A 46,785-nucleotide genomic window follows, 5' to 3' on the forward strand; every position below is an offset into this window, starting at 1 on the left:
CCCAAAAATATCACCAGTACCGCCACACATATTTTGATGAGGTGTCTACGCAGTTCAATCAGATGCTCAGTAATAGGCATATCAGCCAACGCATTTAAAACCTCGCCAGACTCCTTGTCATGGTCTGCCTTTGCCGTTGCTTTAACGTCTGGGGTATCTGGGTGAGCCACATCTATATCAGTGATTTTTTCTTGGCGGCTTTTTTTGCGTTTGAACAATCCCATTATTTGGTTTCCTGCTGATTTACAGAAGCCTGTGGCTTTAAGGGCTTGTCCAAATGAGCGTTTAATAACGTATCGGCCTTATAGTTCGGTAAGTATGGCGGCATAGGCAGACGACGCGCCTTGTCATAAGCACCTAGGCGAAACCACATGTTTTCCCATGGTCTGGTGATCATGGGTTGAGCAACTGGCAGAGTATTGCTACGGTTGGCCGCGCCTACACCATCATCGTTGAGATCGTGCTCTGGTTCTGGGCTGACTTCTGCGTGCTCTTTATTCGTGACGGTGGTATGTGTGGCCTTTATTGAGTGGCTTTGCGAGCTTTCAAACTCTTTCATATTGCCCCGCATCTCAGCCATCTCTCGCCTCATCTCTGCTTCAGTTTGGCGAATCTTAGCCAGCTCTTTTTGCATTTGTTGCCGTGTCTCAGCTAAGTCCAGCTCCGCCTCTATCTCAGACTGTAGGGTGGAGACCGTGCGACGAATCTTGGCATACCATTGCCCAGCGGTACGCGCTGCCTGAGGCAGTTTTTCTGGACCCAAGACAATGAGGGCGATAACACCAAAGAGGAGTAATTCAGAAAACCCAATATCAAACATAACGGCTGAATGTCACTATTTTAAATGAAGCAGGCTAGAGGCTGTAAGCGTTATACATTGTGCTTGTCATCAGCAGGCGCAGTATGAATATCGCTATCATTCACCTTTTTGTTTGCTGGATGTTCTGTTGTACGTGCATTGCCCTCGTGGTCGAGGACAACATGCTTTTTGGCATGATCGCTCTCTTCGTCTTTGACCGCTTCTTTAAAGCCTTTGACCGCACCGCCCAAATCTTTGCCAGCATTCCTGAGTTTTGAGGTGCCAAATACGACAACCACCACAACCAACAGTATCAGCCAATGCGTAATAGAAAAACTACCCATAATGGTATCCTTGTGACTTGGTTTTCAGTCTTTATATGCGTGCTTTGAGTTTATAAAAGCGTGAAAATAAAACAAAAAGCATCGATATATAGTTTGAAGTGAAACAGAGCTATATTATAACCTGCCCTTATGACAAAAAGGTGAAAGCAACCACAATCAAATAGATTAGGCGCTTATTTTGTCATTTTACAAGTTAACGTGCGGCTTTTTCATCGATTCCTGAGAGACCAAAGCGCCGACCCAGCTCGTTTAACACGGCATCTGACTCTATATCGAACCACGCCAGTCCAACCAAGGTATGAAACCAGACATCCGCCACTTCATAAATGAGCTCATGACGGGCCTCATCGTACTGCGCTTTGTCTCTATTTTCATCACAATTGGCAAAGTCTTTGGCAGCGATGATACTCTCCGTACTCTCTTCACCAACTTTTTCTAATATCTTATTCAAGCCTTTAGCGTACAAGCTGGCCACATAAGAGCTGTCAGCATCGGCTTGTTTTCGCTCTACCAATACCTGATCCAGTTGTTGTAACACCGAGTTTTTATCAACGCGTGCTTGGCCCGTGTCAGGGTTGGCAGTTGCGCGAGTGTTTTTGGTTTGAGAATTGGCACTGGTAGACTCATGGGCTTGATAAATATCAGCAGGGTCTTTTAGGACTTTATCAACCGTCTGCCATTTTGGTGTTTGGCCAGATAAATCTAAACGCTGGTAAAAACAAGACTCGCGCCCAGTATGGCAAGCAATGCCACCCGCTTGGGTGACACTAAGCACAATCACATCGGCGTCACAGTCCAAGCGAATATCATGTACGGTCTGAGTGTGACCTGACGACTCTCCTTTGTGCCACAATTTGGCCCGCGAGCGCGAAAAATAAACCGCGGTTTGTGTTTGCGCAGTCAATTGCAGCGCGTCGCTATTCATCCAAGCCATCATCAAAATACGACCAGACTTGTGATCTTGAGCAATTGCCGGAATTAAACCATCAGCATTAAAATTTATGGCGGTCAGCCAAGCAGGTAAAGTCATAATATGTCTATCATCTTATAGTGAAAAAGTAAAAAAAGGGTAAGGGGTTAGTCATTGACCATTCTATGGATGGTCAGAGTGATTTGAGTCAGACTGTTATCGGTATAAGGGCAACATTTGAATCAGTTGCTGTTTGAGCTGACATACTACTATCTAAGCTGACACCCTATTATTGTACGTGCGCCTAATGTATAGCGTCATTTTAATGCTTAAACAGATGCGGATACAACGCTTCTTTGATCGTGTGATCAAGTGGGGTTGTCTTATTCAGGCGAAAGTCATAACTGACAAAATGCTGCCGTGCTTTTGCCACCGTTTCACCCGTGTACATACGGGTGACTCTTGTTATCAAGTTGCCGCCCTTATCATACAGTGGCTCAACGCCCACCTCAAACAATAGCTCTTCACGTACCCGTACACGGCTCATGATATGTAGCTGTAACTCATCAACCAATAAGCCTTGATAGTCCGCGTTGACCTCTTTAATACCTTTAGAGTATAAAAACCTTAAGCGTGCCTCAGATAATAAAGCGGTCAGGGATTCAAGCGTCATATATTGCCCAGTATCGATTTCGGTATGACGCACACGCATTACCGTCTCGAAGACGAATAGATCATTATCAAAGTTTAACTCATGTTTTGACACGTTATCTCCTAGACTGATTGCAGGTGATGAGCTCTGCTTATCATGGGATAGGTGGGCTGCGTCATAATGATTATGACCATAGGATGTAGAGTCAATAAAAGTGGTCAATAGCGTTGCTTTATCGGTGCTTAGATTATACCAAAGCTTAGTGTTACTAAAGCACAGCTGCAACTGACATTCAATCTATTTAGAAAAATATTCGTTTTTTTATTAGGATGCTGTATGAGCAGATCGTCACTCAGCTCATACAGGTTGTTTGTCTTTATGGGCGACTAGAAGAGAGCCAAAACTTTACTTGGCAAAACAACGTGCTATCTGCTAAAATAGCGCCTCCCACCTCGAGGCAAATAGAGAGATAGTTGTTGTTTATATGATGATTATTCATTATTACTATTTGACGACCAGGTTCTAACACAGAAAAAGAGGCAAATCATCATGAAAGTTAAGATGAAAACCAGAAGCGGTGCCGCTAAACGCTTCAAAAAAACAGCGAACGGCTTTAAGCGTAAGCAAGCATTCAAAAGCCATATTTTGACCAAGAAATCAGCTAAGCGTATTCGCCAGTTGCGCGGTCTTAAGATGGTGGACAAGTCTGACGAAGCAGCAGTTCGTCGTATGTGCCCATACATCTAATAGCCTATTGTCACTTGTGTTTAATTAAAAATTATTTGATTAAAGATATCTGACTTTGCAATCTGACAACGATGTCTATTATTCAATGACATCGTGATTCGTTTAACAATGATTAAAGAAATCTTGGAGTAAATTATGGCCCGTGTAAAACGTGGTGTACAGGCAAATCGCCGTCACAAAAAAATCTTAAAGCGCGCAAAAGGCTACTACGGTGCCCGTTCACGTGTTTACCGCGTAGCGGTACAAGCAGTGACCAAAGCTGGTCAATATGCATATCGTGACCGTCGCAACAAAAAACGTACTTTCCGTCGTCTTTGGATCGCACGTATCAATGCTGGTGCACGCTTAAACGGCTTAAGCTATAGCCGCTTTATCAATGGCATGAAAAAAGCTAACATCGCCATCGATCGTCGCGTTCTAGCAGACATCGCTATGCATGATGCAGCGACTTTCACAGCATTGGTCGAAAAAGCAAAAGCGGAATTGGCCTAAATATTACCCATCCTTTAGGTATCAGGCTTACTTAAGCAAGTATCTAAACGGATAGGACTAATATTGATTAATAGTACGATATTAATAAAAGCTACCGCTGGTCGGTGGCTTTTTTTATATTAAATTATTTTAAGCGTATGCGATGTTGGACTTGATTGACGTCAAAACACGCTGATCACCGTCTAAATATTCAAGCCATTCATATCATCTGTCTTTGTACTAAAATGACTGGGTAAATGGTTTGCAATATTTGGTCAAATCCCTACAATTAACAGCCCGTTTAAATCAGGAATAATGCGTCTTATGACTACCCCTGCCGCCACCAACGACTTGTCGGCGCTACCGACCTTGTCCTCAGAGCTCAATGAGCTTAATGAAGCTCAGCTTATCGAGTTTGCGAGTGCCGCTGAAGCTTTAGTTCTGCAAGTAACCGATGCGCGTACCCTACAAGACTTACGAGTGCAATTGACTGGTAAGAAAAGCCCATTAACGGGCTGGTCAAAGCAGATGGGTAAGCTCGATGCTGACGATAAAAAGACCTACGGTGGCTGGTTGCATCAGGTGCGTAGCCGCATTCAGCAAGCACTGAGCGATCAGCAGCAGCAGCTTGAGGTCGCCGCGCTCAATGCCAAGTTAGAAGCCGAGAGTATTGATGTTACGTTACCTGCTCGCGGTGGGCAAAAGGGTCACTTGCATCCAGTCACCATGATTACCCAGCGTATGCAGCAGTACTTTGTTCAAGCAGGCTTCAACGTGGCAACTGGCCCTGAAGTTGAGAGCGATTACTACAACTTTGAGGCGCTAAATATTCCGTCGCACCATCCAGCCCGCGCGATGCACGATACTTTTTATTTTGATGCGCATTATTTACTGCGTACGCATACCAGCCCGGTGCAGATTCGGACCATGGAAAAGAATGAGCCGCCGATTCGTATTATTTGCCCCGGCCGTGTGTATCGCAATGATTCAGACCAAACTCATTCACCGATGTTTCATCAACTAGAAGGGCTCATGGTCACAGAGTCGAGCACTTTTGCTGAGCTAAAAGGGTTGATTAGCGAGTTTTTAGAGGCGTTTTTTGCCAAAGAGCTGACCGTACGTTTCCGTCCGTCATTTTTCCCATTTACAGAGCCTTCTGCTGAAGTAGACATCCTCGACGATAATGGCAAATGGCTTGAAGTGATGGGCTGCGGCATGGTGCATCCACAAGTGCTGACCAACTGCGGTATCGATAGTGACAAATACACAGGTTTTGCTTTTGGCATGGGTATTGAGCGCTTTGCGATGCTGTATTACGGTATCGATGATTTGCGTTTGTTTTTCCAAAACGACGTACGCTTCTTAAAGCAATTTGGCTAGAGTTTCGTTGTTAATACGTCTACCTTTACTCCAAAAATTTGATTCGAGATATTTATGAAAATTAGCGAACAGTGGCTACGTCAATGGGTAAATCCCGATAATACCAGTGAGCAGTTGGCCGAACAGCTGACCATGGCAGGGCTTGAGATTGACGATCGTTATGCAGTTGCCCGTGCATTCAGTGGCGTGGTCGTCGGTGAAGTCATCAGCATTGAGCCGCATCCAGATGCGGATAAGCTACGCGTCACACAGGTGAATATCGGTGGCGCTGAGCCCGTACAAATTGTCTGCGGCGCACCCAACGTTACTGTTGGTATGAAAGCACCAGTGGCTACCGTTGGTGCAGTATTACCGAGCGATGACAAGAAAGGCTTTAAAATCAAAAAAAGCAAACTGCGCGGTGTGGCTTCAAACGGTATGCTCTGCGGCGCATCCGAGATTGATTTAACCGATAGCATTGATGGTCTGCTTGAGCTGCCAGCTGATGCACCAGTCGGTACCGATATCCGTGACTATTTAGGCTTAGACAATCAGATATTGGATATCTCAATCACCCCAAACCGTGGCGATTGCTTTAGCGTACGCGGTATTGCCCGCGAGATATCGGTCATTAACAATTTGCCGATGCAAATGCCAGAGATCCCTGCCAATGTGGCAGTTACTGATAACGGCGCTGATACGCCTACGCCCGCCGTAACCGTCAGTGCAATAGAAGCGTGTCCACGTTATTTGTTGCAATCTATTAGCAATATCGATCGTAGTATCGACACACCAAAATGGATGCAAGACGCGCTGGTGCAATCCGGATTACGTTCGCATAACTTCTTAGTCGATGTGACCAACTATGTGTTGATGGAGTTGGGGCAGCCGCTACATGCATTTGATGCCGATACGATCAAAGGCGATATCGTGGTGCGTTTGGCACAGCCTGAAGAAAGCCTGACGTTGCTCAATGAGCAAACCATTACCTTAACGGGTGATGAGTTAGTGATTGCCGATGACAAAGGGGCGTTAGCACTTGCTGGTATCATGGGTGGTCAGCGTAGTAGTGTCACCGACAGTACGACCAACATCGTCTTAGAAAGTGCTTTTTTTAACCCGTTAGCGATCGCTGCGCGCGCACGCCGCTTTGGTCTTCATACTGATGCATCACAGCGCTTTGAGCGTGGGGTGGATTTTGAGTTACCAGAGATTGCGCTCGCACGAGCTTGTGATTTAATCACTAGCATTACGGCGGGGCAAGCTGGACAGATCGTGACAGTTGAGCACTCTAAATATCTGCCAGTGTGCGCGCCCATCACGTTGCCAATCGCTAAAGTCCGTGACGTTATTGGTATTGAGATTGATCCATCAGAGATGGTGCGTATCTTAATCCAACTGGGTTTTGACGTAGAGCAACAGAGCGACGCGCTGGTTTGCAAGCCGCCGTCTTATCGCTTTGATATGAGTATCCTCGAGGACTTGATCGAAGAGATTGCCCGCATCTATGGCTATGACAATATTCCAAGTGTCTTGCCGCATTTGCAAGTGAGTATGGATTATGACGATACCGCAGACTTGATTCATGAGATGAAGCTGGCGCTGGTCGACAACGGCTATATGGAAGCGATTAGCTTTAGCTTTAGCGATGCAAAACTAGAAGCCTTGCTCGATGATGAAGCATTGGGTGAGGTTTTGGCATTGGCCAACCCAATCTCTAGTGATTTGGCGGTGATGCGCCGTACTTTGCTCTCTAGCTTATTGCCATGTGTACAGTACAATCTAAACCGTCAGCAGCCACGTGTCCGTTTTTTTGAGACAGGCCTTAGCTTCGTCGGTCAGAGCGTGAGCGACTTGGTCCAAACACCAAGTATTGCTTTGGTGGCAGTGGGTGACGTATGGGATGAGCAAGCTTATCAAAATCGTGCGCTAGATTTTTATGACTTAAAACACGATATTGAGCAACTGCTACCAGCGCAAATCGATAGCGCCCGTATTCGCTATGAGCGTAGTGGGCTTGCCTTCTTGCACCCCGGCCAAAGCGCTAAATTATATATCGACGACGTATACGTTGGTTGGCTAGGTCAGTTGCATCCAAGCACGGCCAAACAGTTGGATTTGCCTACGACATGGGTGGCTCAATTGTCACTTGCGCCGTTGCTGACTCTCGCCCGTGAGCAGCATGCGATCACCACGCCTAGTAAATTCCCACAAGTACGTCGCGACATCGCCATCTTAGTAGATAGCGATACTAGCGTACAAACGCTAGCGTCAACGATACGTACTGCTGCCGGTAATCTATTGACCGATCTTTGGTTGTTCGATGTTTATCAAGGTGACAACGTACCAGCAGGACAGCGTTCATTAGCTTTTGCATTAGTGTGGCAAGACAGTACGCAAACCTTGTCTGACGAAGCAGTAAAAACGGCCACTGATAAGGTGGTGCAAGCGCTGGTTGACCAACACGCAGTGCAGCTGCGTGACAGCTAAAATTTGTTATCGTTAACACGTGATGCTCTATAGTCTTTTCATTGTTGAGGCTATAGAGCATTGCTATTTGTAAAAACTGTTATTGATAGGGCGTGCTAAGTGGTTATTAATAAAGGACTTTAATGCAATCTTTGTGAAAAAGAAGGCAAAAAACCTTTATAATAGCTACCCTCATACCGCTAAACCATGATATTTGACATCACGACATAGCATAGGAGTCGTACTGTGAGCACCTTAACCAAATCTGACATGATTGAGCATTTGATGAGTCATCTTAACCTCACACGCCAAGAAGGCCGCTGTTTGGTGGAGAGTTTTTTTGATGAATTGTCAGAGAGTTTGATTGATGGCAAAGAGGTCAAGCTTTCAGGCTTTGGCAACTTCGAACTGAAAGATAAAAATAGCCGTCCAGGTCGTAATCCTAAAACAGGAGAGCCTGTTGCAGTATCTGCACGCCGTGTGGTGACCTTTAAAACGGGACAAAAATTCCGTCAAAAAGTCGATGAGCGTCTGTTTGATGCTTAATGTAAACTGGCGCAGTTACTTTGTTGATAATTTAACTATTGACGCTATCGCCTTGTAAGGCATCAAATGGTTGGTGGCTTACACTAACTACTTAGAGGCGGCAACGAAAATGAAATATGAGTCATATTTATTAAGGCCTATAAAATAATAGGCATAAAAAAAGAGAGCACACGCTCTCTTTTTTACTACAGTCTATTTATCGCTTATGCAATAAAAATTACTGAGCTTCTTCAACAACTACAACTTCGTCAGCAGCGTCAACAGCTGGATCAGCAACTACAGGTTCTGCCACTGTAGGATCTGTTAGGTCAGTTGCAGTAGCGTCGATGTCAGCTTCTGCTTCAGCAACCGCCGCTTCAGCATCAGCAACTCCAGTTTCCGCTTCAGCAGTAACTTCGCCTTCAGCAGCAGCTTCGTTTAGCTCTTCTGAAGCGTCTTGTACTTCTTCTTGCGCATCAGCTAAATCTTCAGCAGCGTTTTCTTTGTTGCTGTCACAGGCAGTTAGGCCCATAGTTGCAGTCATGATACCAGCTAAAGCAAGTAATTTAAGTTTCATAAGGTTTTCTCCGGAAAAATGAAATGAGCAGTAGCAGCGAAAAAGGTTGAAATCCGAGATTTCCCAGAGTTCAACTAATCTAAGTCACAGCTACTCAGCTTCCACGCATTCTATACGCTTTCTATCTAAATAGAAATAGGTTGTACAATTAAGTAACAATAAAAGTGAAAAATAATTTTTTACTTTGTTTACTTAATATAATTTCTCATACAAACATTTGAATTAATCATCGTATAATCAATGACATCAAGCCGTTAGCAGAGTTTTTCGCTGTCTTGATTTCTCTCTATTTTCTCAGTCATTATGCGAATTATATAGTTAGAATTGGTAAGCGAGACGTGTGTTTTTGTTAGTAATAGGCAAAACATTTAGACACTCGTTCACAGCACTGACTGACACATTAAAAGGTAGGAAATTGACACAGTAAACTAAGCTATACAAGCGAGGATTAAACTAAAAACCACATAACGGCAAAACTATCAATAATAACTATCAATACGAATAGCGGTATATATCGTATGGTTGAGGAATAATAATATGAAATGGCAAGGCAGACGAGGCAGTTCTAACGTACGTACAAGCAAGGGGGGCGGAAAGCTGATCGGTGGTGGCATCGGCGGTATTGTTATTGCGGGTATTTTGTGGTTGGTGTTTGGCGTAAATCCAATGACCGCTTTGCAAACGGGTCAAGTAGTAACGGGAGGGGGCGGTACCTCTACCGAACCTGCGACCAGTACCGACCGAGATACGCAGTTTGTAAAAGTGGTGTTAGCGGATACAGAAGAGGTCTGGCATCAGATATTTAGTGAAGCGGGGAGCACTTATAAAGAGCCTTCTTTGATATTGTTTAATGGTCAAGTCAGTTCAGCCTGTGGAAGTGCCAGCGCGGCAACAGGTCCGTTTTATTGTCCAGGGGATCAGACGGTTTATTTGGATACGTCGTTCTTTGTAGAGATGCGTCAAAATCTTGGAATTGCAGGTGACCAGCAAGGCTCTGGTGGTCAAGACAACCAAGGCAAGGCTGGTGATTTTGCTCAGGCTTATGTCATCGCCCATGAAGTCGGTCATCATGTACAGACACTGCTTGGCATTACCCAGCAAGTTGGTGAGGCTAGTCGCCAAGTCACGCGGGCAGAAGCCAATAAGCTGTCAGTATTACAAGAGCTACAGGCGGATTGTTTTGCGGGGGTTTGGGCGCAGCGTAATCAAGAGCGTGTACAGTTTTTGGAAGCGGGTGATATCGATGAGGCCATCAATGCCGCCGGCCAAATCGGTGATGATCGCTTAGCACGAGCCAGTGGTGGGGCGGTAGTACCTGATAACTTCACTCATGGTACCAGTCAGCAGCGTATTCAGTGGTTTACCCGTGGACTGGAGAGTGGCAACGTACAGTCCTGTGATACTTTTAGTGGCGCTTTATAAAATAGTGGCGCTTTATAAAAATTAATAAACATGCCCAAAAAAGCCTGCAACGTCGATTGCAGGCTTTTTTATGTGCTAAGGCGTCTGGTTTAACGAGACTGCCTTACAATAGAGTGGCGTGATTCTTAAGTCTCTTAAGTAATAATACAGCGATTATCTGCTGTTATCAAGAATATACGCACCTGCACCACCAACGGCTGCCCCACCAAGGGCGCCACGAGCGATATCTTTACTGTCGCCACCACTTCTGATTAGAGCACCGGCCGCCGCGCCAGCCGCCGCGCCTTTGGCTGTATTACTCAAACCACTATTGTATCCACCAGTTGAGCAACCGCCCATAATAAGAGCCGAGCTAGTAAGAGCAGTCATTGCGATAGTTTTAGCAAATTTCATAGTATCACCTGTTAGGTTATCAAAATTAAAAAACGATATTTCCGTTGCCACTCATTTTAATGCGTCATGCTAAATTAAAACATCTGGGCAATGAGCTTAGAATAATCGATTGTGCTACCGCAAGAATCATTGAAGTGTGCAGTAAAAGGATTACAGTAAGGACGGCAAATATCTCAGAACTCCTACTACTATCAAGATTGATAGCAAAGTACATCTATACTGGCACCTATACTAACCTGTCTCACAGCTACTAGGCGTAGTAAAAGCGCTAAAGTTTGCAAACACCCTGTAAACTATGTTTCTCCACTGTATCGTTGCGAGGGCTTGGCCGAGAGCTGTTGTATTGATCAGCCGCTAATAGTTTCTACTACCCATCTTTTTACCGCTTGTAAAAAGAAAAAGACCGCACAAAGGCGGTCTTCATTAATGACGGTAAGTCTCTGCTGAGCCAACCGAAAAAGTATTGGGCTAAGCTTGGAACAGCGGATTAATTCTGTGATTTGCGCTTCATCTGTTCAAAGAACTCATCATTGGTCTTCGCTTCTTTGAGGCGATCCAATAAAAATTCTGTTGCTTGTACCCCATCCATCGGCTGCAGCAATTTACGCAAGATCCAAACTTTACGCAGTTTATCTTCATCGAGCAGACGCTCTTCGCGGCGTGTACCAGATTTTTTGATGTTAATCGCCGGGAAGACGCGCTTTTCTGCCAAGTCGCGCTCAAGGGTAATCTCTTGGTTACCCGTTCCTTTGAATTCTTCAAAGATAACGCTGTCCATCTTACTCCCAGTATCGATAAGGGCACTGGCAATGATGGTCAAGCTGCCGCCTTCCTCAACGTTACGAGCCGCACCGAAGAAGCGTTTTGGACGCTCTAGCGCATTAGCATCTAGACCACCAGTCAACACTTTGCCCGATGAAGGGATAACGGTGTTATACGCTCGGGCAAGACGAGTAATAGAGTCAAGTAGAATGACGACGTCTTGCTTGTGCTCGACCAAACGCTTGGCTTTTTCGATGACCATCTCAGCGACTTGTACGTGACGCTGCGGCGGCTCATCAAAGGTAGAGGCAACCACTTCACCGCGGACGGTACGTTCCATTTCGGTGACTTCTTCTGGACGCTCATCAATCAATAGGACGATAAGATAGCATTCAGGATTATTGCGGGTGATTGACTGAGCGATTGACTGTAGCAGCATCGTTTTACCGGCTTTTGGCGGTGCCACGATGATTGAACGCTGACCTTTACCAATCGGGGCGATGAGGTCAATGATACGTCCCGTCAAGTCTTCAGTGGTGCCATTACCAAGTTCCAGCTTTAGCTGTTCAGTGGGGAATAGCGGTGTTAAATTCTCAAAGATCAGCTTATGACGTGAACGATCTGGCGTGTCAAAGTTGATTTCGCCGACTTTTAGTAGCGCAAAATAACGCTCAGAATCCTTTGGCGGGCGAATCGTACCAGCGATACTGTCACCAGTCTTGAGGCTAAAGCGACGAATTTGACTAGGGCTGACGTAAATGTCGTCAGGGCCGGCCAAATAAGAGCCCTCTGACGAGCGCAAAAAGCCAAAACCATCCGGAAGAACCTCAAGCACACCGTCACCATAAATGGCTTCACCGTTACGGGCATGGGTTTTTAGGATGGCAAAGATAATGTCTTGTTTACGGCTACGCGCCATATTATCAAGTCCCATTTCTTTGGCGATGGCCAATAGCTCAGCGATTGATTTTTTCTTTAATTCAGTTAGATTCATAGGTAGGTCATTAGCAATTGATCAGATGAGAGATGCCATTAGCAGCACAAGTCACGACAGTGATTAAAACAGCGATAGTATGGTGATAGAGGGTGCGTGCACAGAGCTAGGGCTTATGTAGTTTGGGTGTTACGAGTCAGCTTATGTACGCATGGCAATCATGTGATGCAAGGTAATAAGAAATAAGGATAAAGAAGGCTACATAAGAGTCTGCGACAAAAACTCAATATCAGTCATTGTGTTTAGTCATTTCGTTTAGCAATGGTATTTATAACGACGATTGTGTTTTTGTTGATAAACACGAGGAGAATAGCGATAAGACACTTAGGAAAACCGTTAGTTTTCTCTTGTCAGCAGACTATACGGTTTTCGTAATGACGTTGTCAATAAATTTTGCCAAAAAAGTCGTAAAATGACGCTTTTTGCATAAAAAATAAGCAAAAAAGCCACTATCTGGGGGAGATAATAGCTTTTTTGATGATTCTATAGTGTGTACAGAGCGCTCGTATTAGACGGGCTAAGACAAGCGATGCTTCACTTACAGATGCTTGTCTAGTACTTTTGCCAATTCAGCTTTTGGCTGTAGACCCATGACTGAGTCAACTTTTTCGCCGTCTTTGAACACAAATAGCGTTGGGATGTTACGGATACCAAAACGGCTTGCTGCCTGTGGGTTATTATCCACGTCGACTTTAACAATTTTAACTTTGCCTTGGTACTCAGTGGCTAGATCTTCTAAAATAGGGGCGATCGCTTTACAAGGACCACACCAAGTTGCCCAAAAGTCTACCAGTACTGGCACATCTGACTCCAACACATCTTGGTCAAAGTTTGCATCGGTGGTGTTTACAATAAGGTCTGACATAATTTTATCTCTCTTGTTTTATTGTTTCTATCGTCATTCATCAACTGATATATTGGTTCTATAATAGCGTGATGAGTGGCCAAAGAATCGTTTAGAAGTGGTAAAAATGTGCCATTATATTAACATGTTTGCTCACACTTGGCAGAGGCAGGCTGGTTAAATTGTTTAACAATTACGTTTAGCACAATAAATCGAACATAACGACACAGGTTGTGTTTTATCTGTCACTTGCTTTATCTGCGGTCATACTTGCCTACCAAGTCAGTATTGCCCCAATTTTTAGTTCACAATTTGTTTTAAATTTTAGTCCATGAATACCGATGACTTTCAATTGAAGTCTATTAATATAAGTAGCCCATTTTATGCCTTTTACTGATGAAGAAGTCGAAATCCTTAACGCACAAGAAAACGCCTATCCGCCTGAATTTTTTCAAGCGTTTGCGCAAGACATCACGGTTTATGAAGACGATGACATCTGGGTAGTTGACAAGCCAGCAGGTCTGTTAAGTGTCGATGGCAAAACGTTAAAAGTGAGTCTGCTTGCTCGTCTTGAGCGTGCCAATCCAGCGGTTAAGTTGATTCATCGCCTTGATATGGATACCTCAGGGCTGCTCATTTTTGCCAAAAATGCAGCGGCACAAACCCATATCAGTAAACAGTTTATCGAGCGGTTACCACAAAAAAAGTATCAAGCGCGGGTCTTTGGTCAGTGGGGGAGTGTGGGGGCTACTGGCGAGATATCAGTGCCAGTACGCTATGAGCCTAGCACAAAACCGCGCCATATCGTCGATCATGACTGGTCAAAGCATGCGTTAACTTTGTACGAAGTTGTGGCTCATGAGGAGTGCGGTGGTCAGCCCGTCACTCGGGTCATGTTAAAGCCTGTGACGGGACGTAGCCATCAGCTACGCGTCCACATGGTACATGTCGGTCATGTGATGATTGGTGATCCCATTTATGCTGAAGGCACAGCGTTAGACATTGCCCCAAGGCTCAATCTACACGCGCAGCAATTGCGCCTCAAGCATCCCACGCTTGGCGCATGGATGGACTGGGAAAGCCCGAGTCCTTTTTAGCGCGGTCGTCTTTTATATTTGTTTGTGTTGGGGGAGCTTGTGTGAGCGGCGAGGACACATACGTTATGGTATGTTAATCGTTTATTGTGACTAAGCTCATGGTGTAAAAAAATCATGCAAATACAGGGATGAGATTATGCTTGATATGACTGCGGCCAAACAGGCTGTTAAAAATCGCTTCAAATCTAAAAAGTCTTTATCACACACGCCAGTCGATTATGAGGTGCTTATTATCGGCGCTGGTATTGCAGGCATCGGTATGGCCTGCCGTTTACAACAACAAAAGCACAAAGGACGGTTTGGTCAGAAAAAACCGAAGCAGCATCAGCAAAACAGTACTCAACGATTTGTGATATTAGAAAAACGAGCAGATTTGGGAGGGACGTGGGATTTATTTACTTATCCGGGGATTCGCTCTGACTCTGACGCGTTGACTTTTGGCTATAGCTTTCGCCCGTGGTTAGATCATCGGATGTTGGCAAAAGGCGCTGATATTAAGCGTTATGTTGCTGATACGGCGCGCGATTTTGCTGTTACTGAGCACATTCGTTATCAGCACGAAGTGCAGCAGCTGTCTTGGTCAAGTAGACATCAGCAATGGACAGCGATGGTTAAAAATCATCGTAGTGGTGAAGTGTTTACGCTAACCGCCAAATTCGTGGTGGGTGCAACTGGCTATTATGATTATGAGCAAGGGTATCGACCGTATTTTGATCAAGAAGCGGTGTTTCAAGGTCGTATTGTCCATCCGCAACATTGGCAAAATCTCAACTACCAAGATAAAAAAGTCGTGATTATCGGTAGCGGTGCCACCGCGATGACGCTATTGCCAGCTTTGGTGGATGAGGCAGGTGAGCAATGTGCACGCCACGTCACCCTGTTGCAACGCTCGCCCACGTATGTGGCCAGTGTCGCCGGTGATGATTATGCGCTCGACTGGCTGTCTGGTAAGTTCTCCCCTTTATCAAAGGAGCAAGCTTATACGGTATTGCGTGCTCGTAATGTGCTGATGCAACAAGGTATTTATCGCGCCGCCATCTTTGCGCCGAAGGTGATGAAAGCATTGTTAAAACAGGGTGTTAAAAAAGAGCTAAAGGGCAGTAATGTGGATGTGGCGCATTTTGTGCCCGATTACAATCCTTGGGATGAAAGGCTTTGTGCGGTGCCAGACAGTGATCTATTCAAAGCCTTACATAGCCCACGTGCCCAAATGGTGACTGATGAGATTGACCAGTTTACGAAGACAGGTATCATGCTCAAATCTGGCAAACATCTAGATGCCGATATCATTGTGACAGCCACTGGGCTGCAATTACAAATGCTCGGCGGTGCTACCGTCTATATCGATGGTCAGGCGGTGGACATTGGCACTCGCATGACCTACAAGGCCGTCATGATTGAAGGTGTGCCAAATATGGTAGCGCTATTTGGCTATACCAACGCCTCATGGACGCTAAAAATTGACTTGGCGTGTCAGTATGTCGTGCGCTTGCTGGGCTACATGCATCAGCATCGGTATCAAGTAGCACTGCCGCAAGCAAAAACTGACCGTGCCCAAGCGCATATTCAACCGGATACGGTCATGGGTGCTCTATCAGCAGGGTATGTTCAGCGCGCAAAAGACACGCTGCCCAAGCAAGGCGATCGCTATCCTTGGTACGTGACCAACAATTATCTAAGCGACCGCGTGATGCTTAAATACCGCAAAATAACAGACGACTGGCTACATTTTAGTCGCTAATGCTTAGGTTGTGAGTTGTTATGACTGACTGTCAATAAAGTTGGCCACTTGCTTGCTTAGTATTTGCCATAAAGTATCTTGGGCGCTTTTACTGCCCCAAGCGTTATGCGGGCTGAATATAACGCGCGGATGATCGGCAAGGGTTAATAAAGGATCATCATTCGTGATCGGTTCTTGTTCGAACACGTCGCTGGCATAACCGATGATTTGTTCATTATTGATCGCATCCGTTAAAGCCTGACTGTCGACGATGCCGCCACGCGCCACATTCACAATGAGGGGGTGTTTGGTCATTTTTGCCAACGTGTCTTTGTTAATAAGGTGCTGGGTTTGTTCGTTTAATGGGCAGTGTAGACTGATAACATCAGCACGAGCAAGGACTTCCTCAAACGCGGTATAGTCATCACTGCGCGGCTCGCACCCTTGATGCTCGGCCCATAGTACGGTCATACCAAAGGCCCGGGCGATTTCAGTGACGCGCTTACCAATGGTGCCGACGCCAATAACTCCCAGTGTCTTATCTTCTAGATCGATCAGTGGGATATCGAGTAGACAAAAATTACCGTTTGCCCGCCACGTGCCATCAGCGACTTTTTGATGATAATGCATACCCGCGCGCATAGCAGTCAACATCAGCATAAAAGTATGCTCTGGCACACTTTTGACCGCGTAACCTGCGACATTATAAAGTGCAACGTTGTGTTTATCGCAAGCATCTTGATCGACGTTATTCATACCCGTAGCCGTCAATTGAATCAGCTTGAGTTTGGGCAAGTTTGCGATGACGTCTGCGCCAATTTGAACTTTATTGGTAATGACAATATCGGCATCACGGCAGCGCTCAATGATGACTGCCGCATCTTTTGGTGTGTCATGATAAGTGATGTAATCACTCACGCCAGCGGGCGCGGGCAAATCGATGCCTTCAGAGAACGTGCCTTTGTCTAAAAAAACGGCTTGCATGATTGTTCCTTATTTATTCTTTTCATAGCGATAGTGGAGGGTGGTGGTCGACTTAATGTAGCACGTTGGGATTTTTAGTCAAAAATGAATCGGCCAAATACCTTATAATCTTAATAGGTATCGCAATGTGCCTCTTGAAAATTCAACTTAACGCACTCATCTAGCCGCTAACGTTATATAATGGTTCGGCTGAACGGCTTGATTTATATTACGACATCGCGCTCCCGTCTGTTGACGCTTAGCTGCGTGAGTAACCTGAGCCGTTATCAATAGCCACCGTTGCTATCTATTTTCTTATCATCTGAGTACAAAAGACATCGCCCTATGACTATCTCTATCGCTTCATTGCACAGCACCGAATTCGCCGTTGGTCAACGTTATTTATCTGATACGGAGTCCGAGCTGGGCTTAGGCGTGGTCATCGATGTAGACGACCGATGTGTGCATATTTTATTTCCTCAAAGTGAAGAGACGCGCGTCTATGCAAAAAACTCTGCGCCATTATCGCGCGTAGTGTTCAAAGTCGGCGATAGCATCTATGATCAAGACGGCAAAAGTTATACCGTCAATGCCGTTGATGAAGTAATGGGCGTGCTCAAGTATGGCGTCGATGAGCACGAGCGCGGAATCATGGAGACCCGTCTTGCTGCCAATATCACGCTAGCAAAACCGCTTGAACGTCTGCTGGCTGGCCGTATTGAACGTGGCGATTGGTATGAGCTGCGTCAAGACATATTGCGTATGCAGTCAGCGCTGGCAGGACATCCGCTTAAAGGGTTGATGGGTGCTCGTGTCGATATCATTGAGCATCAGCTGTATATTGCGCACGAAGTTGGCAAACGTATCGCGCCGCGTGTTTTGCTCGCTGATGAAGTGGGCTTGGGTAAGACCATTGAAGCAGGTTTGATTATTCATCAGCAACTCCTGACTGGTAAGGCTGAGCGTGTACTCATTCTTGTGCCGGACAGCTTGCAATATCAGTGGATGATTGAGCTGCGTCGTCGCTTTAATCTAAACTTTGCGTTGTTTGATTTGGTGCGTACTGCTGCGATCAAAGAGCACGATCCTGAGCAAAACGTCTTTGCCACTGAGCAATGCATTATCGCTGGTATGGATCTGCTGCTCGACCATCCTGACTTATATGACCAAGCGATGGATGCAGGGTTTGATCTGTTGGTGGTCGATGAGGCGCATCATCTGCATTGGGATGAAGCGCAAGGCGGCAATGATAAATATGACTTGATTGCCGACTTTGCAGAAGAAACCCCTGGGGTAATGCTGTTAACAGCGACCCCTGAGCAGCTTGGTGCGCAAAGTCACTTTGCTCGCTTGCGCCTATTAGATCCAGATCGTTTTGATGATCTAGATGAGTTTATCGATGGTCAAGAAGCCTTCGCTGAGACGGCCGCTGTTGCTGGCGTATTGATAGAAGATAAACCGTTAAGCGAGGGACAAATCGCCGCGTTAAGTAGCTTACTAGATATTAGCGTGGATGAGCTTGCGGCAATCAATGAAGATGAAAAATTGCGAACCTATGCGCTCAATGAGCTGCTAGATCGCCATGGCACGGGCCGTATTTTGTTCCGTAACACGCGTGAGAGCGTCAAAGGGTTCTATGGTCGTAGCAGTCAGCCGTATCCGCTGCCATTACCTGAAGCATGGAAAGACAGCTATCAGACCAATGGTAAATTGCGCGAGCAGTTATGGGGAGAAGAGAACCAACCGGATGGTGGCTGGCTAGAAGATGACCCACGTGTGTCTTGGTTGATTGAGATATTGCGAGGCGAGCTGAAACAGCAAAAGGTGTTGCTGATTGCGCGTAGTGGTGCGACGGTTGAGAGTCTAGAGGCGGTATTGCGTCTGCATGCTGGCATTAAGACGGCTATTTTTACCGAACAGATGACCTTGCTTGAGCGTGACCAAGCAGCGGCGTTTTTCGCCGATAGCGAAGGCGCACAGATATTATTGTGCTCGGAGATTGGCTCGGAAGGGCGTAATTTCCAGTTTGCCAGCCAACTGATACTATGGGATTTGCCCGCTAACCCTGATACATTAGAGCAGCGTATTGGCCGCTTAGATCGTATTGGCCAAACGCAGCAAATCATGTTGCACATCCCATATGTCCAAGGGACGGCGCAAGAGCGTCTTTATCAGTGGTATAACGATGCGCTAAATATGTTTAATCAGATTTCTCCGACCGCGCAAAGTGTGCAAGAGCAGTATATCCAAGCGCTAAAGCCAATACTTGAAGGTGCCGACACGGCTGTTAATCGCACTAGCTTACAAGACGTCATCGCAGAAGCACTACAAACGCGATTGGGACTAGAGGCGCAACTACAAGCGGGCCGTGATCGCCTGCTGGAGTACAACTCGTGTCGTCCGCGTGTGGCGGGGCGTATTGCTGATGCCATGCGTGATTTTGATAGCCACAATTTATTACCGCAGTTTATTGAGCGCTTTTTTGCCTCCGCCAATATTGACCATAACATTCAACGTGATGGCTCGTGGGTCATCGCACCGATTGACAGCACCGAGATCAGTGATTATATCGATGGCTTACCGCTGGGCGATGAAGATGGCATGACGCTCACCTTCGAGCGTGAGCAAGCGCTGCAACGTGAAGACATCGACTTTATCACGCACGAGCATCCACTGATGCGTGCCATTTATGAGCTGGCGAGTACCAGCACCTTTGGTAATACGACGGTTGCGATGTTAAAAAGCGCGGCTGTACCACAAGGCATGGTACTACTTGAAGTGAATTTTCGCGTAGAAGCGATTGCACCAAAAGTACTCAACTTGCCAGCGACCTTAACCACGCAAAATATCCGTGTCTTTATCAGTGAGCAGGGCAGTGATTTATCCGCTCGCATCAGCGCCGATATGATTATGCCGCACATTGAACGTTTGGATAAAAACCGTGCGCGCCAAGTGATTAAAGTACGTGGTGATGTGATTGAGCAGCGTTATTATGAAGCCGAAGACATCGCCCGTGAGCAGTTAACGCAGATTGGTGAGCAAGCAAGCGCGCGCTTTAGCCAACAGTGGTCACGTGAAATCAAACGCCTCAAACATCTGCAAACCATCAATCCTAACGTACGCCCCGAAGAGATTGAACGCTTAGAGCAGTTAAAAGCTCAGGGCGAGCAAGCCCTTGGTAACTTATCTTTGGTTCCAGACTCTATTCGCGTTCTCGTAGCAGTGAAGCCCTAACGGTAAGACAGTCATAAAAAACGAGGTGTGCTAAACATCTCGTTTTTTTATGTTCGACAATGCTTTTATCGCTTTATTGGCTGGGTGGATGAAACAGCAACTCGTAAGTCGGCTGTTACTATCTAGTCAAAGCCTTCAATATTGGGTAAGATGTTTATCTTGCCGATTGATAGTAGATGCTGAGTGATAGCGCTGCTATGACTGTATTTTTTTCTAAAACCTCTCTTGTGTACTTTCAGCAAGTGATTTCACATTATTTTAAATTCAAACGCAAAGGATCTGTTGCTATATCGAATTGATATGGTTGGGTATTAGGCGTTTTTGATAAAAATAAGGAAACATGTTGTCATGTCCGACTATTCGCAATTGATTGATGAGCTGCTTAACACTGTGGCACTTATTGAAGTGACCCCCGATGTCTTTGAGGGTAAGAGCCATGACTATGTTGGCAGTCGTATTTTTGGGGGGCAAGTGCTCGCTCAAGCGATCATGGCTGCGGCTCATACGCTAGATAAAGACAAACCCTGCCATTCATTGCACGGGTATTTTTTGCGTGGTGGCGACATCAATCAGCCCGTTATTTATCAAGTGCGCCGTTTGCGTGACGGTCGTAGTCTGTCTGCACGGGAAGTGACGGCCATTCAATATAAAGAAATGCGCGGCAAGCCGCCGGTTGAGCAAGTCATATTTTCGATGATCGCGTCGTTTTCTCCGATGGAAGAGGGCCTCGAGTATCAAGAAGATATGCCCGTTTATCCGCCACCTGAAGATTTACTGGCAGAGCAGGATTTAAAAGAAGAGTACGTGGGTAAGGTGCCAGATGCGCTCAAAGCTCGCTTTATGCGTCGTCGTCATGTAGAGATTAAACCCGTTAAACCGCGTGACCCGATTCATCCTGAGCCGATGAAACCAAAACAAGCCAACTGGTTACGTATCCGCGAGCTTGGCAATCAGCCCGTGGCCATACAGCAAGCTCTGCTCGCGTTTTCGTCCGATTTTTATCTGGTGGGAACGGGGCTAATGTCTCATGGCGTCAGCTTTATGACCAGTGGTTTGCAAGCGGCCAGTATCGACCATTCGATGCACTTCCATCGTGATTTTGACCTAAACGGATGGATGTTGTACGACATGTGGAGTGATACGACCTCTAACGCTAAAGGCTTGAACCACGGGCAGTTTTGGCAGGATGGTAAGCTGGTGGCCACCGTACAACAAGAAGGTTTGATGCGTTTGCGTGTGCCAAAGTCTTAAAGTCCCATCTTAAAATTTAGGCTTATATTCTAGAACGCTCAATCATAAAAAAGCGCTATTTTTAAAAATAATTTTAAAAATAGCGCTTAGAGTTAAAGTCTTACTATCGGTTTTGAGTTTAACGTTCGATCAGTTTTTCCATGGCGCGAGGCAGACCCAAACTGTCTTGCGCTTTTTGTTCTGTTAACCATTGAAAGGTTATCTCAGCCGCTGACAATTTCTCACTCAACTCGGTCATTTGCGCTGCATTAACCGTTAGTTTTCGCGGGGTCAAATACCAGTGAAAATGCGTGAGCGAGTGCTTGATAGGTGCGCCCTCTAATAAAGTATGACTCACCGATTCTGCGACCAATTTATTTTCTGTCAGCCATTCATTGATGATTTGCTCAGCAGTGGTAAATTCTGTCTCGTAGACTTTTTCATTACTACGGACGTCTAACTGCTTATTCTTGCTAGCATTTTTCGTGTTACCCGTCACTTTACCCGCAATTTTTTCTACAAACTGTAGGGGTAAACTCCACAGTCCGCCCCAAATGCCATTATCAGGGCGCTGTACCCAGAGTATGTCGTGATCCGAGCTTTCAATCAGTAACGCATCACTAAACTTACTGGGCTTGGGCTGCTTCTTTGCTTTAACGGGATAGTCTGTTTCGCGCCCCTCGGCATGGGCCACGCAATCGCCCTTTAATGGACATAACAGACAAGCAGGCTTGCTACGAGTACATAACGTCGCGCCCATATCCATCATCGCTTGCGCAAATAATCCTGAGTCATCGACAGGTGTTAAACGCTCAGCCAATGCCCACAGCTCTTTGGTCGTGGCAGACTTGGTAATGTCACCATCAATCGCCGCCCAGCGCGTTAAGACACGTTTGACATTACCGTCACAGATAACGCCATAGCGGTGCAGCCCCATCGCCATGATTGCGCCAGCAGTGGATGGGCCAACGCCAGAAATGGCCTCCCAACCTGCTAGAGTCTGCGGAAAATCACCTGTCTCCTCGATGACTTCTACCAACTGCTTAGCCCCTTTATGCAAATTACGCGCACGCGCATAGTAACCAAGTCCTGCCCAGTGCTCAGCGACCAGATCCCAGTCAGCAGCAGCTAACTCCTGTACTGCCGGAAACGTCTCCATAAAACGCGCAAAGTAGGGGAGCACTGTGGTGACTTGCGTTTGCTGGAGCATGACTTCTGATAGCCAAACGATATAAGGATTTGGCGTATCGGTCTGATGCTGTTGCCACGGTAAATCGTGGCGACCGTTTTCGGCAAACCAATCGAGTAGGCGCGGGGCGAAGGAGTTGAGGGAATAGGTGGAGTGATTAAAAGTTGTGTCTAATGGAGTAGCGTTTGAATTGGCAGTTGGCTGGGTCATAGGCAGGTTTTTCATCAACAAAAATTAAAATAGATTGGGAAAGGAGAAAAGGTGAGCAATCATAATTGCCCACTAGTATATAAGGCTTAAGGGGCTATAAATAAAGAGGATAAAAGCTATTGACTACAATAGGTTATTACAATTAACGATAAACGTTATCTAAAGTTTGACCTGCTTTATTTTTCCATACCAACCAACCGTTAGCATTGCGTCCAGTAACGATCTGAGCTGCGCCACTCGGTGTCTTAAATAGATAATCTTCCTTGAGTTTATAAGACTTACTGTCATACTCAACTAAAAGATTACTAATTATCATCTCTTCTTGCTTACGAGTTCCCCATTTTCCTACTGAATTTATTTGCTTTTTACGTAGTAACGAACCTGCTAATACTACAAAGCCATCATCGTTATAATAGCCTTGTGCCTCGGCATCTATTGCTTTGCAATAAAACAATATAGGTTCAGAATGATGAGGGATTTTGTCAGTCTGTATTGCTACTTGATTAGCAGGAGCGGCAACAGTAGTCACATTATTAAAACGACTGATACTTAAAGACTCAAAAATAGGTTGCCCTAATGTGGATAACAAAACATCAAGGGTGTGAAAAAGTTCTTCACAGTCGGCTTTTAATGGTTCAGGAGTATGCGGTAGGTTGCCATTATTACCATTTTTTATTTCATAGCGACCAACTTCAACAGCTGTAGCGATTGCTTTATGTTCCATATATAAAGCATGAGTTTGAGTCATGGTATTATTGGTTGAGAGCATGACAAAAGCGCGCGTCCAAAAGTTTTTCTCACTGTGTTGATTAAGCCTTCTTTTTAAATCGCCAGTTTGGCCGATATAAAGTAACGGCTTATCTGTACTATCGCTATCACCGACTAAAAAATATAAACCAACTTGGTTAGCATCTGGCATCGCAAAAAAGTCATTAATATGGATGCGCGGAATTTCAATCAGACGTACTGTACGAGTTGTCATTTCAGCCAAACGTAATCCGCGAGGATTACCTTTTGGCAGATAGATTTGAATAGTCTTAGCAGATGGTATTGATGGATTCATAGTAGCCTGTATTGGTAATGAGTTTACTTCCGATTCTGCCGAGTACGCTTTTTGCGTAGACGCTTTTCTTCCTCGCGGGCTTTCTTTCTCTCTTCTGCGGCAAGGCGCTGCTCAGCAACCACAATTTCTTCCGCCTCAATCATGGCAGGTGTTTCAAGCGTAATACGACCAATTTTTGCGCTACGCAGCTCATTGATCAGAATCTCAGACATCCGGTAGGTATCGACTTGATTACCCGCGCGCACGCAGCCGCGATTGCGACCTGCCACTTCAAAAAACTCCCAATCGGTCTTGGGTAATTCGTCAATTTTATAGCGAGTTTTTAGCAGCTCAGGATACGCTTGCATTAGGTATTCAGCGGTATAGCTGGCAACATCAGCAAAGTCAAACGCGGTGTCACGGATACCGCCCGTTGCTGCCAAGCGATAGCCAGAGTTTTCGTTTTCAACCTTTGGCCACAGCATACCAGGTGTGTCATAGAGCATGATGTCATCATCAAGTTTGATCAGCTGCTGCGACTTAGTCACTGCTGGCTCATCCCCTGTTTTTGCGACAGCGCGCCCAGCCAATGTGTTAATCAACGTTGATTTGCCAACGTTTGGAATACCCATAATCATGGCTTTGATTTGGCGACCTGTGCCGACTTTGTTAGGTACAAGTTGTTTACAGATTGCGATAATACGTTTTACGTCATTGGCTTTATCGGTATCGCACGCAATCGCTTTGACACCATTTTGCTGCTCAAGATGATCCATCCATGCTTGGGTCAAGTCAGGATCAGCAAGATCGGCTTTGTTTAAGATCTTGATGACTGGTTTTTCGCCGCGTAATGCCGCGACCATCGGGTTTTCACTGCTATGAGGAATGCGCGCGTCAATCACTTCGATGACCACGTCCATCTGCGGCATGATTTCTTTGATTTCGTTGCGGGCTTTGTTCATGTGCCCGGGGAACCACTGAATACTTGCTCTCTTATCCATCTGCTTTTATAACCTTGTTATTCATAGAGTTTAGCGCTAAAGACAGATCATGCTCAATTTAGCTGTGTCTTTAGTCATGGGGTTCAGTTTACTACAGAACCAGCATGCTCACGGTACAATTTCACCCAACCATAGCGCAAGGTGACTCTTATGACTGATCAGCTGGCTCCTTATGGGCGGTTGGACAGGTATTAAATAGCCAATCATAGCGCTTGTTATCAAGTGATCCTGTGCCATACATCTTAAGACAGCTGTTTATTTATTGGCTTATTTTGTCAGCGATCATTGAGGCAAAAAATCATCGATAAAATCGCTACCCAAAAGAAAAGGGCAGCTTCATATTTAAGCTGCCCTTGTACCGCGTTTACACTAGAGCTGTAGACAAAGATGTCTTAGCGATCTTTTTTATTACTGCTTAAATGCTTATGCCAAGTTGGTCTTCATAAACTCCAGCATATTCTCCCAGCTTTGGTTGGCAGCCGCTTCATTGTAACCCAGATCCACCTCATTTTTGGCGGCGCGCTCATCAGCATGGGGGTTGGTAAAGCCGTGTTTTGCATTGTCATAAACATCAATCGTGTAGTCCACATCAGCAGCATCCAGCTCTTTTTTGAGGCCTTCAATCGCATCCATCGATACCATCGAATCGTCGCGACCATGAGCCACCAATACTTTTGCTTTAAAGTTTTTGTCCGCTGGCTGTTTGGCTGATGGGTTACCATGGAAAGTTGCGACTGCTTTTAAAGGCATACCTTCGCGTGCCATGTCGAGTACGACTTTACCGCCAAAGCAATAGCCGATTGCGCCTAGGTTATCGCCGTCGACCGCCAATTGATCACTAAAATCATTGAGAATTAAACGGCAACGTGCCATTAGCGCATCTTGATCGGCAAGTACTTGCTCCATCCACATATTTGCCATCGCCGCATCGGTGGTCAGCTTGCCTTCACCGTAAACATCCATAGCAACGGCGGCATAGCCTGCTTCTGCTAAGCGTTCCACGACTGATTTTGGATGATCAACCACCCCCCACCATTCTGGAGCGACTAAAATACCTGGCGCTGGGTTTTCATCTGATGCACTTTCTGGCAGCGCCACGTAGCTGATCAGCTCGATGTCATTATCAGTGGTACTGATTAATTCAAAAGTCTTAATTGACATATTATTGTCCTTTTTTATGTTATGAGTTTTATTTGTCTGTATGTAGGGCTTGTCGTTTTTCTTACTTTTACTACCTTAACGCCCATGTTAAGCAAAAACAGCTATAATACTGTAACGCTCTTTATCAAAATGCTACTGCCACTTTATGACTATCAATTTGTTTAATAAACATGCTGTTAACTCGGCTTCTGATTCAGGCTCTGACTTAGACCATCACTCAACTGTTAAGTCGGGGCATTCTGCGACTTTGTTTCCTGAATCCGCCGTGGCTGAGCCATTACGCCCACAGTTCTGGACACGCTTTGCATTGGCAGAGCTAAATCATAGTGAATGGGAAGCGCTGTGCGATGGCTGCGGTAGTTGCTGCTTAATCAAATACATCGACAATGATGACGATGAAGAGTTGGTCGAATATACCGATGTGACCTGTCAGCTGATGGATTGTGCGACTGGCTACTGTCAGCATTACGCGACGCGTCAAGAGCACGTACCGGACTGTATACAGTTGACCATGGAGAATTTGCCAAACATGATGTGGCTACCCTCGCACTGTGCCTATAAGCGTTTGTATGAAGGCCAAAACCTACCGAGTTGGCATCTACTGTTGACTGGCGATGTGGTGGCCACCCAGCAGCAAATGCGCGCTGCTAATATTGGGGTGGCTGGACGCTGTGTCTCTGAGATAGGCATGTCTGATGAAGAGATGGAGGAGCGTGTGGTCAATTGGGTAAAACCTTAGCTCGCTTAACGCTCACTTTTTTCAGTCTGTTAGTTAGCAGCTTGAGCCGCAGATTTGGCCTCGGCCTCGGCGAGTGCTTGCGAGTCAGCAAGCGGCGGAATAGGAATGTCTCGACGAATCTGCTGAGAAAAATCGCGACTATGAGTACCAGATTCTGTACTGAGTTGATGGTTAAAACCACGCACTTTTGGATTGATATGAGTACGCTCATACCACGTATCCATCGACCACCGCTGACCGTCCTTATTTGGATTGGCGTCAAGCATACCCACATCATATAGATAGTTTGGCAGCCAGCCCGACACCCAAATGCGATAATCCCATGGCAAACGCTCGCCACTGACGATACGCGCCATGTAAAAGATGATATTGGTACAGTTACTGAGCAGCGTATTGTACCAAGCAGGCTTGGCGTTTAGTTCATCAGCAGCCGTCAAATAAGAGTCAAACAGGGCTCTAACCTCGTGCTGCTGCAGATGACTAATGGGGAACAGATAAACCTGCTCACCGCGTGCGTTACTGCGAGTGTAGATAATATCTCGCTCTTCTGCCGCGATGAGGCTAAGCTCATAACGCCGAAAGAATCCAGCGAGTGCGGAGAAAGACTCGTGCTCTTCTTTACGAATCTCAAACGAGAAGGCAAGAGGCCTATCGTTTTCAAAGCGAAAACTGACCAAGGTATGAGCAATCAGTGGTCCCATCCAATACGAGTTGGTCACATCGACACCCGATAATTTGGACAAATCAACCGTGCGCGTCTCCCAGCGTTCGGTCGCGTCCTTGTCGGTATGCCAATCAAAATTACGGACATGGGTCAGCGTAATCAAATCAGGATTGGTCGCATCACGCTCATAGGAAACCTGCCGGTCGACCTCAGCCATCCAGTCGCGCTCTTGCTTGGGCTCGATAGAAAAAAACCAGCCAAGGCCAGCGACCCAAACCGCCGCATATAAGCCGGTCAGCCATCTAAACCGAGTACTTTTTTTGTTAGAGGTGCGGCTGTTAGGAGGGTTGGCAGGACTAGTCTGTGAAACAGAGTCATTAACCGTCTTATGTTTGAAGGGTTTTTTTTCGAAAAGCTGAGGCAAATAGTGAACCGCAAACATTGCCGACAACAACCCTACAATCGTTATGATTGCCAGCCAAGTGATTGGGCTGGATAAGCCAAAGTGATACCACAGTGCCATCACTAACCAGATAGCAGACAATAGTAGTACCAGTGCAATGAAAAATTGCACAATATAACGTCGCCACTGCCGTTGCTGTCGTGGGTGGCTGCCATACGTTTCTTGTCTTTCTACGTCATGACTGCTTAAGCCGTTATCTGAACGATGGCCATTTGAGTGAGACGAAAGCAGACGAGAAAAAAAAGAACGGAGTGACATAGACATAGTTTTGATAAATGAAGGCTTTGACCATAGCAAAGTTTCCAACACACTGACAGTACAATTTGAGTGAATTTGTCGTTGAATGTCGATGATCCTTACGATAAAGTGAAGCTAAATTACACTGGTCTATTTGTTATATAATCATAAAAGCGCTGTTTTATTTGCTACTTTTATCCCCATCTACGTTGTATCTGCTGTTTACTTGTTATTTTAATTGCCACTAACTAAAGAGGTTAAATCACACAACCATGTCTGACGACACTCCCAGCCCGAGTAGTTGGTCGATGCGCGGCTTAAAACGCTGGCTATCGACCGCCCCCGAAACCCGTGATGAACTGATTCGTTTGGTACAAGACTCGCGCCAGTTCTTAGAGCCTGATACGGTTGATATGTTAGAAGGCGTGCTGGATCTGCCTGCGACGCAAGTTCGCGAAATCATGACGCCGCGACCGCAAGTGGTTGGCTTGCACGAAAGTACAAGCATTGCCGAAGTGATGGATGTTATTCTTGAAACCACCCACTCGCGCTATCCTGTCTTTGACAGCCAAGATGATGACGCCGTCATTGGTATCTTGTTGGCAAAAGACTTGATTCCTATCCTCGTCCATATGGTGCGCAATCAAGAAGAAAAAATTGATAGTACACGTCTAAGAGATTTGGTACGTCAGCCGCTGTACATCAGTGAAACTGCTCGTTCTGATACGTTGCTACGCTCATTGCAGCGCACGCAAGTACATATGGCAATCGTCGTCGATGAGTTTGGTAACTTTGGCGGTGTGGTCACGATGGAGGACTTGTTAGAGGAAATCGTCGGTGACATCGTCGATGAGCATGATGACTTTGATGAAGACAGTGATATCAACAATATCATTGCCGATCCTGAAAAGCCAAATACCTGGCGGGTGCAAGCCTCTACGGTGATTGAGGACTGTAATGATGAGCTTGGTAGCCACTTTGATGATACCGATGTCGATACGATGGGCGGTCTGGTCATGCAGGCGCTTGGCTATGTGGGTGATCTTGAAGGGGAGAGCGTGTTGATAGATGATTGGAAAATCACCATCACTGATGTAGAAGGGCGCTTTATCCAAAACTTAGAGCTGACCAAAACGAATGCTGAGTCGCAAATCCTGATAGGCAGTCATTAGTTCATCGATATGGGCTTCACAACGGATTAATACGTTTAAAAAACACGATTGCGGTCGTGTTTTTTTGTGTTTGTAATTGGGCTTTTGCTACGCAATTTTACCCAAGGGTAAGGTTAGGCTGGTATCATGGTCGGGTTTGATTTTTAGATACTGTATAAAACATGATACGGTCAGTTTTGGCTTGGGTTTTGCCTAAAGGCTAGAGCTTTACAATTTTGGGAAATATGGTTTTGGATACCTGCTATGCGTCTGTCTACTGTTGATTTACAAAAACGTCTAAATCCCGTTAAGCCCAAGGGCTTGCCTATGATGCTGACGATATTAATTGCTTGGCTGGCAGGGGCGATGTTTATATTGGCACTCGCGCCTTATGGGGTTTGGCCACTTGCTCTGGTATCGCCTGCTATTTTATACGCATTATTGCTGCCTGAGATGAGTGGCAAGCGTGCCTTTTTTATTGGCCAATCTTATGGCACAGGGCTGTGGTGTGTTGGTGCGTTTTGGCTATATACCTCTATTCACGTTTATGGTGATACGCCCGTGTGGCTTGCGCTGATCATGATCGCGCTCATGGGGCTTGGTATGGGGCTCTTCCACGGCTTTTTGGCGTTGATTTTTAATCGTATGGTCGGCAAGCAGCCGTTGTCTTTTGCCGCCTTGTGGATACTACAAGAATGGATGAAAACGTGGCTATTCACGGGTTTTCCATGGTTGTTCGTCGGGTACGCCTTTACGGAGCAGTATTGGTTGTCCTCACTTGCCCCTGTGGCTGGTGTCTTTGCCGTCTCTTTCGTTGCTGTATTAGTGGCAGCCAGTGTGGTCGAGCTGCTACGTCGCCGCGGTGGTTACCTGATTCCGTCGCTGGCTTTGTTGGTCATTAGTAGTGCTTTATGGCTGGTTAATCCGCAATGGACGAAACCTAAAGGCACCCCAGATTTGTCCGTGTCTCTCATCCAAGGTAACATTCCGCAAGATTTAAAATGGCTGACTGAGTATCAAATAGAAACGCTGAAAATCTACGCCACCTTAACCAGTACCGAATGGGGGCGCGATATTATCCTGTGGCCTGAGTCATCGATTCCGATGTTTCAGACGGAAGCGGTTGGTTTTATCAGTGAAATGGTCAAAATGGCCAAAGAAACTGACACCACGTGGGTGACAGGTATCCCTTATAAAGATGAAGCGGCGTTTGATGCCAGTACCGACAAATACCCGCCGTTTTATAACAGTGTGGTTGCCTTGGGCGCACAAGCAGAAGGACTGTATAAAAAGCAGCGTTTAGTACCGTTCGGGGAGTATATACCGTTTGAAGGTTTGCTAGATATTTTGCCAAACTTGGCCGGTAGCCAAGATATCATGAGCTATAGTCGAGGAGGTGACGGGCAGTCGCCGCTGCGTGTACGAGGTCATAATTTAGGGGCGGCTGTGTGTTATGAAGTCGCTTATCCAGACACCACGCGTAAAAATGCCATCGATACGGATTTTTTATTGACCATCTCAAACGATGCTTGGTTTGGCACGTCAGCTGGTCCATTACAGCACTTACAGATGGTACAAATGCGCGCGCTTGAAAATGGTCGCTGGTTTATGCGCGCGACCAATACAGGTGTGACCGCCATTATTGACCATAAAGGCCGTATCGTTGAGCGAGCGCCGCAGTTTGAGCGTACTGTATTACGCGGCGATGTACAGGCGCGGGTTGGTAACACCCCTTTTATGCGTTTTGGTAATTATCCTATGTTGTTTATCATGACGCTGTTACTCATTTTGAGCTATTTTGGCAAACGTGCGGCGAAACCAGTACGTGTGAGCCCGCAGACAAAATAAGTAAGCAGCTTTTATCATAGAAATTTTTGTCTCAGCAACTTTTATCATAAAGAACGATGGTAAAAATTGTCGATAATAAATCCTTTAAATACTTAAGGGTTTTAACAAATCGGTATAAATTGCGATATAATAGATCAATATTTCAAATATTTTGTGCAAGGTGGATAAGGTATGTCAGAAGGTATCGTCAATAACAATCCAAAAAAAGAGCTGTTATATTCTCTAGGTGGCATTGCCTTGTTTTTAGGTATTGTCTTACTTATTGGTGTTTCTGGGTTTTTGCGTCCAGCAGGCGAACACATTACGGCCGAGCCTACCGAAGCATCGGCTGCAGCTGATGAAGCAGAAGCGATTGCTGCTGAAGATGCCGCGCCAGCTGAGACCGCGACAGTGGCTGCAGAAGCAGATACTGACACCGCCGCTCCCAATACGGCTGCAGATGCAACCGTGACACCAACGATCGCGGCAGACAGTGCAGTGGTTGCCGCAGAAGCTGGTACGGCCACGGCCTCTGGTACCGTAAGCCAAGCTGCCGTTGCAGATGCGGATTTAACCGCTGAGCAAGCCGATGGTGATTTAGATGCGGGCGACGTAGCCACTGCGCAATAGATTTACCAGATTATTGTTTTGTTATATAAGTATAGAAAAGCTCAGGATATCAGTGGCAGCGCAAGGCACACTGACGCTCAAAGCTTGAGGGTGGCAGCACTACCGTTATGTTAGTGTGATCGTCCCTACTAAAAAATAAAAGCTCGCTCTCACATGAGAGCGAGCTTTTTTGTGAGTATTTGTGTAATTATTAGCCAACTTTTTCTTTACTTGATTATAACCAAATGAAACAATAATGCGCCTATATGACCGCTTAACGAAATAATTAGAGGTTTGGTCATGACTACAGTGGTCTTTAAAGGAATAAAGTTATGAGTACAGAAACAAAATCAGGGGCTAGTGCTGCTGAACTAGAAGCACTAGATAATGGTTTTATGGGACATCCCAAGCCATTACGCTCGCTATTTTTTACCGAGATGTGGGAGCGGTTTTCTTATTATAGTATTCGTCCGCTATTGGTACTCTTTATGGTAGCGACAGTTGGCAGCGGTGGTTTTGGCTTCGATGAGGTCACCGCGTCAGCTATTTATGGTATTTTCGCTGGTTCATTATATTTGGCAGCCGTGCCGGGCGGTTGGTTGGCAGATAACTGGCTCGGTCAAGAGCGCGCATTGTGGTGGGGGAGTATTGTCATTGCCCTTGGTCACTTGTGTATTGCACTCTCGGCCATGTTTGGTATGACGCTGTTTTTCGTCGGTTTGATATGTATTGTTTTAGGCTCAGGTTTATTTAAAACCTGTATCTCGGTGATGGTCGGCGCTCTTTATACTAAAGGGGACGTGCGCCGTGATGGCGGCTTTACCTTGTTTTACATGGGTATCAATATTGGTGCGCTATTGGCCGCGCTTATCGTCGGGGTGTTTAAAGAACAAGGCATGTGGCACGTAGGTTTTGGTGTCGGTGGTCTTGGTATGCTGGTATCCTTATTGGTCTATCGTTTTGCTGCACAAAAGAACTTAACGCGCTATGCGCGAGCCAAAGGTATTACCGCTGAGTGGGAGCGCTCTAATGATCGCTATAAAAACATAGGGCTTTGGGTCGCAGGTTTTGTTGGGCTGCTCGTGGCAGTCGTGCTGCTAGTCTCAACTGGTACGATAGCGTTCAACCCTGAAATGGTTGCGGAGTACATGACCTATATCATCGCAGCCGTGGTCATATCGTACTTTGCTATTATGTTTATTTCACCGCGCCTAGATAAAACAGACAAACTGCGTCTACTGATTTGCTTTATCTTAATCATTGGCTCGACGCTATTTTGGTCAAGTTTTGAGCAGCAGCCAACGTCGTTTAACTTGTTTGCTGATCGTTATACGGACCTTAATGTTTTAGGTTTTGAGATACCAAGTATTTGGTTCCAGTCATTGAACCCTTTGTTTATTTTGTTACTAGCGCCTATCGTTAGTATTATCTGGGTCAAGCTTGGTAACCGAGGACTTGAGCCGAGCAGTATGGCGAAATTCGCGCTTGGTATGCTGCTTGCAGCAGCCGGCTTTACGCTGATGATTTTTGCGTCAAAAAGCATCTTGAATAGCGATGGTGGCTTGGCTTCACCGCTGTGGTTAGTAGGTAGTTTGTTGCTGCTGACGCTTGGTGAGTTGGCGCTTAGTCCTGTTGGCCTGTCGTCGATGACTAAACTTGCACCAAAAGGCATGCAGGGCCAGATGATGGGGCTTTTCTTTGCCTCTATCGCTATGGGTAACTTGGTTGCAGCTTTCTTTGGTGGTCATGTTTCAGCCGATAAAATCGAAGGCTTACCAACGCTGTTTACGACTATGACCATCTTTTTGGTGGTGACGGCGGTCGTGTTATTGGCATTAGCCAAACCTATCAATAATATGCTGAAAAAAAGTGAGCATGCAGATCAAGTCAGTTAACGAATAGAGTTTTTAGTCAGTCGTTGACAATGCAACCTGCATAAGGCAATGACGAATGATGAGACGTGTTACCATCACTGGTAACACGTTTTATTGTTTTACTTGGTGAGCGTTTTCTTTCAGGCTATTGAAAGCCTAGGTTTTGCCCAAACCTCTAATGAGGTCTGTGGTCAGAATATCAGTCCTAACTGATTGGGCTATTTTTACTGACTACTTATTAATGCTTATTTATTAACGCTTATTTTCGAATGTTCATTGTCTATATTTAATGTTACCGCTCGAATAAGACGACTAACCATAGTCGCCTCACAATCCTATTTTTCTAAAATCAATATCAATAAGGACACACTCCATGAATAAACAAATCATCCATGAACGTATCGAGAGCTTGCGTCAGATTCTGACCGCACAAGACCTAACGGCGATTATCGTGCCGTCTGCCGATCCACATTTGTCTGAGTACTTACCAGAGTATTGGCAGGCACGTCTTTGGTTGTCAGGGTTTACAGGTTCAGTGGGTACGCTTGTGGTAACAGCGGACTTTGCGGGTCTGTGGACGGACAGCCGTTATTGGGTACATGCCGCTGACCAGCTAGAGGGTACGGGTATCAGTTTGGAGAAGCTTGCCCCCGGTCAGCCAAATCATATCGACTGGCTCGCGACTCACTTACAAGAAGGTGATAGTGTGGCAGTGGACGGCAATGTGCTGTCTATCGCTGAGCAAGATCGTCTGTTAAATGCTTTTGATGCAAATGACATTACTTTAATCACTGAGCGTGATGTACTGACAGACATGTGGACGGAGCGCCCAGCGTTGCCAGCCGCCAAACTGTATGCACACGATGAGCAGTTTGTGGCGCAGTCTGCCACATCAAAACTTGCCGCGGTGCGCGATGGTATGGCAGATGCAGAAGCGACGCATCACTTGCTTTCGAGCTTAGATGACATCGCTTGGCTCACCAATCTACGCGGCGCCGATGTTGATTATAATCCGGTGTTTTTGGCACATATGCTCATTAGCGCAGACAGTGCGACATTGTTTGTGGATACCAATAAAGTCCGCGCTGAGATTGCCAAAGGTTTGCAAGAGAGCGGTATCACCCTTGCCGCTTATGAGTCTGTGCAAGAGGCGTTAGGGACATTGACGCCAGAAGACTTATTGTTATTAGACCCAAATAAAGTGGCGGTAGGTACACTATCGAAAATGGCAGATGATGTGGGCTTTATTGAGCAGATGGCACCAAGCACTTTGCTTAAGTCGGTTAAGTCTGACGCTGACATCGATCATGTCCGTGAGGCCATGCGTCAAGATGGGGCGGCTCTATGTGAGTTTTTTGCCACGTTTGAGCAACGTCTGAATGCGGGTGAGCGTCTAAGTGAGCTGGATGTTGATAGTATGCTCATCGAGGTACGCAGTCAGCAACCACACTATGTGTCGCCAAGTTTTCCAACCATCGCAGGTTTTAATGAAAATGGTGCCTTGCCACATTACCGCGCGACGCCAGAAAAATTTAGCTATCTTGACGTGAGTGAAGGCGAAGGCGGATTATTGCTGATTGACTCCGGTGCCCAATATCAAAACGGCACCACTGACATCACTCGTGTGGTCGGTATCGGTCAAGTGAACGCAGCGCACAAACGTGACTTTACCACGGTGTTAAAGGCTCACATTGCTTTAGCTCGTGCCCATTTCCCTGATGGTATCTTATCACCGTTAATCGATGCGATTTGTCGAGCGCCATTATGGCAAGCCCAAATGGATTATGGTCATGGTACGGGCCACGGCGTTGGCTATTTCTTAAACGTACATGAAGGCCCACAAGTCATTGCTTATAGTGCCAGTACGCCAAAAGAGCGCGCCATGAAAGCAGGTATGATTTCAAGCAATGAGCCAGGTTTATACCGTGAAGGCAAGTGGGGCATTCGTATCGAAAACTTGGTCATCAATACGCCAGTGGCCAATCCTACTGAGACAGAGTTTGGTGATTTCTTACACTTTGAAACCATCACTTACTGTCCAATTGACACGCGTTTGATTGAGCCCTCATTACTCGATCAAGTAGAGATTGATTGGCTAAACGACTATCATAGCCAAGTTTATGCAGAGCTAAAAGATCGCGTTGATGGCGCGGCGCTTGAGTGGTTAACCGAGCGTACCAAAGCGATCTAAGACAGCGTGACGCTCTGTTAATTGAGCATAAAAAAGCCCCGTTCATTGATGGATGGGGCTTTTTGGTATTTATTTTAGAGTTTCTAGAGTTTTGATCGTTTTTTAGAGGGGTCTGTGATATTAACAACGCGCTAATAACTAGTGTGCGTTTTTCTTAGCGACTTCTTCGTTAGAGACTGACGCACCTTGTTCATCTAAGTGTTGAGTCAATTCCGCCCGTAGCCAAGACTTTAGGTTCTCAGACATCAGCATCATCTGCTCACTGAGATAGTCATCAATCTGCCCTTCTAGCTCGCGGATTAGTTCTTGATGGGCGGTGCTCAATGTCGTGTCTTTTATGGCTAAGCTGATCGCTGCACTGGCTGTATCATGAATAGCTTTGAGGTGGTTATCGCTGGTATCATTGTCATGGTTGATAGCGCTATCGTTAACAGCGTCAGCATGTTCGCTAATGGTTTTGGGGTTAGCGCTATTTTTAGCAAATGTACTTTTGCTGGTGTCCGAATCGTTACTCTCAGCCGTTACTTTTACTTTATCGGCCTCATTTGCATCAACGTCTGCTGCTGATGCATTATGATTGTCCTTATTCGTTACTAGCGGCGCGCTTTTTTTAGCTTCTTTTTGTGCGGCTTCTGCTGTGTCACGTTGTTTGGTGTCTTCTTTTAGTTTGTCTGCTTCTTTTTGCTTGGCCTCTTCTGTCGCCTGTCTTTTTTGTTCTTCTTCTAATCGTTGTTTTTCGGCAGCAGCACGTTCTTGGTTTTGTTTATCAGTGATGGCTTTAGCAATCGCTTGCTCGGCCTCGTGGTTGTCATAGAGCTCATCGACATGAGCATCTAAGTCATGCGTGTTAAAAACGAAGCTTTCAAAAGACGTCTCATTTTGTAGTAGGGTGGTGATGTCTTTTAGCTCTTGAGTGATGGCGGCGCGAATAGGTTCAGGCGCACACGTCCAGCGCTGATAAAACTGGTGGGAAAACGAGTAGCTTGACATGGTATCTTCCATAAATGTTCCAAAAATTACCCCTTATCATACGCAAGTACGATAAGGGGCTGCAAGTGGACAAACGTAGCAAATCTGACACCAACGTTACAACGGCACGCGCTGCAAATATTATAGGTTAGTGATTGACAGGCCAACGGGCAAATATCAATGAGCCATTGGTACCACCAAAGCCGAAGCTATTGGAGACAGCGTATTGCAAATTATCAACTTTACGCGCGTGGTGAGCCACATAGTCGAGGTTACAGTTGTCCTCAACATTATCCAAATTAATGGTTGGTGGTACTTGCTGATGCTGTAGGGCAAGTACCGTAAATATGGCTTCAATACCACCAGCGGCACCAAGTAAGTGTCCCGTCATTGATTTGGTTGAGCTGACCAATATGCTGTCTTTCACTGGCGCAAATACCGTTTCAATGGCTATCGATTCGGCGACATCGCCTGCAGGGGTACTGGTACCATGGGCATTGACATAACCAACCGCAGAGGGATCAATACCAGCGTCATTTAACGCATTGCGCATGGCTCGAGCCGCGCCGCTCCCATCTTCTGGCGGTGCAGTAATGTGGCTGGCATCATCACTCATACCAAATCCGACCAGTTCTGCCAGTATCGTCGCACCGCGCGCTTTGGCATGGGCGAGACTCTCTAACACCACCACCCCCGCACCATCACCAAGTACAAAACCGTCGCGGTCTTTGTCAAAAGGACGTGACGCTTTGGTTGGCTCATCGTTGCGGGTTGAGAGGGCATGCATGGCCCCAAAACCCGCCATGCCAAGTGGGCTTGAGCCTTTTTCACTACCACCAGCCAGCATGACATCAGCATCACCGTAGGCAATCAAACGGGCAGCCAAACCCATAGCGTGGGTGGCGGTGGTACAGGCAGTCGATGTGGCGAGATTGGGGCCTTTTAAAGCGTGTTTAATGGCTACCAAGCCCGCGGCCATGTTGACAATAGAGCCTGGAATGATAAAAGGCGAGACCTTTGTAGCGCCTTTTTCACGCAGGGTGTCGCGACTGTTTTCAATGGTCTGAATACCACCAATACCTGATCCTAAGATGATACCAAAACGTTCTTGATCGGCATCGGGCACAGGGGCGTCAGCAGCACTCACTTCATCGATAAATCCAGCATTTTTTAACGCCATGGCAGAAGCCGCAATACCATAATGTATGAAATCATCATAGCGGCGAGCATCTTTGGCATTCATGTATTGCTTGGCGTCGAAGTCTTTGACGACACCTGCAATTTGAGCACGATAGTCTGTCGCATCAAAATGCGTAATCGGCGCGATACCGCTGTCGCCATTCAGTAGGCTGGTCCATGAGCTATCAACGTCTAGGCCAAGTGGTGTGATAGCGCCCATCCCTGTCACCACAACTCGCATATCATCAGGGCGCTCGTAGTGTGGTGGCTTATGACGCGTGTTATGCGCAGGGGCTGCGCCAGTAGGATTGGTAGCTTGCGCGTTAGGTGAACTGCTGTGTTGGCTCATGCGATATATCCTGTACTGATGGTCCTAAGAGGATGATGTTTTTCTTTTACTATTATAGGTAAGGCGACAACGTACACTATTTATAGCGTTATCCCAGTATCTTGGCAACCATTATAAAACACATTAGTTTACGCATGTAAACTTAAATTAACTGGTCAGGCAAAACAAACTTGCCCCAATACCACGCCTTTATTTGCCCCAGTAACCGCTGGCAAGTTACCTGTGCCACCCATCAGTGTTTGCCGTGCTAGCCAAGCAAATGCGACCGCTTCCACCCATGTTGGCTCAAGGCCTAGACTTGCCGTGGTTTCTACTGTGCAGTGCGGCAGGTGCGCTTGCAAACGCTTGATTAGGTAGTGATTAAGCGCACCGCCACCGCACACATAGACGGCACCAGATGCTTCTCCATCTTTATTTAAAAATGGTTTGATTTGTGCGCTCGCACTGACGGCGGTGAGCTCGGTCAAAGTGGCTTGCACGTCCGCTGACGAGTAGCGTACATACACAGACGCTTGATCGAATTTTTGTAGCTCATTTTGTAACCATGTTAGGTTAAAGTCTTCACGGCCCGTGCTTTTAGGATAAGGACGATCAAAAAATGGATGTTCTAAAAGTTGATTAAGCAGCGGCTCGACGACTTGTCCTGACTGTGCCCATGTGCCGCCGTCATCATAATCTTTATCGGTGTGCAATGCTGTCCACGCGTCTAATAACAAATTGGCAGGGCCGGTGTCATAACCAACCACACTCTTTGACGGATGATTGCTTGCTGTGTCACTAGCAGTCGAGGGCAGCACCGTTATATTGGCAATACCGCCCAAATTTAACAACACCCGAGTGCTATTAGGGGTGGCAAAGAGTGCTTGATGAAAAGCGGGTACCAATGGCGCACCTTGGCCACCGACCGCCATATCACGGCGGCGAAAATCACTGACGACACTGATACCAGTACGTTCAGCGATAATATTGGCATCGACCAATTGCAAGCTAAAGCCCATCTGCGGACGATGGCGGACGGTTTGCCCATGACAGCCAATCGCTAAAACGGCCTCTACCTCTGTACCTGCTTGCTGCAACAAGGCATTGACCACGTCGCTGGCAAATTCAGCGTACTCACGACTTGCCCAGCCGAACCAGTCCAGCTCGCTGCTTGGTTCATCCGCTGCTGGTGTTAATTGATTTACACCATTGGGCTGGCAGAGCGCCAATAATACTTCACGCAGTCGTGGCGGGAAGTCTTGGCTATATGTCGCCAGCAACCGCATGGGTTGCTCGGTATCTTTTTCGTGACTCATGTCATTATTAAACTGACAGAGCACGGCATCCATCCCATCTAAGCTCGTCCCTGACATCATACCGATATACAAGCCCTCATCGAAGTTTTCAAACACGGTTTGTTCGAGTGCTTCGCTCAGGTTGGCGTAATTTAAGTCTTCAACATCGTCTGGATGATTGTCTAACGCCCTATTTAAACTTAAATCTGTGTGAGTATTATGAGGGGTATCAGCAATCGATGCAGGGTTGGTCATGGCAATTTACCTTAAAAAACGCTAGTATATCTGCCAAATTCTAACATTTTTTGACGGCTGCGAGATTTTAAATAGCCCACGTGCTTTTACCCTTCGATAAAGACAATAAAGAGATCATCATGACCACTCAAACCTACACCCTAGAAGAACAGCTTGCTCTTATCCAGCGCGGGACGCAAGAAATCCTATCTGAAGAAGATTTAGTCGCCAAGCTTAAACTAAATCGTCCGTTGCGTATTAAAGCAGGTTTTGATCCCACAGCCCCTGACTTGCATTTAGGACACACGGTTTTGATTAATAAGCTCAAGCACTTTCAAGATTTGGGTCATGAGATTTATTTTTTAATTGGCGATTATACCGCCAAGATTGGCGATCCTTCTGGTAAGAACAGCACGCGTCCGCCATTGACCAACGAGCAAATCAAGGCCAATGCGGCCACCTATGCCGAGCAAGTGTTTAAAATCTTGGATAAAGACAAAACCCGTGTGGTCTTTAACTCTGAGTGGTTTAACGACATGACCGCAGCCGACATGATTCAGTTGGCCAGTCAGCAAACGGTGTCGCGGATGCTTGAGCGTGATGATTTTTCTAAACGCTATGCCTCGCAAACGCCGATCTCTATCCATGAGTTTCTCTACCCCCTGGTGCAAGGCTATGATTCTATCGCTCTAAAAGCCGATGTTGAGCTTGGCGGTACAGACCAAACCTTTAATCTGTTAATGGGACGTACCCTGCAAGGACGTTACGGCCAAGAGTCACAAGTTTGTATCACCGTGCCTATTTTAGAGGGATTGGACGGCGTGAATAAAATGTCTAAATCACTCGGCAACTATGTCGCCATTTACGATGCGCCGGGCACAATGTACCAAAAGATTCTGTCAATGCCAGATACTTTGATCCGTCGTTACTTTGAGTTTTTAAGTTTTAAACCCATGGAAGACGTCGAAAGTCTCATGAGCGAGATGGAAGAGGGGCGCAATCCTCAAGAAATCAAACGTATTTTGGCCGAAGAGTTAATCGAGCGCTTCCATGATGCTGACGCGGCTGCCAACGCCCACAAATCAGCCGGTAATGTGCTTGCCGATGGTGAGCTGCCAGTGGATTTACCAGAAGTGACATTAACCTTAGATGAAGCTCAAAGTGAGTTATTTATTACCCAGATATTAAACCAAGCTGGTTTGGCTAAGAATAGTGCTGCGGCAAAAGATATGTTAAAGCGCAATGCGGTAAAAGTCGATGGCGAAGAGGTCAATGCTGGCTTTAGCTTAAGCTCAGGTCAGACGGTTGTGATTCAAGCAGGCAAAAAGGCGTATGCAAAAGTGACAGTAGGTTAATATAGTATTTAATATACAGAACAAAAAGGAGGTCGGCATGAATCGCCGACCTTACTTATAGGCTATTTGAAAACATGCAAAATTAGAGTGGAATAATGACCAAACCAACCGTAATCCCAGGCATTTACCGCCACTATAAAGGCAGCCTATATCAAGTGCTGCACACCGCGCAGCATTCAGAGACCGAAGAAACATTGGTTGTTTATCGTTGTCTATACGGAGAGTATGGCGTTTGGGTCAGACCGCTTGCGATGTTTACTGAAACGGTATCGGTAGAGGGTAAAGAGATACCACGATTTGAATTGATTCAAGCGTTGGCGAATTAAGTTTAAACGTTTTCTTAACTATTTTGATAGCACATGAAACAAATAAAAAGCGACTTTTGGAGTCGCTTTTTTATTCAGATTCAAAACTACTCTCGCAAAAACGCTTTTAATATCTTATAAAAGCCAATTGGCTCATCCACTGGCACAGCATGACCTGAGCGCGGCAATATAACTTCGCGAGCATTGGGAAGCATCCGTGTGATTTTTTGCTGCCATATGGGGTCATATAGTTTGGAGCGACCACCGATAAGATTGACCACTGGAATAGTCACGTCTTCTATAGCGGGCCGAAAATCATAGGGTAGCGCCAAATAGGCTTGTAGGCAGCACATCTTATGTTGCCACGTGCTGTGGTCATAAAATACCAACTTGTGATCTTGTTGATGGGTCAATATGTGCACGATGGCCTTTGAGCGCGGACGGTTTACTGACAATAGGGAAAACGAACGCTCGACATCTGTGACGCGCCGTTTGAGAGTAAAAGGCAAGTGCGTAAAGCTATCGAGCTTAGCATACGGCAGTGTCAGATCTACCACCTCATGAAAGACCTCAAACCTCTCTTGTTGCTGCTTTCCAAACAGTCCACCTTGCCAGTCCAATTGATTATGAATAGCAGGGCTCTGATCGATATTCAAATAGCGACTGACTCGTGACAAGCCAAAACGCTCAAAATACGCCCACATCACGAGCGCACCCATTGAGATAGCAGCGACTGGTAGTGACTCTATGTGGCAAGTCACGCAAATTTGCTCAATTACGGTGTTAATATCATCGGCATACTGACGCACAAAATCAAACTGATGAAGCTCGATATCTTTTGCCGCTCCGAACCCTCGCAAGTGCGGTAGATAAAACGCATATTTACCAGTGAGCGGCAAAATAAACGGCAAAAACTCACGCGCATCCATCCCATACGCATGTAGCATCATGACGGGTTTGCCATTGCCAATGACCGTTACTGGCAGCAGTGTACCATCCGCCAGTGCGACCTTTAGCGTCTGTAATTGATAGTGAGCCGGTAGAGAAAGAAGGTTTGTTTTCATAGAGTGGCACAGTCAGTTCAGGATAAAAAGGGCAGGTCTATAAGTCATTTTTGCTGGTGTTGCTGCACAGTGCATCAGTTACATACTTTGTTCTTATCAAACGCTCTTAGCTTCCACACTCAAATAAAAGACTGTTATATTAAGACAATCGTGATGACCATATGACCATAGCATAAAATCTGTCTAACGGTAAAAATTGCCACTGTGATGTGTGATGTGTGATGTGTGATGTGTGATGTGTGATGTGTGATGTGTGATGTGTGATGTGTGATGTGTGATGTGTGATGAGTATTCCATTTGTCGGCCAATAAGGATATCAGCGTATGAGTAAGACGATATTACCGCTGCTCGATAGCAGTCTTTATCCACAATTTTGGCAGCAGCAGACGTTTACGAATCCACAAACCCTCTTAACCGCAATGCTTACAGCAGATATTACCCCAGATGCCCACGCCTTTACCCAGCAGTTGCTAGCCAATGACACGTATCAAGAATGGATTAATAGCACCATATTTGGACGTTATCTTCATCGCAACTTTACGGCGTTTTATCAGCAAGCAGAAGACAGCTTTAATAGTGATATGCCTGCATTATTTCGCCAAGAGTTAATGCGTCACGCGCAGTATTTGCCGCTAGAGCAGACGTTGTTTTTTGCAGGTAATTTACCCAAAAGCGTTCGGCAAACCAAGGTTTTAACCACCACCGTCAACCCTGCCACTGCCGTAATAAATGCGCAGAAAACAGCTGAAAAAGCAACAATGAGTCATTCAAGGACTATTGTCAATCAGGTAAGAATTGTCGGCAAACAAGTCTTAGGATTTCCAATCCGCCACAACAAACGCACTAGCGAGCGCCTACGTAATGAAGTACTGATTTTAGACTTTCAGGATTTGCGTTTGGTCAATGAGCTAAACATTGAAGGCATAAAAAAAAGCAATATAGATCACTCTATATTGCTTCGGTCTTACGATTTACGTTGATCAGACAAAGTGAGACAGTCGGTTCGATTTAAAAACGCTAAGGGATTGCTGGGATGAAGGGTTCGCAGCCTGTGTTTACAACGGCTGTCTGCAACAGCCAGAAAGCAAGAACAATTGATACCAGCAGAACGCTTGTGTTGCCTCACGCTTTTATTTTTAACGATTATAGACAATATTAGAATCTAAGAGTCTTGTTTGGCAATCGTCAAACCATTGTAGGTTTGCGCCACTGGCATCACCTCCAAACGGTTGACATTAATGTGGGCAGGCGACTCAATCAGCCACAATAAAATATCGCCGATATCGTCACCTGTCATGGTTTTAAAACCATCATACACCTGTGCGGCTTTATCATCATCGCCATGATAGCGCACGTTGGAAAACTCCGTACCAGCGACATTGCCTGGCTCAAGATTGGTCACGCGTACTTGTGTACCAAGCAGATCTGCGCGCAAGTTTAAGCTAAATTGCTTTACAAAGGCTTTGGTTGCACCGTAGACGTTACCGCCATAGTAAGGCCAGCTACCCGCAATCGAACCAACATTAATAATATAGCCACTGTCACGTGCCACCATCGCTGGCAAGACGGCATGGGTCAGTGCCATCAAACCTTTAACGTTGGTATCCGTCATGCGCATCCAGTCATCAAGATTGGCTTTATGGGCCGGCTCTGTACCAAGTGCCAGCCCTGCATTATTGACCAACACATCAATTTGCTTAAAGCCGTCAGGCAAGTCAGCAATGATTGATGGGAGGGAGGCTGTGTCACTAACGTCCATGACCACAGGTAAAAACGCCTCGCCTAAGGTGTCAGCCAACTCGTTAAGTTTGTCTAAGCGCCGGGCACAGCCAATGACGTGATGACCATTTGCGACCAAACGCTCAGCCAGTGCTTTGCCAAAACCGGCGCTTGCTCCTGTAATCAGTACGTTCATTACCTCTCCTTATCATTGATGCTATGTGCTTCTACCATGAGATTTTGGCGACTGCTCGACTTATCTTATCTTATCTGAGTCACACGTGGCCATTAACGTTGCGGCTTTAGCCTAAAAGGCCTAGCGTTATCTGTTTGATAACTGTTTACCAAAGATTTTATCACCCGCATCACCAAGACCTGGAATGATATACCCGTGCTCATCTAAATGACTGTCTAGCGCGGCGGTATAAATGGTCACGTCAGGATGCGCTTCATTCACCAAACGTACGCCTTCAGGGGCAGCAACTAACACCAAGGCTTTAATGTTAGTACAACCATTTTTCTTGAGCATCTCGATGGTCGCAACCATGGAGCCGCCCGTTGCGAGCATTGGGTCGATGATAAGGGCTGGACGTTTGTCCATGTGGCTCACAAACTTTTCAAAGAAAGGCACGGGCTGCAGTGTTTCTTCGTCACGTTGTAGACCCACGACAGAGATTTTTGCGGTAGGGATCAAATCAAGCACCCCGTCAAGCATGCCAATACCTGCACGTAAAATCGGTACGATGGTCGCTGTTTTCCCGATAATTTGCTCCCCAGTGATTTCACCACACCAGCCTTGCATTGGGAAGGTTTCAATTTCAAAATCACGGCTCGCTTCATACGCCATCAAGCGGGCAAGCTCTTTGGTCAACGTCCGAAATTTATAAGTACTACAATCTTTTTCGCGCATTAGGCTGAGTTTATGACGGACTAGTGGATGATCGATTACCGTAATTTTTAAACCGTTGTTTAAGTCACTCATAAGAACTCTCTTGATTTTTGGGCTGACGCTTGCGCAGTTACTGCGGTTGCTATTAGTATAAAAGATACAAACACTTACTGCACTTTAACCTTATATTAAGCACATAAATAGTAAGATGAACGCTGTAATATCAAGCTCGCTAAATACATCGAATGCTTTTGCAACGGTATTTTTTCACGAAATTATCATGTTAGCGTACATAACCGTTATGAAAGCCACGGCGATTTAGACGAAATAAAGCATTATTTTCTGAACTAGGCCGACCACGTTTTAAGCGGACTATGTTTTACTATATAGCGCTATTTAAAGTGAAGTAGTATTTAGGCCTGCTATGATAACAAAAAAACCACTTTTCTGATGAAGAATATCATGACTACACGACCAGACACTGACCAAAACAAGGCAAGTCAGGCAGATAACCCCCTAATATTGTCCGAAACAAGAGCCGCCGCAGTAGAGACTCATCCGTTTGCGCCGGTGCTGCCACCAAATGCCACCGTAATGATGATGGGTACGTTTCCACCAACTGCTGATAAGTGGGCGATGTCTTTTCATTATCCTAACTTTTATAATGATATGTGGCGTATCTATGGGCGCGTGTTTTTTGACGATGCTGACTATTTTAGAGTAGGCGATGAGAAGCGTTTTGACCCTGACCGTATTCGTAATTTTATGTTTGAACGTGGCATCGCCTCGTGTCCTACTGTCAAGCAAGCCATTCGGGAGACGGGTAATGCCTCTGATAAAAACTTAACCGTCGTAACGACGGTAGATTTGGACAACATCTTGCCGCAAGTACCAAAGGTAAATACATTATTTACCACAGGTGGTAAAGCGACTGAAGTGTTGCTCGGACTATTAGATGAGCCAATTGCCAAATCAAAGCATCCCAAGACCAACCAAAGTATGGATTATCCTTATCAATGGCAAAATGCAGACAATAGCCAAACAGCCGACGTTAACGATTTAACTTTGTATAGGTTGCCGTCTACTTCACGCGCTTATCCCTTAGCGTTAGACAAAAAAGTCGCGGCCTATAAAGACTTCTTTAAAAAGATAGGTAAGCTATAAGGTAATGATTGTAGGATTTACTGCTTTAGAACCTCTTATATAGCTAGAAAGCGTCTATAAAAAGTCCCTAGCGTGAAGAGAAAAGTGACGTTAATCGAAGTAAACACTCAGTAAGCACCCGCTCTCATAAATAGTTAGCATTCTTTTTCACACTTAACTTATTGAAATGGCGTTAGTATTTGGCGTCTATCAAACTGATTTGATAAACTCTCAGAATAACCCCTTGACCCCACATTAAAACCACGTATAATGCCACCCAGTCGGAAGGGAGCTGCATTAAGAAACATAGATCACATTTATGGGAGATAAAGCAGCTAGTCTAGATTTAACCCAACTCTTCATAGCAAGAAAAAAAGTTAAAACTAAATAAAAAATACTTCTTGACTTGATAAAAAAAGCGTCTATAATACGCAC

At 45.9% G+C, this 46,785-nt stretch carries 41 protein-coding genes (1 of these 41 cut by a window edge); 20 read left to right on the forward strand and 21 right to left on the reverse strand.

The features are described from left to right. From tatC to JFC06_RS06815, 5 genes are all read right to left on the reverse strand, one after another. Positions 1–80: the 5' end (the start) of a twin-arginine translocase subunit TatC gene (tatC, locus tag JFC06_RS06795; RefSeq protein WP_404815019.1), read on the reverse strand. It extends 658 nt beyond the left edge of the window; only the first 80 of its 738 coding nucleotides appear in the window; the start codon lies at positions 78–80; the stop codon falls past the left edge of the window. 143 nt (positions 81–223) lie between these two features. Further along, complete coding sequence (gene tatB, locus JFC06_RS06800; RefSeq protein ID WP_198334439.1) at positions 224–820, reverse strand: Sec-independent protein translocase protein TatB; 597 nt, start codon at positions 818–820, stop codon at positions 224–226. 50 nt (positions 821–870) lie between these two features. Further along, entirely contained in the window at positions 871–1,143 is a 273-nt protein-coding gene (tatA, locus tag JFC06_RS06805; protein ID WP_198334440.1) for a Sec-independent protein translocase subunit TatA, read from the reverse strand. A 193-nt stretch (positions 1,144–1,336) separates the two neighbouring features. After that, positions 1,337–2,173 carry a bifunctional phosphoribosyl-AMP cyclohydrolase/phosphoribosyl-ATP diphosphatase HisIE gene (gene hisIE / locus JFC06_RS06810; RefSeq protein ID WP_198334441.1) on the reverse strand — a complete coding sequence of 279 codons (837 nt, stop codon included), beginning with the start codon at positions 2,171–2,173 and terminating at the stop codon, positions 1,337–1,339. Between the two features lie 202 nt (positions 2,174–2,375). After that, positions 2,376–2,819 (reverse strand): thioesterase family protein, encoded by a 444-nt coding sequence (locus tag JFC06_RS06815; protein ID WP_198334442.1) that lies wholly within the window; start codon positions 2,817–2,819, stop codon positions 2,376–2,378. 435 nt (positions 2,820–3,254) lie between these two features. On the opposite strand from JFC06_RS06815, the gene rpmI reads away from it, so the two are divergent. The 5 genes from rpmI to JFC06_RS06840 all read left to right on the forward strand — a co-directional run bounded on the left by rpmI (position 3,255) and on the right by JFC06_RS06840 (position 8,297). Next, a complete protein-coding gene (gene rpmI, locus JFC06_RS06820; RefSeq protein ID WP_011281253.1) occupies positions 3,255–3,452 on the forward strand; it encodes a 50S ribosomal protein L35 in 198 nt (65 codons plus the stop codon). A gap of 135 nt (positions 3,453–3,587) precedes the next feature. Continuing rightward, on the forward strand, positions 3,588–3,944 hold the full coding sequence (gene rplT, locus JFC06_RS06825; RefSeq protein WP_011281252.1) for a 50S ribosomal protein L20: 357 nt from the start codon (positions 3,588–3,590) through the stop codon (positions 3,942–3,944). Positions 3,945–4,247: 303 nt separating this feature from the next. Then, the gene (pheS, locus tag JFC06_RS06830) at positions 4,248–5,303 is read left to right on the forward strand and encodes a phenylalanine--tRNA ligase subunit alpha (RefSeq protein WP_198334443.1); all 1,056 of its coding nucleotides are present in this window, start codon (positions 4,248–4,250) and stop codon (positions 5,301–5,303) included. 54 nt (positions 5,304–5,357) lie between these two features. Beyond that, positions 5,358–7,772 carry a phenylalanine--tRNA ligase subunit beta gene (pheT, locus tag JFC06_RS06835; protein WP_198334444.1) on the forward strand — a complete coding sequence of 805 codons (2,415 nt, stop codon included), beginning with the start codon at positions 5,358–5,360 and terminating at the stop codon, positions 7,770–7,772. A gap of 225 nt (positions 7,773–7,997) precedes the next feature. Next, a complete protein-coding gene (locus JFC06_RS06840) occupies positions 7,998–8,297 on the forward strand; it encodes an integration host factor subunit alpha (protein WP_193005535.1) in 300 nt (99 codons plus the stop codon). 217 nt (positions 8,298–8,514) lie between these two features. On the opposite strand, the gene JFC06_RS06845 is transcribed toward JFC06_RS06840, so the two are convergent. Further along, entirely contained in the window at positions 8,515–8,853 is a 339-nt protein-coding gene (locus tag JFC06_RS06845) for a hypothetical protein (RefSeq protein ID WP_193005534.1), read from the reverse strand. Positions 8,854–9,390: 537 nt separating this feature from the next. Here JFC06_RS06845 and ypfJ point away from each other — a divergent pair. Continuing rightward, positions 9,391–10,275, forward strand: coding sequence for a KPN_02809 family neutral zinc metallopeptidase (gene ypfJ / locus JFC06_RS06850; RefSeq protein ID WP_193005533.1), 885 nt, complete (start codon positions 9,391–9,393; stop codon positions 10,273–10,275). Between the two features lie 153 nt (positions 10,276–10,428). On the opposite strand, the gene JFC06_RS06855 is transcribed toward ypfJ, so the two are convergent. From JFC06_RS06855 to trxA, 3 genes are all read right to left on the reverse strand, one after another. Next, positions 10,429–10,668 carry a hypothetical protein gene (locus tag JFC06_RS06855; protein ID WP_193005532.1) on the reverse strand — a complete coding sequence of 80 codons (240 nt, stop codon included), beginning with the start codon at positions 10,666–10,668 and terminating at the stop codon, positions 10,429–10,431. Between the two features lie 487 nt (positions 10,669–11,155). Beyond that, complete coding sequence (rho, locus tag JFC06_RS06860; protein ID WP_068403707.1) at positions 11,156–12,424, reverse strand: transcription termination factor Rho; 1,269 nt, start codon at positions 12,422–12,424, stop codon at positions 11,156–11,158. Positions 12,425–12,962: 538 nt separating this feature from the next. Further along, positions 12,963–13,289 (reverse strand): thioredoxin, encoded by a 327-nt coding sequence (gene trxA, locus JFC06_RS06865; RefSeq protein ID WP_193005531.1) that lies wholly within the window; start codon positions 13,287–13,289, stop codon positions 12,963–12,965. 362 nt (positions 13,290–13,651) lie between these two features. Here trxA and JFC06_RS06870 point away from each other — a divergent pair, with 362 nt between their 5' ends. Next, the gene (locus JFC06_RS06870) at positions 13,652–14,365 is read left to right on the forward strand and encodes an RluA family pseudouridine synthase (RefSeq protein WP_198334445.1); all 714 of its coding nucleotides are present in this window, start codon (positions 13,652–13,654) and stop codon (positions 14,363–14,365) included. 136 nt (positions 14,366–14,501) lie between these two features. Further along, entirely contained in the window at positions 14,502–16,106 is a 1,605-nt protein-coding gene (locus JFC06_RS06875) for a flavin-containing monooxygenase (RefSeq protein WP_198334446.1), read from the forward strand. Positions 16,107–16,124: 18 nt separating this feature from the next. Here the strand turns inward: JFC06_RS06875 and JFC06_RS06880 are convergent, their stop codons facing one another. After that, positions 16,125–17,069, reverse strand: a complete 945-nt coding sequence (locus JFC06_RS06880; protein WP_198334447.1) for a D-2-hydroxyacid dehydrogenase — start codon at positions 17,067–17,069, stop codon at positions 16,125–16,127. A gap of 324 nt (positions 17,070–17,393) precedes the next feature. Here JFC06_RS06880 and rapA point away from each other — a divergent pair, with 324 nt between their 5' ends. Together rapA and JFC06_RS06890 are read left to right on the forward strand one after the other, a co-directional pair. Continuing rightward, the gene (gene rapA / locus JFC06_RS06885; protein ID WP_198334448.1) at positions 17,394–20,282 is read left to right on the forward strand and encodes an RNA polymerase-associated protein RapA; all 2,889 of its coding nucleotides are present in this window, start codon (positions 17,394–17,396) and stop codon (positions 20,280–20,282) included. Between the two features lie 348 nt (positions 20,283–20,630). Next, entirely contained in the window at positions 20,631–21,533 is a 903-nt protein-coding gene (locus JFC06_RS06890; RefSeq protein ID WP_193005526.1) for an acyl-CoA thioesterase, read from the forward strand. Between the two features lie 118 nt (positions 21,534–21,651). Here the strand turns inward: JFC06_RS06890 and mutY are convergent, their stop codons facing one another. The 4 genes from mutY to JFC06_RS06910 all read right to left on the reverse strand — a co-directional run bounded on the left by mutY (position 21,652) and on the right by JFC06_RS06910 (position 26,115). Beyond that, complete coding sequence (gene mutY, locus JFC06_RS06895) at positions 21,652–22,911, reverse strand: A/G-specific adenine glycosylase (RefSeq protein ID WP_198334449.1); 1,260 nt, start codon at positions 22,909–22,911, stop codon at positions 21,652–21,654. A gap of 142 nt (positions 22,912–23,053) precedes the next feature. Further along, complete coding sequence (locus tag JFC06_RS06900) at positions 23,054–23,974, reverse strand: GIY-YIG nuclease family protein (RefSeq protein WP_198334450.1); 921 nt, start codon at positions 23,972–23,974, stop codon at positions 23,054–23,056. A gap of 23 nt (positions 23,975–23,997) precedes the next feature. Beyond that, positions 23,998–24,954: a ribosome biogenesis GTPase YlqF gene (gene ylqF / locus JFC06_RS06905; protein WP_198334451.1), complete on the reverse strand. Its 957-nt coding sequence runs from the start codon at positions 24,952–24,954 to the stop codon at positions 23,998–24,000. 423 nt (positions 24,955–25,377) lie between these two features. Beyond that, positions 25,378–26,115 (reverse strand): dienelactone hydrolase family protein, encoded by a 738-nt coding sequence (locus JFC06_RS06910; protein ID WP_198334452.1) that lies wholly within the window; start codon positions 26,113–26,115, stop codon positions 25,378–25,380. 145 nt (positions 26,116–26,260) lie between these two features. Here JFC06_RS06910 and JFC06_RS06915 point away from each other — a divergent pair, with 145 nt between their 5' ends. Continuing rightward, positions 26,261–26,854 (forward strand): YcgN family cysteine cluster protein, encoded by a 594-nt coding sequence (locus JFC06_RS06915; RefSeq protein WP_198334453.1) that lies wholly within the window; start codon positions 26,261–26,263, stop codon positions 26,852–26,854. A 29-nt stretch (positions 26,855–26,883) separates the two neighbouring features. Here JFC06_RS06915 and JFC06_RS06920 read toward each other — a convergent pair whose 3' ends face one another. Then, positions 26,884–28,239, reverse strand: coding sequence for an Lnb N-terminal periplasmic domain-containing protein (locus JFC06_RS06920; RefSeq protein WP_198334454.1), 1,356 nt, complete (start codon positions 28,237–28,239; stop codon positions 26,884–26,886). Between the two features lie 251 nt (positions 28,240–28,490). On the opposite strand from JFC06_RS06920, the gene JFC06_RS06925 reads away from it, so the two are divergent. The 5 genes from JFC06_RS06925 (at position 28,491) to JFC06_RS06945 (ending at position 35,870) form a co-directional block, all read left to right on the forward strand. Further along, positions 28,491–29,390 (forward strand): CBS domain-containing protein, encoded by a 900-nt coding sequence (locus tag JFC06_RS06925; protein WP_198334455.1) that lies wholly within the window; start codon positions 28,491–28,493, stop codon positions 29,388–29,390. Positions 29,391–29,633: 243 nt separating this feature from the next. Beyond that, a complete protein-coding gene (gene lnt / locus JFC06_RS06930) occupies positions 29,634–31,217 on the forward strand; it encodes an apolipoprotein N-acyltransferase (RefSeq protein ID WP_198334456.1) in 1,584 nt (527 codons plus the stop codon). Between the two features lie 171 nt (positions 31,218–31,388). Then, positions 31,389–31,826 carry a hypothetical protein gene (locus tag JFC06_RS06935; RefSeq protein ID WP_198334457.1) on the forward strand — a complete coding sequence of 146 codons (438 nt, stop codon included), beginning with the start codon at positions 31,389–31,391 and terminating at the stop codon, positions 31,824–31,826. Between the two features lie 311 nt (positions 31,827–32,137). After that, a complete protein-coding gene (locus JFC06_RS06940; protein WP_198334458.1) occupies positions 32,138–33,700 on the forward strand; it encodes a peptide MFS transporter in 1,563 nt (520 codons plus the stop codon). Between the two features lie 352 nt (positions 33,701–34,052). Continuing rightward, positions 34,053–35,870: an aminopeptidase P family protein gene (locus tag JFC06_RS06945; protein ID WP_198334459.1), complete on the forward strand. Its 1,818-nt coding sequence runs from the start codon at positions 34,053–34,055 to the stop codon at positions 35,868–35,870. Positions 35,871–36,008: 138 nt separating this feature from the next. Here JFC06_RS06945 and JFC06_RS06950 read toward each other — a convergent pair whose 3' ends face one another. From JFC06_RS06950 to JFC06_RS06960, 3 genes are all read right to left on the reverse strand, one after another. Next, on the reverse strand, positions 36,009–36,872 hold the full coding sequence (locus tag JFC06_RS06950) for a hypothetical protein (protein WP_198334460.1): 864 nt from the start codon (positions 36,870–36,872) through the stop codon (positions 36,009–36,011). 115 nt (positions 36,873–36,987) lie between these two features. Continuing rightward, positions 36,988–38,367, reverse strand: coding sequence for a beta-ketoacyl-ACP synthase II (fabF, locus tag JFC06_RS06955; protein WP_198334461.1), 1,380 nt, complete (start codon positions 38,365–38,367; stop codon positions 36,988–36,990). A gap of 155 nt (positions 38,368–38,522) precedes the next feature. Beyond that, entirely contained in the window at positions 38,523–39,896 is a 1,374-nt protein-coding gene (locus JFC06_RS06960) for an anhydro-N-acetylmuramic acid kinase (RefSeq protein WP_198334462.1), read from the reverse strand. 119 nt (positions 39,897–40,015) lie between these two features. Between JFC06_RS06960 and tyrS the strand changes: the two genes are divergently transcribed. Together tyrS and JFC06_RS06970 are read left to right on the forward strand one after the other, a co-directional pair. Then, positions 40,016–41,230 carry a tyrosine--tRNA ligase gene (gene tyrS, locus JFC06_RS06965; protein WP_198334463.1) on the forward strand — a complete coding sequence of 405 codons (1,215 nt, stop codon included), beginning with the start codon at positions 40,016–40,018 and terminating at the stop codon, positions 41,228–41,230. A gap of 95 nt (positions 41,231–41,325) precedes the next feature. Continuing rightward, entirely contained in the window at positions 41,326–41,556 is a 231-nt protein-coding gene (locus tag JFC06_RS06970; RefSeq protein ID WP_198334464.1) for a DUF1653 domain-containing protein, read from the forward strand. Positions 41,557–41,642: 86 nt separating this feature from the next. On the opposite strand, the gene JFC06_RS06975 is transcribed toward JFC06_RS06970, so the two are convergent. Continuing rightward, positions 41,643–42,599, reverse strand: coding sequence for an alpha/beta fold hydrolase (locus JFC06_RS06975; RefSeq protein WP_198334465.1), 957 nt, complete (start codon positions 42,597–42,599; stop codon positions 41,643–41,645). A 323-nt stretch (positions 42,600–42,922) separates the two neighbouring features. On the opposite strand from JFC06_RS06975, the gene JFC06_RS06980 reads away from it, so the two are divergent. Beyond that, the gene (locus JFC06_RS06980; protein WP_198334466.1) at positions 42,923–43,579 is read left to right on the forward strand and encodes a hypothetical protein; all 657 of its coding nucleotides are present in this window, start codon (positions 42,923–42,925) and stop codon (positions 43,577–43,579) included. A 182-nt stretch (positions 43,580–43,761) separates the two neighbouring features. Here JFC06_RS06980 and JFC06_RS06985 read toward each other — a convergent pair whose 3' ends face one another. Next, positions 43,762–44,514: an SDR family NAD(P)-dependent oxidoreductase gene (locus JFC06_RS06985; RefSeq protein ID WP_198334467.1), complete on the reverse strand. Its 753-nt coding sequence runs from the start codon at positions 44,512–44,514 to the stop codon at positions 43,762–43,764. A gap of 126 nt (positions 44,515–44,640) precedes the next feature. Continuing rightward, positions 44,641–45,300: a uracil phosphoribosyltransferase gene (upp, locus tag JFC06_RS06990; RefSeq protein ID WP_114701744.1), complete on the reverse strand. Its 660-nt coding sequence runs from the start codon at positions 45,298–45,300 to the stop codon at positions 44,641–44,643. 369 nt (positions 45,301–45,669) lie between these two features. On the opposite strand from upp, the gene JFC06_RS06995 reads away from it, so the two are divergent. Beyond that, a complete protein-coding gene (locus JFC06_RS06995) occupies positions 45,670–46,371 on the forward strand; it encodes a DNA glycosylase (RefSeq protein ID WP_227670102.1) in 702 nt (233 codons plus the stop codon). The last annotated feature ends 414 nt before the right edge of the window (positions 46,372–46,785 follow it).

Source organism: Psychrobacter namhaensis (genome assembly GCF_016107545.1).
In the GTDB taxonomy this organism is placed as follows: Bacteria; Pseudomonadota; Gammaproteobacteria; order Pseudomonadales; family Moraxellaceae; genus Psychrobacter; species Psychrobacter namhaensis.

Bases quoted from the DNA above. Each gene is read 5' to 3' on its own strand.
- tatB (WP_198334439.1), bottom strand. From the start codon at position 820: ATGTTTGATATTGGGTTTTCTGAATTACTCCTCTTTGGTGTTATCGCC.
- tatA (WP_198334440.1), bottom strand. From the start codon at position 1,143: ATGGGTAGTTTTTCTATTACGCATTGGCTGATACTGTTGGTTGTGGTG.
- hisIE (WP_198334441.1), bottom strand. From the start codon at position 2,173: ATGACTTTACCTGCTTGGCTGACCGCCATAAATTTTAATGCTGATGGT.
- rpmI (WP_011281253.1), top strand. From the start codon at position 3,255: ATGAAAGTTAAGATGAAAACCAGAAGCGGTGCCGCTAAACGCTTCAAA.
- rplT (WP_011281252.1), top strand. From the start codon at position 3,588: ATGGCCCGTGTAAAACGTGGTGTACAGGCAAATCGCCGTCACAAAAAA.
- pheS (WP_198334443.1), top strand. From the start codon at position 4,248: ATGACTACCCCTGCCGCCACCAACGACTTGTCGGCGCTACCGACCTTG.
- pheT (WP_198334444.1), top strand. From the start codon at position 5,358: ATGAAAATTAGCGAACAGTGGCTACGTCAATGGGTAAATCCCGATAAT.
- JFC06_RS06845 (WP_193005534.1), bottom strand. From the start codon at position 8,853: ATGAAACTTAAATTACTTGCTTTAGCTGGTATCATGACTGCAACTATG.
- ypfJ (WP_193005533.1), top strand. From the start codon at position 9,391: ATGAAATGGCAAGGCAGACGAGGCAGTTCTAACGTACGTACAAGCAAG.
- JFC06_RS06855 (WP_193005532.1), bottom strand. From the start codon at position 10,668: ATGAAATTTGCTAAAACTATCGCAATGACTGCTCTTACTAGCTCGGCT.
- rho (WP_068403707.1), bottom strand. From the start codon at position 12,424: ATGAATCTAACTGAATTAAAGAAAAAATCAATCGCTGAGCTATTGGCC.
- trxA (WP_193005531.1), bottom strand. From the start codon at position 13,289: ATGTCAGACCTTATTGTAAACACCACCGATGCAAACTTTGACCAAGAT.
- JFC06_RS06870 (WP_198334445.1), top strand. From the start codon at position 13,652: ATGCCTTTTACTGATGAAGAAGTCGAAATCCTTAACGCACAAGAAAAC.
- JFC06_RS06875 (WP_198334446.1), top strand. From the start codon at position 14,502: ATGCTTGATATGACTGCGGCCAAACAGGCTGTTAAAAATCGCTTCAAA.
- JFC06_RS06880 (WP_198334447.1), bottom strand. From the start codon at position 17,069: ATGCAAGCCGTTTTTTTAGACAAAGGCACGTTCTCTGAAGGCATCGAT.
- rapA (WP_198334448.1), top strand. From the start codon at position 17,394: ATGACTATCTCTATCGCTTCATTGCACAGCACCGAATTCGCCGTTGGT.
- JFC06_RS06890 (WP_193005526.1), top strand. From the start codon at position 20,631: ATGTCCGACTATTCGCAATTGATTGATGAGCTGCTTAACACTGTGGCA.
- mutY (WP_198334449.1), bottom strand. From the start codon at position 22,911: ATGACCCAGCCAACTGCCAATTCAAACGCTACTCCATTAGACACAACT.
- JFC06_RS06900 (WP_198334450.1), bottom strand. From the start codon at position 23,974: ATGAATCCATCAATACCATCTGCTAAGACTATTCAAATCTATCTGCCA.
- ylqF (WP_198334451.1), bottom strand. From the start codon at position 24,954: ATGGATAAGAGAGCAAGTATTCAGTGGTTCCCCGGGCACATGAACAAA.
- JFC06_RS06910 (WP_198334452.1), bottom strand. From the start codon at position 26,115: ATGTCAATTAAGACTTTTGAATTAATCAGTACCACTGATAATGACATC.
- JFC06_RS06915 (WP_198334453.1), top strand. From the start codon at position 26,261: ATGACTATCAATTTGTTTAATAAACATGCTGTTAACTCGGCTTCTGAT.
- JFC06_RS06920 (WP_198334454.1), bottom strand. From the start codon at position 28,239: ATGTCACTCCGTTCTTTTTTTTCTCGTCTGCTTTCGTCTCACTCAAAT.
- JFC06_RS06925 (WP_198334455.1), top strand. From the start codon at position 28,491: ATGTCTGACGACACTCCCAGCCCGAGTAGTTGGTCGATGCGCGGCTTA.
- lnt (WP_198334456.1), top strand. From the start codon at position 29,634: ATGCGTCTGTCTACTGTTGATTTACAAAAACGTCTAAATCCCGTTAAG.
- JFC06_RS06935 (WP_198334457.1), top strand. From the start codon at position 31,389: ATGTCAGAAGGTATCGTCAATAACAATCCAAAAAAAGAGCTGTTATAT.
- JFC06_RS06940 (WP_198334458.1), top strand. From the start codon at position 32,138: ATGAGTACAGAAACAAAATCAGGGGCTAGTGCTGCTGAACTAGAAGCA.
- JFC06_RS06945 (WP_198334459.1), top strand. From the start codon at position 34,053: ATGAATAAACAAATCATCCATGAACGTATCGAGAGCTTGCGTCAGATT.
- JFC06_RS06950 (WP_198334460.1), bottom strand. From the start codon at position 36,872: ATGGAAGATACCATGTCAAGCTACTCGTTTTCCCACCAGTTTTATCAG.
- fabF (WP_198334461.1), bottom strand. From the start codon at position 38,367: ATGAGCCAACACAGCAGTTCACCTAACGCGCAAGCTACCAATCCTACT.
- JFC06_RS06960 (WP_198334462.1), bottom strand. From the start codon at position 39,896: ATGACCAACCCTGCATCGATTGCTGATACCCCTCATAATACTCACACA.
- tyrS (WP_198334463.1), top strand. From the start codon at position 40,016: ATGACCACTCAAACCTACACCCTAGAAGAACAGCTTGCTCTTATCCAG.
- JFC06_RS06970 (WP_198334464.1), top strand. From the start codon at position 41,326: ATGACCAAACCAACCGTAATCCCAGGCATTTACCGCCACTATAAAGGC.
- JFC06_RS06975 (WP_198334465.1), bottom strand. From the start codon at position 42,599: ATGAAAACAAACCTTCTTTCTCTACCGGCTCACTATCAATTACAGACG.
- JFC06_RS06980 (WP_198334466.1), top strand. From the start codon at position 42,923: ATGAGTAAGACGATATTACCGCTGCTCGATAGCAGTCTTTATCCACAA.
- JFC06_RS06985 (WP_198334467.1), bottom strand. From the start codon at position 44,514: ATGAACGTACTGATTACAGGAGCAAGCGCCGGTTTTGGCAAAGCACTG.
- upp (WP_114701744.1), bottom strand. From the start codon at position 45,300: ATGAGTGACTTAAACAACGGTTTAAAAATTACGGTAATCGATCATCCA.
- JFC06_RS06995 (WP_227670102.1), top strand. From the start codon at position 45,670: ATGACTACACGACCAGACACTGACCAAAACAAGGCAAGTCAGGCAGAT.